Raw genomic sequence first — 57671 nt, forward strand, 5'->3', positions numbered from 1 at the left:
TTATCGCTTCTGTTGAAACCTACTTGAAATATGCTGAAGCAGTTGGTTTAACCCAATCCGCAGCAGTACCTGCTTAATTTTAATAACCAGATTTCCCAATTTGGAATAACTATCAAGGTGTAGTTTTAATAGTTATTCCCCTTACTCACAACAACAACAAGGACTTAAAACAATGGCAGTTGAAAAAACCAATTCTTCCTCCAGCTTGGCAGAAGTTATTGACAGAATTTTAGACAAAGGTATCGTCATTGATGCTTGGGTTCGTGTTTCCTTAGTTGGTATCGAATTACTAGCAATTGAAGCTCGTATCGTTATCGCTTCTGTTGAAACCTACTTGAAATATGCTGAAGCAGTTGGTTTAACCCAATCCGCAGCAGTACCTGCTTAATTTTAATAACCAGATTTCCCAATTTGGAATAACTATCAAGGTGTAGTTTTGATAGTTATTCATATTTCTAACAACAACAACAAGGACTTAAAAAAATGGCAGTTGAAAAAACCAATTCTTCCTCCAGCTTGGCAGAAGTTATTGACAGAATTTTAGACAAAGGTATCGTCATTGATGCTTGGGTTCGTGTTTCCTTAGTTGGTATCTAATTACTAGCAATTGAAGCTCGTATCGTTATCGCTTCTGTTGAAACCTACTTGAAATATGCTGAAGCAGTTGGTTTAACCCAATCCGCAGCAGTACCTGCTTAATTTTAATAACGAATATTCAGAATTAAACATCAATTTAATTCTGATATTGATTCTACTTTTTTTAATTATCTATAGATTTGGAAATCAAGATCTTTCAAAGGATATTACAAAAAAGTATGAATCCTTAAAACATATTCGCTGAAAAAATTGCCAGTGAATGTATTCGATGCCAGTTTACTATTTTATTTTCTGGAGAATTTCATGACTTCTTTAATGGCAAGAATCCAACAAGAGCATCAGTCAATAGCTAAGAAAGTGGCTCAACTAGCTCTAGAAACTAATGAGTTCTTGTCCGCTACCGCAGCGCAAAGACAAGCACAAGCTCAAAAACAAGCTCAAGAATTGCTAGACTTCCACAAAGAACTTCAAGCAACAACTGAGCAGTTCTTATCAGAAACAGCCCAAGCAAGACAAGCACAAGCTCAAAAACAAGCTCAAGAATTGCTAGACTTCCATAAAGACCTTCAGGCAACAACTGAGCAGTTCTTATCAGAAACAGCTAAAGCCAGACTTGCTCAAGCCGAAAAACAAGCTCAAGAACTGTTAGCATTCTATCAAGAACTTCAAGCAACAACTGAGCAGTTCTTATCAGAAACAGCTAAAGCCAGATTTGCTCAAGCTCAAAAACAAGCTCAAGAACTGTTAGCATTCTATCAAGAACTTCGAGCAACAACTGAGCAGTTCTTATCAGAAACAGCTAAAGCCAGATTTGCTCAAGCTCAAAAACAAGCTCAAGAACTGTTAGACTTCCACAAAGAACTTCAAGCAACAACTGAGCAGTTCTTATCAGAAACAGCTAAAGCCAGATTTGCTCAAGCTAAAGAACAGAAGGAATCTCTCGTTAAGTTCCGTCAGGATTTGTTTGTAAGTATCTTTGGTTAATCTATACTCTCAATAATTCAATTTATTGGAGAATAGGGTTACATAATAAAACCCCCAATCTTACAGTTAAAAAACTGGTAAGATGAGGGGGTGATTAATAAAATTCAACAACAACAAGTTTTGGTGTGAGAGTTAGGTAGCCTATATTTATACTGTTTTTCTGTCAGAGTAAACAATTAGTTAGCATTAATGCTCCTAATTTTATAAAAATAGGCATCCTACCTCATCAAACCAATGATATGATATTAGCGCATAAATTTTAAAAAAGCATTATATCATTCTTTTTTTCCCACCCATCTTAATTTTTTCTTAACTGTTTACCATATTCAACTTATGAGCATCACCAAAGTTAATCATAAAAGAGCCGTTCTTCGTCTTCGTCCAGGTCAGTTTGTAGTCACACCTGCTATTGAGCGAGTAGTAATTCGGGCGCTGCGTTATCTCAGATCAGGGTTTCCTATTCACCTACGGGGACCTGCAGGGACAGGAAAAACAACTTTGGGTATGCACTTGGCTAACTGTCTTGACAGACCAGTGATGTTACTGTTTGGAGATGACCAATTTAAAAGTTCCGACTTAATTGGTAGTGAATCCGGTTATACCCACAAAAAATTACTGGATAACTATATACACAGCGTTGTTAAAGTCGAAGATGAATTTAAGCAAAATTGGGTTGATTCCCGTTTAACTTTAGCTTGTCGTGAAGGCTTTACTTTAGTATATGACGAATTTAACCGTTCACGTCCTGAAGTTAATAACGTCCTGCTGTCAGCATTAGAAGAAAAAATTCTCAGTCTTCCTCCCAGCAGTAATCAGCCAGAATACCTGAGTGTTAATCCCCAGTTTCGGGTAATTTTTACATCAAATCCAGAAGAATATTGCGGAGTTCACTCCACGCAAGATGCTTTAATGGATAGATTGGTTACCATTAATATGCCAGAACCGGATGAGATCACTCAGACAGAGATATTAATTCAGAAAACAAACATAGGCCGAGAATCTGCTAACCTAATAGTTAGGTTGGTCAAATCATTTCGTCTGGCCACGGGGGCAGAAAAAACTTCCGGTTTACGGTCTTGTTTAATGATTGCTAAAGTCTGTGCGGATCATGATATTCCGGCTTCAATAGAAGATTTAGATTTTCGAGAAATCGCTATGGATATTCTGTTTAACCGCGCTCAGTTGTCTATTAGCGAGTCCACTGATATTTTTGTGGGGTTGCTTGAGCAATTCTCAGCAGAAGAAATTCAAGTATTAAATGATACTCTTCCTTCTACCGATGAACTTTTGATTAACAATTCCCAGTTTACATCTCAAGAATTAGTTATTCAACCAAATACAGAATTGGCAAATGATATTCCCCAGGAGTTACGCAAAACAGAACAAAATTAGGGTATTAACCTTAGGCAAGAATAGGGTTTTCACTCATATCTTGTTTAAGTCCTGTTCCTTGTAAAAATTAAGTTTGCAACTACCTGGTTAAGCAAAAAAGTGAAGGATGAACGGGAATTCAAAAAGCCTTAAACATAGAGCGCGACATGAGCATAAAAGCTCTATGTTCTTTGCATAAAAATTTTTAGCTTGCAAAGTCAATCGTGTTTATACCATTCAAGAGTTTAATCATTTGTGAATTCTAATCCAACACTGCCTACACGTCATCAAACAAACTCAAGTCGAACTATTAATACATCTACCCAAGGTTCGACTTTAGCGGACATTCTCGAAAGAGTTTTAGATAAAGGGATTGTGATTGCTGGGGATATTTCTATATCTATCGCGTCCACCGAACTGATAAATATTCGGATTCGCTTGTTGATTTCCTCCGTGGATAAAGCCAAGGAAATGGGTATTAATTGGTGGGAAAACGATCCTTATCTCAGCGCTAAGGCTCAAGGTTTGGTTGCAGAAAATGAACAACTTCGGCATCGTTTAGAAACTCTAGAATCCAAACTAAATTTGCTAACATCTTCTAGTAGTCTCAATGAGGAAATTCCCCTACCAACCGATACTAAAGATGATTTTTTCCAAGAGAAGGAAGATAATCTATCACCTTTAGATGCACCGATTGAAGTTCTAGATTTTCAAGCTCAAACCAGTCAAGAAGATTCATCACCTGTAGATACACAAGTGGAAATTATGGATATCCAAGTTGAAGGGAATCAAGAAACTCCATTATCTTTAAACCCAACAATAGAAATTACAGATTTCCAATCAGAAACTAGTGAAGAAACTTCACCGATAGATCTGCAAGTTGAAAGTAATCAAGAAACTCCATTATCTTTAAACCCAACCATAGAAATTACAGATTTTCAACCAGAAAATAGTGAAGAAACTTCACCGATAGAACCAACGATTGACCTTTAACCTCAACTGAAAATGTAGGAGTTATGAGTTATCCACATCTAATTAATCAAAGCTGAGACTTTTAAAACTTTAATAGTCAACTTGTATCAAAGACATTTAAAACTTTAGGTTGCATCATCAAAATGCTTTCCACTCCAGCTGATAACTTCGATGAGTCACTGACTACCGTTTCTAAATCTAAGAATGAAGCCGGTTTAGCCCCTTTGCTTTTGACTGTATTAGAATTGCTGCGTCAGTTGATGGAAGCTCAAGTAATTCGGCGTATGGAAGAGAATTTACTCAGTGAACCTGAATTAGAACGGGCAGCAGACAGTATTCAAAAGTTAGAAGCACAAATATTACATTTGTGTCAGACTTTTGAAGTTGACCCAGCAGAGTTGAATGTAAATTTGGGAGATTTTGGTACTCTTTTACCACAATCTGGCTCTTATTATCCAGGAGAAACTGGTAGTCGCCCTTCCGTACTGGAATTACTAGATAGGCTTTTAAATACCGGAGTTGTTCTAGACGGTGAGATAGATCTAGGTCTAGCTCAACTTGATCTTATTCACGCTAAATTACGATTAGTTCTGACATCAAAACCAATTTAATACTAGTTTATCAGTCCTAATTTTAGGTTTAATTTATTTAAAACTTATGAACACAGATTTGGCTCATAAAAATTTTGGTCTTTATTTGTATGGCATTTTCCCAGACATAATTCCTGAAACTCTTGAGATTAAAGGATTGGATGGAAAACCTGTTCATAGCCAAGTAGTTGATGGGTTTACTTTTTTATATTCACAGGCCTGTCAAGAAAAATATTTGGCTTCTCGCCGTAATTTGTTAGCTCATGAAAGAGTTTTAGAACAAACAATGCATGAAGGTTTTCATGTTCTTTTGCCTTTGCGGTTTGGATTAGTTGTTAAAGATTGGGAAACAATCATGAGCCAACTAATTAATCCTCATAAAGAACAATTACATAAATTGTTTGAAAAATTGGCAGGACAAAGAGAGGTAAGCATTAAAATTCTGTGGGATGCTAAGGCTGAATTGCAAGCCATGATGGAGTCTAATCATGAGTTGAGGCAGCAGCGCGACAACATGGAAGGTAAAAAGCTAAGTATGGAGGAAGTGATTCAAATAGGACAATCAATTGAAAGTAATTTGCAAGCCCGTAAACAAGCTGTAATTGAAGTTTTTACCAGAGAGCTAAATCCTTTGGCTCGAGAGATTGTAGTCAGTGACCCCATGACGGAAGAAATGATTTACAATGCAGCCTTTTTGATTCCCTGGGATAGTGAACCTCTCTTTAGCGAACGCGTTGAAGCAATTGACAAGAAATTTGGTACTCGCTTGCGTATTCGCTACAACAATTTTACTGCCCCCTATACATTTGCCCTGCTTGATTCATAGGAGTTATGACGATGCTGACGCAACTTTTGCTATTGCCAATCATGGGTCCACTTAATGGAGTTGTCTGGATTGCAGAGCAAATCCAAGAACGGACTAATACTGAATTTGATGCTCAAGAAAATTTGCATAAACAATTATTAAGTTTACAACTTTCTTTCGACATTGGCGAAATTTCTGAAGAGGATTTTGAGATTCAAGAAGAAGAGATTCTTTTGAAAATTCAAGCCTTGGAAGAGGAAGCACGCTTGGAACTAGAAGCTGAACAAGAGGAAGCACGCTTGGAACTAGAAGCTGAAATTTACACCAATAATTGACACATATAAGCATCTTGTTACACTATAGGTGACGGGACAGAAAATATATCTCCCCCTCTACCGGATTTAATCCCCTAAAGATACGGTAATTACGAATTGGGAATTATACTATAACTAGTACAATATTCAAGTAGAGTTTAAGGCGATCATAAAAAAACCCGCATTAGCGGGTAAATTGTTGAAGATGTATTCATATTTTGCCAAATTGATCAAGATGTCGGATTTTAATATTCAATCTCAAAGGTTTGGTAATTATTCGATTCAACAAAGGTGTTTGGACTCACTATGTTTTGAGTAGCACTAGGCTGAGGTTGACGCAATTTTTTAATCGTTTTCTCTGTATCCTCTATCTGGCCATTAAGGATGTCCAACCGCTGTTGCAATACATTAGTCCGTTCCTTGATATAACATAGTTCTCTCTGAATACGTTGCTTTTCCGTCACCATTTTATAAAGCTCTAATTGACTTGAAGCATCAGATTGATTTCTGGGCATGGTACTAACTTTAGCTCTGATAATACCGGGATTGCGAACATTTCTCATGAAAAATACCTGAATATTTCCTAGCATTATAACTAAGTTTTTGTTATTGTAAATCCCTAAATTATCGAGGTATAGATGAAAAAATTTATTCGGTATGGCAATGAATATGAATCTTAGGTAATTAATACCAGCAAATATTTTTATCTAGGTAAAATATATGGAATTAGAAAATTTCTACACTTATGCTTTTTTAGAAATACCCAGATTTCCCTTGGTTTTGCCACAAGGTGCTGCTAGTCAAGTAATACTGATTAATGGTTCGGGAATGTCGGCTATTGTTGAGCGAGGAATATCCTTAGAATCATTTCAAAATAATGATGAAAAAATTATCCAGATGGCTTTATCTCATGATCGAGTGATTTGTGAACTTTTTCAACAGGTTACGGTTTTACCTTTGCGTTTTGGAACTTGTTTTACTTCCACAAACAACTTACTAAATTATTTAGAATCCCATAGACAAGAATATCAAGACAAACTAGAAAAAATCAATGGTAAAATTGAATTTACTTTAAAATTAATCCCGCGGACGATGGAAGAACCGGCAGTATTGGAAAGAGGAGGTAGGGATTATTTTTTGGCTAAAAAACAACGCTATCAAGACAAAAATAACTTTAGCATTGCTCAAGCTACAGAAAAACAAAATCTGATTGATTCAATCACTAAAGTCAATCAATTACCACTTGTTATTCAGGAAAAAGAAGAAGAAGTAAATATTTACCTATTGGTTAATTCCCAAGATAAAACTTTGCTTTTAGAACAATTTTTAAATTGGCAAAAAGCCTGTCCACGTTGGGATTTACTTTTGGGAGACTCTCTTCCTCCGTACCACTTTATTTAATGATTATTTATTAGTCTTTTAGTGATTTATTAAGTTTATTATGAACCAGTACGACTCATTTCATTTAATCATGTTTAGTGGTAAGGGTGGAGTTGGCAAAACTACCACTTCTTGCACTTTTGCTCGTTATTGGGCAAAACAGTTCCCGGAAGAAACAATTTTGTTACTTTCTACAGATCCGGCACATTCTTTAGGAGATGTATTACTGACAGAAGTGAAAGATTATGCTTCACCATTAACAGATTTGCCTAATTTAAGTGTTCAGGCTTTAGATGCTGAAAAACTGCTATTAGAATTTAAGGCCAAATATAGCAAATTTTTAGAAATACTGGTTGAGCGAGGAAGTCTAGCTGACGGACAAGATTTAGCCCCAGTTTGGGATTTGGACTGGCCTGGTTTAAACGAATTAATGGGATTACTAGAAATCCAACGTCTACTATCTGAAAAAAAAGTAGACCGCATAGTAGTTGATATGGCTCCTTCTGGTCATACCTTAAACCTGTTGCGATTGGAAGATTTTTTAGATGTGATTTTAAACTCATTAGAGTTATTCCAAAAAAAGCATCAGGTGATCACAGAAACTTTAACCGGACGTTATACTCTTGATGAAGTTGATGACTTTTTAGCCGATCTAAAATTTCAATTAGCGGAAGGTAGACGACTACTACAAGATGATCAATTTACAGGTTGTATAGTTGTTGCGGTTTCTGAACCTATGTGTTTTGCGGAAACTGAGCGATTTATCGAAAGTTTAAAAACCTTAAATGTTCCCTATGGTGGCATAGTAATAAATCGAATTGTCAGTGATTCATCTATAGAGCCAGATCGCTATGCCGAACAGCAAAGCTTTATCAATAAATTCTTGAAAATTTCTCAAAATAAACCCGTTTTCATAGTACCACAACAGCAATTCGCACCATTAGGGGGGTTAGCATTAGATAATCTAGCAGCACAAATTCAATATATTGATCATGTGGAACTCGCTGCTCCACCACCAATTCAATGGCCGACTAAAATTCCACCTAGCTTTACTGACTTTGTAGCCGAAGGCTGTCAACTAATTGTTGTCGGTGGCAAAGGAGGAGTTGGTAAAACCACGGTGTCAGCAGCCATGGCCTGGGCTTTTGCTAATCGTTATCCTGATCAAAAAATTCGCGTAATTTCCATAGATCCTGCTCATTCCTTGGGAGATGCTTTTGGTGAAAAATTAGGACATGAACCAAAATTATTAGCTCCTAATTTAACTGGACAGGAAATTAATGCTGAGAAAATATTAGATCAATTTCGTGCCGATTACCTTTGGGAATTGGCGGATATGATTAGTGGTGAAGGAACAGAAGCAGACGCAACAATAAATATTGCCTATCTTCCAGAAGCTTGGCGGCAAATTATGTCTCAAGCTTTACCAGGTATTGATGAGATGCTATCCCTAATCACCATTATGGATTTATTAGACAGCAACCAGCAAGATTTGATTATTCTAGATACAGCACCCACAGGTCATCTTCTGCAATTTTTGTCAATGCCAACTGCATTAGGAGATTGGTTATCTTGGATATTTAAGCTGTGGATGAAATATCAGAATGTCCTGGGTCGAGTTGATTTCATTGGCCGGTTGCGAAGTCTGCGCCAACAAGTTGTTAAAGCTCAAAAGAAATTAAAAGACCCAAAGCACACCCAATTTGTGGGTGTAATTCAGGCAGAATCTGCAATTATAGCTGAACACATCCGCTTAACGGAATCTCTCAAAACTATAGGAATTCAACAGCGTTATGTGGTACAAAATCGCTACACTCAAGATGTAGAGATTGAGAGCAGTTTGTTTTCACAGCAAACAATTATTCGCTTACCTAACTTACCCAGATCCGTCGAACCCATTGCCAGAATTAAAGCTGCTGCCGATCTTTTATTTTAAGTGGATAATATAGTCAAGAAAAAATGGTTTTTTTAGAGTCAATTTTTGGAGGAATGTGATGAGTGATTTATTCAAGGGATTCGAGCAGTTATTAGAACTGGTAAAAACTCTCGAAGAAAAATCAGAAAACGGAGAAATCAAAACCAATGTCCAGTTTAACTCCCGCCCATTAAGCAGTATTCCCAGAACAGGAAATATCCCCCGTAGCAGTAATATGGGGGGTAATATGGGTAATATGGGGGGTAATATGGGTAATGACGTGGGTACAAGTCGGATGAACACTCAATCCCCCCCGGCTTCTGGTGCAGGTCCCTCAGATCCAGTTGTTCCTCCCGATCCTACTTCAGGTATTGCTCTTAAAGATATCGGTGGACTGAGCGAAATTCTTAAAGAACTCAAAGAACTGGTTGCTATTCCGTTAAAACGCCCTGACCTATTGGCTAAATTAGGACTAGAACCCACCCACGGCGTATTATTAGTTGGTCCTCCAGGCACCGGTAAAACTCTCACAGCCCGGGCTTTGGCTGAAGAACTGGGCGTTAACTACATTGCTATTGTTGGTCCTGAAGTCATCAGTAAATATTATGGTGAAGCGGAACAAAGATTGCGCGGTATTTTTGAAAAAGCCGCCAAAAATGCTCCCTGTATTATTTTTATTGATGAAATTGATAGCCTCGCTCCAGACCGCAGTGCAGTAGAAGGGGAAGTTGAAAAGCGCCTCGTTGCCCAATTATTAGGCTTAATGGATGGTTTTTCCCATAGCCCAGGGGTGATTGTTCTCGCAGCTACCAACCGCCCTGACCATCTTGATCCAGCCTTGCGAAGACCAGGACGATTTGACAGGGAAGTTCAGTTTCGCATTCCTGATATCAACGGACGTAAAGAAATTCTGCAAATTCTCACCCGTTCTATGCCTTTGGATAACACCGTTGACCTCGATTTTATCGCCGAGCGGGCGGTGGGATTTGTGGGGGCTGATTTGAAGGCTGTTTGTCAAAAGGCGGCTTATAGCGCCCTCCGTCGTCAAGTTCCTTCTATAGAGGTGCAAGCTCCTGAAAACATGACGGTTACTCAAACTGATTTTTTACAGGGACTAAAGGAAATCAAACCGGCTGTGCTTCGTAGTGTGGAAGTTGAAGTTCCCCAAGTTGCTTGGGATGATATTGGTGGTTTAGAGAATATTAAGCAAACCCTGCGAGAATCTGTAGAAGGGGCGCTACTTTATCCAGAACTTTACCTACAAACTAAGGCTATTGCTCCCAAGGGGATTTTGCTATGGGGTCCTCCGGGAACTGGTAAAACTTTATTAGCCAAAGCTGTGGCTTCCCAGGCCAGGGCTAATTTTATTGGTGTCAATGGACCGGAATTACTAACCCGTTGGGTGGGTGCGAGTGAACAAGCAGTGCGGGAATTATTTGCTAAGGCTCGACAAGCAGAACCCTGTGTTATATTCATTGATGAAATTGATACATTAGCTCCAGCAAGGGGAAGTTACAGCGGTGATTCAGGCGTGAGTAACCGGGTAGTAGGGCAATTATTAACTGAATTGGATGGTGTAGAGGCGGGTGCAAGTATTCTGGTCATTGGGGCTACAAACCGTCCTGATGCTCTGGACTCAGCGTTATTACGGGCAGGTAGGTTAGATTTACAACTTAAAGTAGATTTGCCTGATTTAGCTAGTCGTTTAGATATTTTGCAGGTCTATACTGAGGGACGACCATTGTTAGATGTGAATTTAACATATTGGTCTGAAGTCACAGAAGGTTGGAATGGCGCTGATTTAGTATTGCTGTGTAATCAAGCTGCTGTGGAAGCTATTCGCCGTTTCCGAGCGCAAGGACAGACAGATCCTGCTGATATCAGAATTACTAATGATGATTTTCAATATTCTCATCAGGTTTTAGTCAGTCAACGTCATGCTTAGTTAGATTCTCGCTGTTACCCCTGGCTGCAAGGAATTTGTCCGGGGGTCGGAAAGCATAGAAAAGTAAGTACAAGGGACATACTACTGGTAATTGTTTTCAGCGTCGCTACAACTGGATAGAATTGTTATGAGTTGATTTAGCGATCGCTTTACAGCAGTTTCGGATATTATAAGTTACAGATATTAATGATAAAAATCTTGTGGTGCGGGCATCTTGCCCGCCAAAGTGTACCTCACCCTTATGGTAATCCGCTTTATTGAATTTAGTTATTGATTGTGCTTTTGAGTAGCAACTAGCAACTAATTTGCAAAATCAGCATTAGACAACTCCAAAATAAGGTTTCTGAATAACGCATATTTAAATTTACCTGATGTCTAATGACCAAGTTGGGCTTTAGCCTGTTGCCACAGGGCATCTAATTCTTCTAAACTATAATCTGTCAACGGACGTTCAATCACATCCTCCATTTTTTGCAATCGTTGAATAAATCGCTGACTTGTCCCTTGTAAACCCGCACTAGGATCAAGTTTATGCCATCTGGCAATTTGAATAATGGCAAATAGTAAATCACCTAATTCGGATTCTTGTCTTTCTTTGGTTTCTTCAGCTAAAGCCTGTTGAAATTCCCCTAACTCTTCATGAAATTTGCCCCAAACTTCATCTACATTATTCCACTCAAAACCAACCTGAGCAGCTTTTTCAGATATCTTCATGGCCGCATTTAAGGGGGGAAGACTACGACGATAACGATTTAATTTATGACTGAGTTTTTGCTCTTCTACAGTTTCTCCTTTTTCTGCTGCTTTAATCGTTTCCCAATTTTTGTGTACCTCTTCCATACTTGCCACAGTCATATCAGCAAATACATGAGGATGACGACGTATTAACTTTTGAGCAATCCCCTTTGCAACTTCTTGCAGAGAAAAATCACCCGCTTCACTGGCAATTTGCGCCTGTAATACTACTTGTAATAATAAATCACCTAATTCTTCAGCAATAGCCTGTTTATCCCCAGTTTGAATCGCGTCTACTACCTCATAAGCCTCTTCAATTACATAGGGAGTTAGACTTGATGGGGTTTGTGCCAAGTCCCAAGGACAACCTTGGGGAGATCGCAATTTCGCTACTATATTTATTAACTCTTGTAATGCCTCTAAAGTCTGATTAACTGCCATATTTTTTACCGCTTTTTGACACTGCGACGACTGGGGCTAACTTTACGTTTCTTAATTTTGCCACGGGGGAGTAAACCTTGAATACCCTGTTTTTGAAATCGTTTATAACCGGAAACAGTCCAATCACTACAAGAATGGCTCATTGCACCGAGTTCACAGCCGACAAAGAGGGCAAAAAATTCTCCATAATACATATAGATGGTCTTCCCCACAGTTCCCCACACTTCGCCCCAGTTCCAAGCCACATTTCCCAACTTGGTGAAAATCATCACCAGCACAATGGCCACCAATGCTAAAAAAGTTGTCAGATACACCACTCTTAAGGTTGTACCAATAATCGGACCGTGAGATAAAAAAGACCGATGGCGCAGACTTTTTTGATAAGGTAGCCAAATCCACCGCAGAACACCCCAACGCTGAAATTGACGGGAGTAAATATCCAAATCGGGACCAAACATCAGCCCCCCAAACATAAACCCACCCGCCACTAACAAAGTCATATTACTGCTGTGAGTGGAAATCAACGTTATACCCGCCACAACAGGCATAGACCAGATAGTAATGCGATCGTGCGTTTGACCAGAGGGCATCTTGGCAAATTAAAAATATCAAATTAACAGTAAAACCCTCAATTAGTATAGCTCAATCCCGTTCACATCAGCCTTTCCCAATCCCCAAAAAAATTTTCTCAAAAGACTTGCAAAATTTTCAAAGGCTATGCTATATTAATTGAGTAAAGAAAACGGGCGGTTAGCTCAGTTGGTAGAGCGCCTGCCTTACAAGCAGGATGTCATCAGTTCGAGTCTGGTACTGCCCATTTAAAAAAACACAATCCCGTTTTCATAGCAGTTTACAACTTGTTTGTGAACTGCTAAAACATTTTGTAGCTAAATTTTCAATTTCATTGATTTTCACCCATCTTTGCTAACTTTCCACTGGAAACCCGCTCAAGTGGTTTTTTTTATGGCTGCTGTAGCCGAGATTTTTTCTGGTGCTGTTTCTTGTTTTTGCGCTTTTTTATATATCTTATTAAGCTTTTATGTAAGGGTTTTTACCCGTTTTAACTCTTTTTCTTGCACCTATTCATCTTCTATCCCCTCAAGTCATTGATTTGTCACGGTGTTTATTCAGCAAGCCCTAGTTAGGTAATGCTTTTATTATTCCCCATTCTCTGGTTCAAGATTTAAACCGCGATAGATTTGTTCAATGGGGAAGCTGAGATTGATGCTTTTTAGTTCAATGGTGTCACCTTCTCCATAGTTAATAATCATCCATTGTCCTGCATCATTTTTGTGATACAAATCTATTTCCATCGCAGTGGAACTAACCAACAGGTAATCTTTCAAGACCGGGTTATTTTGATACATTCTGAATTTGCCGCCTCTGTCGTAGGCTTCGGTAGTTTTTGAGAGAACTTCAATGATTAAGCAGGGGTAGGTAATATATTGGGTTGTGGTTTTATCGCGATCATCGCCGGTGACGCTAATATCGGGATAAGTGTAGTTATTTGTGCCAACAATATTAACTCTCAGGTCAGAGTTACCTGTTATGCAACTACTAGCGTCTAAATGGGTATCAACCATAGTCGCAAATCGAATTGCAATGCGGCTATGATTAACGCTACCGCCAGTCATGGCGTAAACTTGACCGTCGATCAGTTCGTGTTTTTCTAGTTGCTTTTCTTCCCAAGTGAAATATTCTTCTGGGGTGAGGTGAGGGGCGTTGTCTTTAGCTGCGATCATGGTTCGTTATCTCCTACGGTTTGCAGTTGCTTGGGGTCAGTTTGGCTCTGGGTTAGTTGATTTAATTTTAACAATGCTGTCAATTTCATCCAAAATTAGCTGACGCAAGAATGAGGGTTATAGTGTTGTTGACGGCAAAGTTATGGGTAAAGTCACAAGCAGTTCACAACTTGTTTGTAAACTGCTAAAACATTTTGTGGCTAAATTTTCAATTTCATTGATTTTCAACCACCTTTGCTAACTTTCCACTGGAAACCCGCGCAGGTGGGTTTTTTTATGGCTGCTGTCACCGAGATTTTTTCTGGCGCTTCCAGGTAAGCAGCACTTACTTCTAGCATCAATTATTTTTTTGTCAAGTTCTATTGACACTTTGTAAAGATATTGTTATATTAGTTTACATAAAGTAACAAACCCAAGAAAAAACATTATGTATACCACAAGTGATGAAAAAGGCATTCTTAACAACTATGCCAAAGAACCCAAACTTTACTACGCAGAATTTCCTACAAAAGCGCAACAAAGCACCTATGCCTTTCAAGGTGTAGTAGCAATATTATTTTTAACTTCTATAGTTCTAATTACCTTGGGGGTTAGCTAAAATTTCCCGCTTCGGTATTTGTATCTAATCGTCATTCAAATTTTCTCCTAATTAACCCTGGTCAGTTTCGCCAGGGTTTTTTATTGCCATTTCTTGCTTTACTGCTCACTTAAACGTCGAAGCTGATCTCGAAAATAACAAAAGCTTGGTGATTGATTATTATCAATATCCATTAGAGGAGATATCTTTTCAGCCCAAGTTGTTTTCTCTTTACCAATTACCTGATCAGGAAGTTGAGACAACTTTTGACAACCACCAGGATATACTGCGTCGGCTAACTTCTCCCATGTGCCACAAATATCATCATTAGCATAAGAATTTAGGGTTGCTAGTTTGGCATTTGGATAAGCCGTCTTTACTGCTGCTAAATCACCTAAATACCATGCTTCTCCTTCCTCAATAGCAATACAAAATTGCGTCTTTGGTTTAGGTTCACAAGAGTCTACAATATTCAGTAATTCTTTGCGAAAAACACTCAAACATCGGTAATCAAGATCGCAAATAATGATCAGAACAGCATGATAACTAGGGGGATAACTGGCAAATGTTTTACCATAGCCTTGAATAAGTCGCGGTAATTGGTCGAGCAAAATTCGTTTTTGGGGATCAGAATTAGATGTAAGATTTTTAGGAATATGCCCTATTCCTTTGTAAGCATGAATATTAAATGTGTGTTGTTCGGGGTTAATAATTTTTGGAACAAGAATATCAAGAGTAGTTTTGCCAGAAATATCCTCAACTAATATCTCAAAGTGCATATATTCACCTTGCGTCCAAGTAGTCACTGTACCAAAGTCCACCCAGGGGCAAACCCTCAGAAACAAGATTATTTATCAGAGGATCTTCACTAGCCCGCTTAATTTTAGCAAATCCATCCTCACCCTTTTCTAATACCCAAACTTCTTCAGGTTCAAGAGCATCTACAAAATATGGTTGATGTGTTGTCACAAATATTTGTGACCCACCTTTCTGACCTCTAGTGTGTTCTCGAAATTCTCTGGCTAGGGTTTCTAAAAGTTTATGATAAAGTCCATTTTCCGGTTCTTCGATACACAAAAATGGTGGTGGTGAAGGGTCTTCTAACATCAGAAGATAGGCAAATACTTTGAGTGTACCATCTGACATTTGTTGAGAGTAAAATGGGTCTTGAAATCCCTTGTCGTTGAAACACAAAAGCAGTCTTCCATCTGGACTTGGGTAAGTGCTAATCTTGTTGACACCAGGAATTTTATTCGCTATTTTTTCCAGTATGGATTGAAACTTTTTGGGATGTTCTCTTTCCATAAATTGAACTACATTACCTAAATTATCTCCATGAATATTCAAATGCTTTTGTGGTCCGGCTAGAGGTAAACTGCGGGCAGCATCAGGTGTAAAATAGCTTAAATACCACCCTTCAATAAATCTTCTAAACATAGAAATTCGGGGATGTTGTTTAAGTGAACCTAAAGTAGCAATTCCCAGTTTTCGGTGATCATCAAGTTCAACTACTTCGGTTTCTTTACTTTCTTCTTCTGCTTCACCTCTTTGGATTTTATCCATTAAATCTGACACATCAAAATCATCTTGCTTACCTTGTTGTTCACCTTTCCATGCGATTCCTCTGCCTTCATTGAGAATTAAAAAAGAAAAAGGTTGTCCCTTACCTTGTCCTATTCTGCGTTGTCTCAGTCTCTCTTTTTTTACATAAGGTCTTTGAAATGAGTCAATATCTATGGCTAATTCATAAGTAATTGGTCGGGCATTACCATCTTCTTTATAATAGATTTCAAACTCAATACTTCCCTGTTGTCCTTGAGAGAGAATTTTTTCAAACCCACCACGACCATGAGCATAACAAGCTTCTTCTACTCCATTTTTCAAGCAATCAGCAAGAAAGCCAAAAATGTCAAAAATCGTGCTTTTTCCCACGCCATTCTTACCAATAACCGCTGTCATTGGTGTTAATGGCTTGGCACTTTGTGTATTCCACAATTTCCCCAAGGTAATATCACGAATAACTCTGTAATTTCTAACTCTAAAGCCTTCTATTCTAGACATTTAATTTGCTCTACTTTGATTTTACTCACTAATTTTTTGAGGAATGAGATAAATTATTCCTGAAATAATCGTTAATATTACCGATATCCAAAAGGCAATTAAAATAGGAGTTTGCCAAATTGGAGATAAGGGAGCAATTAGGAGAGATATGGCAATAATTTGACTAACTGTTTTCAGTTTACCCCAAATATTTGCACCAGTGATAGTAGTTTGATTAACTCGCCAACCAGCGATCGCTAATTCCCGTGCTAAAATTATAAAAACTCCCCAAGCTGGAATTTTTCCTAATTCTACTAATACTAATAATGGTGCAAGTACCAATAATTTATCTACCAAAGGATCAAGAAATTTACCTAATTCACTAATTTGATTCAATTTTCTGGCCAAATATCCATCCAACCAATCAGTTAGAGCCGCAATTAAAAATATAGTTAAACATATCCATTTGGCTTGATTTGTAGGATTGTATAAACCGTAGAGTAGAAAAGGTATTCCCAGCAGTCGAGAAAAAGTAATCCAATTAGGTAAAGTCATTAGAAAAATGTAATAACTCAGGAGTAAGGAGGAAGAATTAAAGACAGAGAAAAATAGAGAATTAGGAAGGAAATACAGGTGATCAAAACTGTATTTCATAATACCAGGAATAGCTACAGCAAGTTTAGCTTGAGTAAAGTACATATTATGCGGGCAAGATGCCCGCACCACAAGAGTTTTATCATTAATATTTGTACTTCATAATAGCGGTAACTGCTGTATATATTCCTGATTCCTAACTTTTTTGTTAAAATCTTTCTACATCTGGGAATTTTTGAATAGATACTTTTGCCGCTTCTCCACAAGTGCGAGGAGTAGGAAAAATCTTACCAGGATTTGCTAAACCTTGGGGATTAAATACCTGTCTTACCCATTGCATTGTTTCTAAATCAGCTTGACTAAACATATCTGGCATATAGCATTTTTTATCAGCACCAATACCATGTTCACCAGAAATACTACCACCCACTCTTACACATAATCTGAGAATTTCTCCCCCCAATTCTTCGACTTTTTCCAATTCTCCATGTATGGAATTATCAAATAAAATTAATGGGTGTAAATTACCATCTCCAGCGTGAAAAACATTAGCAATGGGATAACCATATTGATGACTTAACCGCTCAATTTCTTGGAGAACATAAGGTAATTGAGTGCGAGGAATTACACCATCTTGTACATAATAATCTGGGCTAATATGTCCCGCAGCGGCAAAAGCTGCTTTTCTACCTTTCCATAATTTTAATCTGGTTTCTGGGTCACTGGCACTAGTCACATTTCGCGCTCCATTGTTTTGACAAATTTCTTTAACTCGCTGTTTATTAGCAGAAACTTCGACTTCTAAACCATCAATTTCTACTAATAGAATAGCCGCAGCATCACGAGGGTAACAATTAGTAGCCACCACATCTTCTACAGCATTAATACTAATATTATCCATCATTTCCATACCACCAGGAATAATGCCCGCGCTGATAATATCAGAAACCGTTGCAGCAGCCGCATCTACACTGGTAAAATCTGCTAATAAAACACAAATTGATTCGGCAGTTTTGAGAATTTTTAAAGTGATTTCTGTCGCAATTCCTAAAGTACCTTCTGAACCGACAAAGACACCTGTTAAATCATAACCTGGAGTTTCGGGAATTTGTCCACCAATATCAACAATTGCACCACTAGGAAGGACTATTTTTAAACCTAAAACATGATTTGTCGTTACACCATATTTTAAACAATGTACCCCTCCTGAATTTTCGGCGATATTACCACCAATAGAACAAATAATTTGACTAGAAGGGTCTGGTGCAAAATAAAAACCAGCGCCGCTAACTGCTTGAGTTACCCAACTATTAATTACTCCGGGTTGGACAACAGCCCGTTGATTTTCTAAGTCTATTTTTAAGATTTGTCGCATTAATGAAGTGACAATTAAAACAGAATTTTCTGCTGGTAAAGCACCACCGGATAAACCTGTTCCCGAACCTCTAGCAATAAAGGGAACGGAGAATTGATTGCAAATTTTGACGATTTCTGATACTTGTTCTGTGGTTCTTGGTAAGACTGCGACGGGGGGACATTGTTTATAGCTGGTTAAACCGTCACATTCATAGGTAAGGAGTTCTTCTTTGCGTTGTACTACACCTTTTTCTCCCAGGACTGCGACAAATTTTTTGATTATGGGTTTCCAGTTTATGGTTTGAGTTTTGGGTGATTCTTGGGTAAGCATAGAGTTTTTTATCTGTGGTAGATGTTGATGATAGCAAAATATTGATTTAACTGATTTAAATACTTATTATATCACGAAACCGATGTTACTTTAAAGTCTTCTATTTAAATATGAAGATTTATTAATAGATTTATTAATAGATTTATTAATAAATATTGTCAGTAAATATTGTTAGAATCAGGATGTCCAGGATTAAAGGATAAACAGGATAAAAATATAGATATTTTAATGATTTCGGAAAATTGTTTGATAGTATTGTGGTAACATTTTGTTGTTTTTGGGGCTTTCGCGCCCCTATTTTTTGTATTTTTTGCCTTCTTAATTTTCTCAAATTATTGCCACATACATTTTATCTTTAACCGCATTGTTACCCGTTAAGGGTTTTCTCAGACTCAGGCGCTGGATTGAAAAAACCTACAAAAATGGAAGGATTGATTTTAATATGTTTGACGACTAAGAAACTTAACCAAACATTAGAGATAATCATAGTCACGCTAGTGGCGATCGCAGATCCGATCATCCCTAAAGTAGGTATAGCGATTGTGTGTAAAACTAAATTAATGATTAAGCAATAACCAATCACAGGTAAGGATTTTTTGTGATGACCTGTCATGACCATTAAACAACCGACCGAACCACATAAAGCATCAAATAATCTACCTATAACCAATATCTTCAGCGATAAATTAGCATCAACAAAGTCTGGTCCAAAAATACTCAATATTGGTTGAGTAAAAAACATTAAACACAAAGAAATCAGTAAACTAGGCCAAAATATCCAGTAATTAGCGGTGGTAACGAGTTTTTGTAAACCGGGAATATCTCCTTCAACATACAAAGTTGCAAACCTGGGTGCAGATATCTTATTTAAGATCACCAACACGATAATTATCCAGTGAGCAGTTCTGACTGCGGCGCTATAAATACCTGCTTGTGCTGGACCGAGGAAAGAACCAACCATGAGAATATCAGACTGCTCTAAGATAGTAAAAAATGCTTGCTGTAGCAATAAAGTAATAGAGATTCCTAACCATTCTTGAGTAGAATAAATCGGGGTAGCTGGTTCAATATCATTATTTACTTTCTGATGCAGCAACCAAAATTGCACGATAACTACAATAAATAACGTAGTTATAGCGACACAAATCATTGGTAAGCTAGTGAGAAGATAGCCTTGTTTTGATAAGAAATATCCCCCACAAAATACTAAGATTGGCCAGATTATTTCTGATGGGATGAAAGCTAAGGTGATTGTTGCCATTGTTCTAGCTGTCTCCATCTGCAAATGCACTAGAGATTGCAATGGTAATAATACCATTCCCACTAACATGGGTATGCCATATACAAAGTTATAGTTAACACTCAAATACCAGACTATCGCTGCAATGATGAGAGCTAGAAATGTGCCTCCCAATAGGGATATAAACCAACTAAACCGCAGAATACCACGTAAACGTCCCCAGTCGTGTTTAACTCTATATTCTGAAATTAAACGCACAGATGTACGAGGTAAACCTAAACAAGCGGGGATTGCTAAAAGCAAAGCCCAAGAATTAACATATTCATAAATACCATATTCAGTTTGTCCCATCCATTGTGCTAGACAGATTTGCACTAAATAAGTTATCAATATATTACAAACTTGGATGCTTAGAGCTATGGTAGCATCTTTAGAAAATGCTTCTAAGAGAATATTCTTTTGGGGTTGATAAAGTGAAGATTCAGTCATATCAATTTTAGATTTTAGATTTTAGATTTTGGATTTTGGATTGACTCTACATCTAGGGCTTGCTGATAGCGTAGCGTGGCGTTAGCCATATAAACCTAAAACCATTTATTAAGAAAGGGTTTCGCGGATTTTTACCACAAAAAAGTGCCAGGTTTTGGCTAATTGTGTCTCAAAATGAATTGCATTTTTCTTTGTCGGATTTGGAAAATTGAGGATATCCAAACAGTTAAAACTGTTCCCTGTTAAGAGTTAAGAGTTCCCTGCCCTCACAGACAACTTATTCAGCAAGCCCTATCTATATGAAGTTGAACAACTAAAAATTAAAGTCGGTTTCAGATAGATATTTATACCAATCTTAAACCTATTATTAAGGTTTCCAAGAATTTAATAATTACCAATTAACTTTAGACATTAGTTAATTGAGCTTTGGGAATATCACATACTGGAATATATCCCATTTTTTCCAAGTAATGTATTACCTTAACAACACTTTCATCAATACTTTCCCGTTCTGTATTACAAATAATTTCTGGATTTATAGGTTCTTCATAGGGGTCATCAATGCCTGTAAATCCTTTAATTTTTCCAGATCTAGCTTTGGCATATAAACCTTTAACGTCCCTGTCTTCACAGGTTTCTAAAGATGCTTTAACATAAACTTCTACAAAATTTTCTGTCATCTGTCTTACTTTTTCTCTCGTTTCTCTATAGGGACTAATAGCAGAAACAATGACAATTACTTGATGACGACTCAACAGACTGGCCACAAATCCAATGCGATGAACATTAATATCCCGGTCTTCTTTGCTGAAACCTAAACCTTGGGAAAGATGAGTTCTCACCACATCCCCATCTAAAACTTCTACTGGACAACCTCGTTTTTTTAATTCCAATTCTACCCCCTGAGAAACGGTAGTTTTACCAGCACCACTTAACCCTGTAAACCATAAGGTTAATCCAGAATATTTCATGTTAATTTCCTATTTTTTATTTTTTGAATGAACCCGATATTTAAGAATCAAAACTTAGTACAAGACTGATATTTAAGTTTTATTAGCGTTGGTGCTTAAAAACTCCATATACTTCCGATACTCTCTACTCCCTATCTCCCTATCTCCTCCTTCGTTTTATATAATACCTGTGCCATGCCATTAATAGTGGGATGTTTAAACAACTCACCTACTGAAATTTGACTATGAGATTCACTACTTAGTTCCCGAACGCAGATTTGTTGTATTTGCTGACAAATCCGAATCATGGCTAAAGAGCGACCTCCTAAGTCAAAGAAATTGGTATGGATACCAATTTTTTCTACACCAAGCACCCCTTGCCAAATAGCCGCAATAGTTTCCTCGATTTGGTTAGTAGGAGCTATATAAGCTATTTCAGGTTGGTGAACAGGTATATTAGTTTTGACTGACCTTAATAAGGGTAAGTCTAATAATTTTCGTTCTGGATTGGTGATAATATCTGTCAGCAAAATTTGAAAATTCTGGAGTATTTCTAAGATTGTAGATTCTTGGAACAGATCTGTTTTGTAGCGGATTATTGCAATTAGCTGCTGCTGTTTCTCTTTCATAGAAAGGGATAAATCAAAATTAGAGATTCCTTCATTCATCTCTACTAAGCTTATGTTTGCTTCTCCTAGTTTTTGAGGCAAACTGAGAACATTTTGCAAGGTAAACATCACTCGACTGAATATCTTACTAGATATATTGACAGATGTTTCTAGCTGTTGAAAAGATAAATGTTGAAATTCTTGCGCTTCTAAAGTAACTCGACTGACTCGACTGAGTAATTCTAAAAAACTAGGATTTTGTCCAAGATTAGTACGCAGAAGCACTAGATTACTAAAGTAGCCTATTAGCTTTTTGGTTTCATTTTGCTGACGACCAGCAATCGGTGAAGAGAGGATAATATCTTCTTGTCCTGAATATTGATAAAGTAACATCTGAAATCCTGCTAATAAAGTTACAAATAGAGAAACTCCTGCTTGGTGACTTAAGGTTTTCAGATTTTCAGTTAATTCTTGTGGTAACGCTAGTGATTGAAACGCTCCTCGATAGCTAGGTATTTGAGAGGATGGAAAATCAGTAGGTAATTGCAGTGGAGAAATATCACCACTTAATTGTTGTTTCCAATAGTTAATTTGAGATTCGAGGACTTGACTTTGCAACCATTGTCGTTGTGATTGGGCAAAGTCTACATACTGAATAGGTAATTCCGAAAGAGGTGAGGGTTTTCCAGTACAAAAAGCTGTGTATAGAGTTGCTAATTCTCGCATCAATACGGTGCCAGACCAAATATCAGTCACAATATGATGAGTTATTCGCAAAAGTAAGTGTTCTTCTGCTGATAAACAGAGTAGTTTGACACGCAATAATGGACCCTCAATCAGGTTGAAAGGTTCTTGTGCTAATACAATTGCCAGTCGTCGAATTTCACTTTCTTGTTCTGAAGATGAAAGTTCTTGCAGGTCGATTGTTTGTAACTCAAAGGTGGGATCATTGGTAATGACCTGCACAGGTTGTCCATTCACCAAATTAAATGTAGTGCGGAGGATTTCATGTCGTCTAATTATTTCTATCCAACTTTGCTCTAAAGCAGTTATATTCAGTAAACCTTGGAGACGAAAAACTGCACGTAGATTATGAACAGGATTGCCAGGGTCTAATCTATCAATTAACCACAGTCGTTCTTGTGCAAAGGACAGAGGTAAATTTTGATTGCGAGGAACGGGTTGAATTGCAAAAGCTTGATTTTTTGACTTAATACTAGTTGTAATTGCTTTCCAGAAAGCGGGAGTTTTGGTACTGTTTACAGATTTTTCTGGCAAAGTGGGAAAATAACCACTGTGACGAAAATACTCCAGGTAAGTAGTAATTAATTTTTTGTCTACCAGAGGGCAAATAATTGATGTTCCTGCTAACCCTGCTAAAGCATAATGTGTATCAAACTCTGGTTTCTTTTTCGTGAGAAATGTGTCTGAAGAACTCAACAGCAATAGTAAAGAGGAATAAAGATTATCATGGGGATATTTAGTAGCGTAATCCCCAATTGTCACTAAAAAATCATCATAGCTAACTTTCTGTAAAGGATAGCCAAAAGAGTCAATAGCATCAAACCAATCATGCCAATTAATTTGCTGAGAATTTGTTAAATGAAATGTCTGATTTGAATATTTATCTAACAGGGACAAATGAACAACAGCTTGACTTACATAATCAACTGGAACCAAATTTAGATCTGTTTCAATTATGGGGAACTTCTTTAATTTAATACATCCTTTCAGCAAAATACATAAAGCATCTTGGAAGTTACTATTAATTCCAGTTTGGCTATGTCCCATGATTCTTGAAGGTCTATAAATACAAGCAGGTAATCCTCTTGATTGCGCTGTCATCACTAACTGTTCTGCTACCCATTTACTTTGTCTATAACCCCCTGTCAGAGTCAATAATTCAGGTATATCTGCTTCTTTTACTGGTTGCAGTGGATTAAACGCAGAATTGAAAAAAATGCCTACCGTGGAAATAAAATGGACTGGTTTAGTTTGTGAAAGACTAGCTAAGTAAAGTACTTCTTGAGTACCTAAAACATTAGTAGGTTTTAAAGTTGAGTAAGGACAAGCAGAATTAACCCAGGCTCCATTGTGATAAATAATATCAATTTGATTGGCTAATTCATGAAAATGTTCTTTTGTCAGACCAAATAGGGGTTGAGCTAAATCTCCAACTACAGGAATAATTCGGGAACTGAGCTTTTCTTGCCAAAGGGAATAAAGTTGTAAATGCTCTTTAATTCGTTTTTGTCCTGATGCAACATCACTGGTACGAATTAGACAATAAATATCTGCCGTTGTTTTCTGGAGAAGTTCCTCTAGTAAATAAGCGCCAAGAAAACCTGTTGCTCCTGTTAAAAAGATAGATTTGGGAGCTTTTAAATTTTTAGATAAGGGATTCTTAAATTGAATAGAGGGATTTAAAACAGCCTCTGCTTGTAAGTTAAAGCTTTGAATATCAGAATTTATCATATTTGCTTATATTTGTTTATAAATTGTACTTAAATGTCGTATCCAGCTTCTTGGCAAAGTGGTTTGCAGTATTCAACCAAGTATTCAATACTTTCGGCATCTAATGAATCCTTCCACTTATCAATTTTGCCAGTTCTAAAAGTTCTGGCCGCAGGACTATAAATTTCTGTTAATTGAGAATAAATATTCTCATCAAAAGGAATTTCCAAATAATTAGCAATCTTTTTGACAACATTAATTTGCTTTTCACCAGTTCCTCCACCTTGCTCACCAACTAAATCTTCAAAATTTGTAAATAAACAGTTTGGCTCATTTCTCCAAGCTAACATTGAACGATAAACTGCTGCAAAATTATTAATTTTTAGCCCAGCTTTTGGGGCATATCCTCCTTCTAAAAGAAATTTTAATCGCTCTATTGAAGACATGATTTGCAAATCATCCTCTAAAAAATGCGAGGATGGCATTTTTCCTGTATCCAAAATAAATGGAATTGAAGAAGCAACTACTGCACGAGGATCTCGAATGATAAATAAATGATGATATTTGATTTCGGACAAGACAGAACTTAAAACTGGGGTCCAAGGAATATGTCCCAAAATATACTTTTTTTCTGGTATGGTATCTAACCAATTCCGCAAGGTAGCTACATTGACATAACAAGGTGTTAATGCACCAATACTGATTTTTTCGTTACTGTATTCTGTGCTGGTTAGTTTTTCTTCATCGCTTAATTTTTTTCTCACCTCTCGATAATTTAAAAACCAAGGTATAGGGCTAGAATCATGATTTTCATGATCAAAATGCTCTTGATAACCCAAGATTTCTATAGCTTTAGCTAATAAATGAGTACCACTTTTAGGTAATGAGTTAATTAAGACTCGATAGGTAGGAAATGACATAGGGAGAAAAGAAGGAGTAGGGAATAGGGGAGAGGGAAGATTAGATAAACTTCCCCAGAAATTAACATTATTAACTAATACATACCCATCGGGGGTATTTTCTCAGAATCAATATGCACATCCAATACCGTTGGACCAGGGTAACTATAAATTGCCTCGAAATTCAACTTTTCTAAATCTTGAGCGTGACGGATAATATAACTATTTGCTCCCATAGCTTTAGCCATTAAACTAAAATCTACTGTTGGTAAAGTAAATTCTAGAGGTTCTTTTCCTGTCTGTCGATGGCGATGTTTCACCATTCCATAACATTTATCATTTAAAATCACAAATATTATTGGCAACTTTTCTACAACCGCAACAGCTAGTTCATTTCCATGCATTAAAAAGCAACCATCACCGGTAAGACAAACAACTGGTGTGTTTTTGACTCCTAAAGCTGTACCAACTGCACTACCAATTCCCCACCCCATAGCTGCCGTTTCGATAGCTAAACGATAATTTTCTGGACATGGTGGAAATAAATAATGAATACTCCAAGATAACCAGTTACCAATATCAACTTGAAACCGAGTTTCTGGAGGAAGATTTCTCAATAATGCACTAATTAACTGTTGTGGTTTAACACAGACCTTTGTATCTGTGTTTTGATAACTTTCTGGTTCTAAAACTTCAATTTGGCTAGGATAGTCTTGGAGTTTTTGATCATGATGGCGCGGCGGAAATAATAGTTTTAAATTCAAATCTAATTTCCCGTTACTTTGCATAGTTTCCAGTCGGGATATTAATTCCTTAAATATGGTCTTAATATCCCCTTGAATTTGCAATTGTGCCATAGAAGAACGGGCAAAATAAATATCTGAATTGTGAATATGTACCAATTTATTATTTAGTATTGCTTTATCCCAGGCTGATGTTTCCCATTGCCCCAAAGTAGCACCAACTGCTAATATTAAATCAACTGATTCATCAGTTAAAGCTTGACGTGCTGTTTTATGCCCAGCAAATCCAAATACCCCTCTAGCTAAGGGATGATAAGGATCTATACAAGATTTACCACTTTGAGTAGTCAGAATTAATGCATTAATTAATTCAGCAAATCTAATGATCTCCGTTACTCCTCCCCCACAGTCTTTACCAATTAATAAAACAACTTTACGTCCTTGAATTAATACCTTATATAGAGTTTGCCAAAGATTTTCTAATGCTGGTAAATTTAGAAATGATGTGGGTTGGGTAATTAGTTCAGATAAGTTGGGATAGGTAGTAGGTTCTGGAGCCGGAAGACGGGAAATATCTACAGGAATACTCAAATGAACAGGTCCTTTAGGTGAACCGAAAGCCGTTTTCAGTGCGGTAAATAATTTTCTCTCTAGTTGATTAGCATGAGTAACTAAACTATTGTAGCGGGTACAATGCTTTAGCATAGCTACAGTATCTATAGTATCAGGGGAAGATTCTTGAAACGCTCCCCAGCCAAAATGTGATAAAAACGTTTGTGCTGTAATCACTAATAAGGGAGTACATTCCGCATACGCAGACGCTATTCCTGTAATTAAATTTGTTGTCCCTGGTCCTGTTGTCGCACAGCACACGCCAATTTTACCAGTCTCACGAGCATAACCGTCAGCCATAAAAGCTGCTCCAGTTTCATGACTAGTCAAAATAGCTCGTGGACCTCCTCTTTTTTCCGAGCGTGCTAAGGCTTCATATAGAGAACTATTATGACCACCTGGTATACCAAACACATATTCTATGCCTAGCAATTCTAAGTAGTCTACAATTAAATCGCTCAGTGTTCTGTGTTCTTTTTGATTATTGATTATGGATTTGTTTTCCAACGGGATTATTGTTGTCATAATTTATTTCTATGATTTTTTGGGAACATATTTGTGTAGACACAAAGTAAGGAGTAGCAATGCTATACAGCTAAAGGTGTTTTGTGGTTAAACAAGTTTGGTTTGGAGTCGGAATCATATCCATCAAATGTATAACCAAATAACTTAATGTCCTCTTGAAAATATTCTTCAACTAATTTTTTAGTTGACTCGGTATAATATAATCTATAATCTCTATGTACCGAACCATTCAAATATGGTAAAGAGGCTTTGATATTGAGAGTCTGACAAATATGTTGGAAGTCCTGCTCTAAATTCTCATATCTACCAATAAAGTCAACAATTAATTTGCCATCGGCATCAGTGATAATCTCTTTTTGTAACTTAGTCGCTCCTTTAGGAAATGGATTTTTTGTCTTGATTACCCACTCTAGATATTCCTCAAACCCTTTCATTGATTTTACAAGTTGATGTCTAATATGGGTTTCTTCTTTGAGAATAAAATGATAATAGGATACTTGCCAATCCCAAGGATTTCTTACAAAAGCAAACTTATAGAAATTGTTATATATTTCCACAGGTAGTTCTTTTTTTGCATCTTTTGCTTTTGCGTGCCACAGAGAAGATTTCCACATTTCATATAGGGGGTTGATACTATCCCCTAATTTTTCTTGTGGTCGAGCGATCTTAAATTTTTCTGGTTCTTTTGCATAGTCTTTGAGGGCATCTCTAATACTTGTGCCAGCTGCTTTCGTAACATGAAAGAAAATGAATTGATGTTCGTAAGATATGAGCATAAAATTATGTTTTCAATTATGGAGGATTTTCCTATTCCTAATTTTTAGACAAAATAGCTTTCGGGAAATTTTTCTGTAATAATCATTATGGGCTGACGATTAGAAAATACTCGATAAGTCCGAGACAGGATTTTATCTTCTTTTTTAATCTTGAAGTAGTCTGATAAATCCCCTGCTCTTTCTCTAGCTGAATCAATGATTTCTTTAAATGTTTCTACTCGATGTTCTAACCAAAGTCTTCCAATTGATTCTTGAGATTTTAGTAATCTTTCTCTAAATATTTCATCTAATCTAGATGGAACAATCACAGACTCAGCATAAATCCAATTTCTTCTACTAATTTTACCCTGAAGTAAGATTTTTCTTTCAATTACGTCATCACCAGTTTTTAGGTCTAATGCGTGAATCGGTTGGGCAGTTAATACAGGTTTTTCAGATAATTTAATAATCTGAATTTTTTCCATTAAATAAGATTCTAATATCTCAGTTAACGTACCATCTGTTGTCAAAATAATTCTTTGGAATGTGCTGAGTCTTGATGGCTCTAAGTGATTGTTGGTCAATGATTCTTCTAAATCTACTTCTATTCCGTTCAATTCTTTAGTTTGCATCTGGTTTGATTTTCCTTGGTAATCAAAAAATTATACATTTATGAGATCTTGTTTTTTAATCGAATCAATAGGGGTTCTAAACCGGGCAATACTGCCTCAATTTCCTTTTCATTTTTGCGCCATTTATCCGATGATGGTTCCGACAAAGTTCTTCTAGCTACAGGCAGAGATTGAGATAAAATTTCTTCGATATGTTGATCCCCGCGCAATTGGGCAAATTCAGCGATTTGGCTGATGGTTTTTTTCGGATCTTGAATTAAGTCATAGTAGTTGACTAGATGCCAGGATTTTTGGGGCAGGGTTTCTAAATCATCTAAAATATAAGCATTAGCAGTATACCACTGATGGGCGGCAATTTCTACTATAGAAGCTTCCTGCAAAGATTCCCATCCAGGAGTGAGGAGAAAACACCATTGACGATAAGGCCAACCAGAAAGAAATTGATATGAGGGAAAACGTTGCGACCTCCATCCTTCCATCAAACTACTGATATTTCCTCGCGGTTCTCGATATAAGTAAATAAACAATGCTTCTGGAAATACAGTTTTCAAAAAAGGAATTCGCAGCGCATTTTTAGGGGTTTTTTCGAGAAATCGAATGATGGAAAGACGCTCGTTAATGGGAAAATTTAGGTATCCTCGTGCTTCTCTATCTTGTAGTTGTCTGGTGAATCGTTCTGTTAGAATTGTCGGTATATGAGGTAGCACATCATCTTGGGTCAAGCGGTTAGAACTAAAATTTTTTGCTGCTGGGTGTAGTTCGGGAATCCCTTCTATAATTTTATGACTTTCATCTCCAATTGTCCATAAGTCGGGAAACTGAGCTAAAGTTTCAAACAACAGGGTACTACCTGCTCTCGGTGCAGAGACAATAAAGATTGGTTTGGTAAATTTCGGGAGGGGAAAATTTTCTGTAAGTAATTCTAAATCAATTAATTTCTGTACTATATCGGCTATTTCAGTTGGTGGAATCTCCCATTCTGAAGGTAAACAATGTTCTATTTCTTCTAAAGTTGAGGGTGATTTAAATAATTGCAAAATCTGCAAATGTTTAGGTAATGTCAGCAGACGCTGATAACTTTTTTGCAGTTCTAAATTTTCTACAACTTGATAGCAAGCATTTCTATTGAGTTGTGGTTTAGCTTTGAGTTTATTTCTGGCTAATAACAATTGCTTACTAGATAATTGTCTACTAGAAGATTTAGATGTTGATAACATCGAAGTAATTGTACTAATGTCGTTCCTACTCTCCAATTGTGGTAGTCTTATTGTCTCCTCAAAGTTGAGAATGAGATTTCGGTAAGTCAATTCTCCAGAATATTGATTACCAAATCGGGAAAAAGCTTTTTCCCAATTGCGTCTAAATTCCTGAATACCTGTACTCAGTTTTTGTAACTCCTGAGGAGATATCTGGGAGTTTTCTAGTTCTGAAAGTATTTTGGTGGTTAGTTTGCCAATTTCTGTTGGGGTCAATATCTGTAAACCATCAGGTTTCCAGGTCGGTTGACTATCACGACTTGGCAAGTAGGGAACGTCATTAGATACAATCATGTTTAAAGAAACTCCCTAATTCATGTTCTTAATATAATCTGCCAAAGTTTGTCCCACATAATCTCCATAGAGAATACCTTTTGCAGTTAATTCTATATGTTGTTGAGATATGGTGATAAAATCTTCTCTTTGGAGTTTGGTCAATAAGTCAGAACATAGGGATTCTAGTCTGAAACCATGTCTTTTTTGAAACTTTTTCAAATCTAGACGCAGTAATTTCATACCTAGTAACACATCCCGCACCATCAGATCCAAACCAGTGAAGCGGTATCCACGGGCTAGAGGTAGTTCTCCAGCAGCAATCATTGCTGAGTACTTGTCTGTATCGCTACTGTTTTGGAGAATGGAATCTTCTAAACAACCAAAGGCCGAAACTCCTAAACCATAGAAATCCATTCCCTGCCAAATGTTAGCAATATATTCACTGCGATCGCTATTATTTTTGGTATAGGTAAAATAGCTCCAAGGTTGGTAATTAGCTTGTGCAAATCTGTCCATTGCATACTGCATAAATTGTATTTCTTGTTCATCTGATGGTAGATGAACAACTTCTTCTCGAACACCAAGTTTATAAACTTCAGTGTTCGCAAATGCTTCCATTTTATAAACAGTGATGCTTTCTACTCCTGTATTAATCGCACATTCTAGGCTATTGCGCCAAGTTTCATTAGTTTCTCCTGCTAATCCACTCAACAAATCAATATTAATTGCCCATTTACCTTGACCTGCTTTCTGGGCAATATCTATAGCTCTGTAAGCTTGTTTTTCGTCGTGTCCTCTACCGCTCAATTTAATTACTTTATCGTCAAAAGATTGTACACCCATGCTCAGACGATTTACTCCCAATTGAGCTAAGATTTCCATCTTAGATTTGGAAATTGTTAATGGTTCACCTTCAACAGAAAATTGTTTCTTTTCTCCAAAAAACTTGAAGTTTTCCTGTAAAGCTTCGACGATTTGGACAAATTGTGACTCTACTAATAAAGTAGGAGTTCCCCCACCGAAATAAACCGCGTGAATTGGTCTATTACTAAGTTGGAAACGTTCCGCAGCCATTTTAATTTCTTGGCAAAGATGATCAACATATCCTTGCACTTCTGGTCTTTCTTTTAAATCAATAGTTTTGTAGTAACAGAACGAGCATCTTTGAGTACAAAAAGGAATATGGACATAAAGGCAGATTGGCTGCGGTTTCAATCTTTCCTCTAAAGCTTCCTTCTTCCACTGCTTAAAGGGTGGATAGTTAGGAGTTAAAGTTAGACGCTGGGGATGAAGTTCTGTAGTGTTAAGTTCAGCAAGTAAAGTCATAACTTTTTTCTGCGATTTTTTTAAGCGATTGTATGTTATTAATTAAACTGGATCACAAAATATCTTCAACAAAGAATTATGTTGTTTACTAAATTTGTTGAATCTCTCAAGATTCCATTTTTTTAGCAATAAATTCAGCCAGTACTTGTAAATTACTAAATGAGGCCAGATTTAGCTCAGAATCAGAAAAATTAATAGAAAAATGATTTTCCATTAAAGAGATTAACTCAACAGTGGCAATAGAATCAAAGCCTAATCCATCCTCAAATAATGGTAAACTTTCATCAATTTCTTCAGCCTGGAGATTGACATCCAGTTCTTCAGCAATAATTTTTTTCAATTTATCTACTACAGTAGCAGACATAGTGATTATCTCCTAACTAAATTTGTGAAATCTGTTTTGTTGCCTATAGCAATAAGCGTTTGTCGATCTACTTTACCATTAGATAATAAAGGTAAAGACGGCAGAAGCAATATGTGTTCAGGAATTGCTCTTTTAGGTAACAGTTGAAAACAGGATGCCCGAATCTCTTTTTCTGACAACTGACTATTTTTGGTGAGAACACAGTATGCAATCAGTCCTTTCCCCCTTTGACTGTCTCCTTGTGCTTCAACTACCACCGCTTCTATACCCGGAATAGTCTGAATCGCCTTTTCTATATCTGAGAATATAACCAAAAGGCCATCTCGCTTCACACTGCGATCAGAGCGACCTAAAACTTCTAAATAACCATCTGAACTAATGCGACCCAAATCTTTGGTAGAAAACCAATTACAATCTACATTTTCATATATGGTTTGTCCATCTCGATCAATATAGGCCTCAAAGCCATATTCATGCTGACACCAAAGTTCACCCACATCATGATTATCATTGGTAAATTCTCCTTGACTTTGTTCCACCCGCATCTGCACACCTGACACAGGTAAACCTAACTTTTGCATACGAACTTCTAAGGGATCTTCTGGACTAGCTGCTGCCATTACTCCCATTTCTGTACTACCGTATAGTCTCACCAAGCAACCAAACTGAGATTCATATTTTATAAATGTATCTTCCTTGATAGCGTCACCGGCCGCTACTGTGAGGTTGTATGGTCGGGAAGATTTACGCCCTTTTAGCAAAGTTTCACAGAAAACTGGAGTCATAAAAGCTACATTGGGATTAAATTCTTGCTCTCTTTGGAGATAGCGTAACAAATTAGCTCCCTTTTGTAAATCAATACAAGCTCCTACGGACACACTGGGAAGAAAAGCTGCACCCAAACCATACATATGATAAAGGGGTACTGGTATTGCTACCCTAGCATCATTAGTCAGATTTAGTCTTTGTCCACAGTTCAAAGCATTTTGCCACACTTTAGCGTGGGAATGAACTACAAGCTTGGGAATTCCTGTACTTCCTGATGTGCGGAGATAAAGTTTTGCGGTACTATCATCTTCTTTTTGAGGGTGATTATTCCATTCTTGATTTTCATGAATGAATATAAAAGATTCTGGCTGCTCCCAATTAATTACTTCCCCTTGATGAGTCAGGCTTTCAGGGATGATCCGATAACGGCAAAATCGGGGAACAGATTGCTGTAAGTCTTGTGGTGAGGATGTTTTAACCTGCTTAGGAACTAATAAAAAACTATAACCAGCCTCTAATAAATACAACAATGTTAAGGCACTAGGTAAAGAATTTTCACACTCTAACACTAAACAATCTTTGGCACTAACATCTTGCTGGGCAAAGAAATTTTTTAGGTATACAAAAATATTTTTAATGTCTCTATACGAGCAGGATAGTAGCCCGTCCGTTATGATGTTTTCCGTTTTTGCACTTAAGGATTCCAGGTCTTGAATTAGCAACATTATCTATTTCCCAGCGAAGTTAACTGTCTCCTGTATTTTAGACATATTCAGTGTATTTATTCTGAATTGGTATGAGCAACTGTAGTTAATAATACTTAGTTTTTTTGAAACTAATGATTATTTACGGAATTTGCGATTAACCATAGATTACAGCGGCTCAACGGATTTAGAAAGTTAAATGTATCTTTTGGCTACCAAAAGTAGCACATTGCCAAAAACAGCGCTGTTTTTTTTGGCACTGAGAAACATAGTACAGACTATATCATTGTTTCTCAAATTTTGTCAAAAAAATTAACACATAAAAATTTTTCAAAAAAATTTTTCAAAATTCTCCAGAATTGGTATATTATACTCATCGGTAAGCAAAAACCAACAAATTAGGATTTATCTAAATATATTAGATGGACTGTGGAAGCAGCAATTTTGTTCAGGGAACTTTTTACGTACAAACAAGTCCTACTTATTACTGCATTGATCCATATAGTAGTTTGTTGATACTGGTTTACCATTGTTTGCTTTTGCACTTTTAAACCCGTCTATATTATCTAGAATTTTTTTCAAAATTTCAAAATTCTAGATGACTGCTATGTGTTACTTATCAGTAGCAGGTGATCAAAAACCAACAAATTAATTAGGAGTTATCCGAATATGACCTCTGGAATAGGTAGCTTACCGACAAAACCCAACATTCTAATTTTACTGAACGACCAAGATAGTGCTGCCGTAGCTTCAAGATGGCCACAAAGTTTTGAACAACAGCACTTACCAGCAATGCAGCGCTTAAAAAGAAATGGTATCAATTTTAAAATGGCGTTTACTGCTACTGCTGCTTGTTCACCAAGTCGAGGAGCGATGCTCACCAGTACTTATCCTCAAGAAAATGGGGTTTTACACACTATAGGAACACCACCATCAGTAAGCACCAAAACAGATGCTAGAAATGAAAGTGACCCTCCTATAGGCTTTACTCAGGATGCTCTACGTCCTAATATGTTGAATCTAGCTCACATGCTCAAGGCCGCTGGTTACCAAGTTTTTTGGAAAGGTAAATGGCACTTGAGTCATCCCACCAATGGTACTGATAATTGGAAAGATTCCGATATTGAATACATGAAAGTTGCCTATGGTTTTGATGGATGGATTCCTGGTGATGCGGGTACAGCTAGAGCTGATTTCACTAAGTTTGGGATGGGTACTTACAAGAATGACATCCGTTATATAGATGGTACTGACTATCCAGAGTTTGACAAACTTCCTCCAGATATACAAGCTGTCTTTCAAAGAGCTAGAAGTGCTCGTCAATTTATTAGGGATTATAAACCTGAAGACGGTCCATTTTGTTTGATTGTATCTATAGTCAATCCCCATGATATTCACGCTGCTCCACACTTTGAGCCAGAAGCAGGGTATTCTGAAGAAGAATTTGTGGGCTTTGATATGCCGATTCCAGAAAGCGTGAATGAAGACCTCTCGACCAAGCCAGAAATTCAAGAAATTTGGAAACAAGCCAGCACAGCAAAAGACAATCAAAGAGCAGCAAAGATGAGACAAAAGGCACAGAGTCTTAAAGCTGCGGGCAAATTAGAGGAAGCCCAGAAACTATTAGCAAAAGCTAGCTATAAACTTTCAGATCCTCAAGGTCAAAAACTGTTTGTTAATTTCTACGCTTACTTAAAGAAATTAGCAAATCAGCATATGAATAATATTCTTTAGGAATTGGATCAAAAAGGCTTGACTAATAGTACAGTGATCGTGCGTACTGCTGATCATGGTGAAATGTGTTTGAATCACGGACTCAGAGAGAAGCCTTACAATGCTTATGAGGAAACAATTAATATTCCTCTAATTATTTCTAACCCCATACTATTTCCCGAACCACAAGAGACAACTGTTTTAGCTAGTACACTTGATATCATGCCAACCATAGCCAAAATTGTGGGGGTTTATGATACCTTTAAGTATGCTTTTCAAGGTTGTGATCTTACTCCATTATTTACCAATCCTCAAGAAAAAGTACTGGATAGATACGGTATAGAAAGAGATTGTGTACACTTCACTTTTGATGATGGCTTCTTACCAGAGAGATTTAAACTTTGTCCATTGTATATCCGCAGTATTCGCACCACTGATTGGAAGTATTCAGTTTATTTCAATTACAATGGTAATAAATTTGAATATGAAATGTATGATCTGAAAAATGACCCTCGTGAAAACAATAATCTTGTTGGTGTGGCCAGGTACTGGGATCAGCAAAAATTACTGCATGAAAAATTACTAAAAGTCATGATTGATAAGGGTACAGTACCTAGTCCTTATTGGATATACACAGAAGAAATGCAAAAAACATCTTTCCTACCACCAATATATTGGCCTACAACTCCTGAAGCTGTACTGGGTGGTAGAATGCAGTACGAAGCTAATAAAGCTCAACAAAAATTCAGACGTTCAACCCTAATTCAATCCCAAGTGAACCAAGTACCTGCTGATTTGTGGTGGGTTGGATAAAACTGAGAAAACTGCCCATTGAGATAGTGAAGTCATTGTAGAAATTGCTGAGGGTAGAATGATTTCTGCATTTACTCTCAGATTTCTATAAAGTTTCTAAAATTACATCAACAATTAAATTTTGGTGAGAAAACATGAAAAGAATTGCGGGGATTTTGTCATTACTTCTGTGTTTAGCAACATTTTTTGTGTCTCCATCAGCTTTAGCTGACGTATCTCCATTTCCAGTAACAACCTCATCTCCAGTATCTGTAACAGTTCTAGATGAAAACGATCCTATCTGGAAACTAAGTTCACCGACTTTTACATCTCAGGGAGGTACTGTATATCACGGTTATGTTATTAATCCCAAACTTTGGAATCTTCAAACCGGAACGGGATTACGCCAATTTGTGACTCATATTTACTTTGAAGAACCCTATCAAAATATACCTACAGTCACTGTTTCTCTAACTGGATTAGATACAAATAATCTAGCCAACCAACGCATTGTGGTTAAACCTATTAATATCACACTAACTGGATTCGATTTAGAATTTAGCACTTGGGCTGATAGCGGAGTTTATTCAGTTTGGTCGAATTGGACTGCTTTTGGCAATAATGCTTGATAGAAAATTTAGCTAATCTGCTGAAGACAATAATTTTTGTTTGGAGAAAAGAATGAAGAAGATACTGTGCTTTTTGTCCCTAATTCTATGTTTGACAACATTTTTCATTTCACCATCAGCTCAAGCTCAAACTAGTGAACTCAACCTGCAAAATGTTAAAGAATTTAAAGTTCAGGGGGGAGCGTTAGTTAATGGTTATTCTACTAACTCTGAAAAATGGAATCTTTTGACTGGTACTGGAAAGCGTGAATTTACCCGTCACGTTGATTTTAAAGAAGCCTATGCTGAAAAACCAGTTGTTGTGTTGGCAATTTCTGGTTTAGATGTATTAAATGCCGCCAATAATCGAATTACAGCCACACCTACAAATGTCACTCCAACAGGATTTGACATCAATTACCAAACCTGGGCAGATAGCCAGATTTGGTCGGTATTTTTGAATTGGACTGCATTTGGTGGTAAATAGGAAAATTTACAACCTATCTAGTAAAACAATAGATATTGGGAAGAACAATGAAGAAAATTGCTTGGCTTTTGTCTTTAATTTTGTGTATTGCTACTCTGATGATTTGTCCTCCAGCACAAGCTGCCCAAGAGTGGGAAATGATTTCACCCTATTTGCGATTTCAAGGTGGTAATGTCTATGCCGGTGCTTCTGAAAATGGACAAGGATGGATTCTCAATCAAGGAACTGGAGAGCGCAAGTATACCAGCCATATTGATTTTAAAGATTCCTATGTTATTCCTCCCAATGTGATTGTTTCACTGACTGGCATAGATGGGGATAATACAGCTAATAGTCGCATTAATGTTGTGGGTACGAATGTAACAGAAACAGGATTTGATATAGAATACAAAACCTGGGCAGATACCAAAATTACTTCACTTTGGTCAAGTTGGACTGCATTAGGTGAGTAATATTGTTTCTTGACCGAAAAAAATCGGATACAAGCCCCGTCCTTTTAGGACGGGTTTATAGTAAACTAGGTATAGTCGCCACAGGGTATTGGGAGACTATAAACGGACACTCCAGACTGGATCAGACTACTTTTCGGTAACACTGGTCAGTAAAGTATCAAAAAATACTCGCTCATGAAAGGACTAGGAAGCATTGCAATAGTGTTATGATGTTTAACTTAGGCTGTTTATGGTTTTTGAGTTTTTGTTTTAGAAGACAATAACTCTACTATATCAGCCCTCTTTTCATCCTATTTTTTTAGCAAAGGTATTGACAAGGTTAGTAAAAATGGAACAAGCAGAATCACACGTTTTTTATGCAGCCGGTTGGCATAAATCTTATCCAGTAGCAGAATATGGTCAAGGTATATATTTATATGATTCAGATGGTAAACAGTATTTAGATGCCATTGGTGGTACTCATGTTATTTCCATAGGACATGGTGTAGCGGAAGTAGCTGATGCTATAGCCGAACAAGCTCGTAAACTCTGCTTTGTTCATAAAGCCCAATTTACCAGTGAAGCCCAGGAACGTTTGGCTGATGTGGTGGCAGCAATGGCACCAGAGGACATGGATCGTGTGGCTTTTGTAACTGGGGGTTCAACGGCTAATGAAATAGCTTTCCAAATTGCCCAACATTATCATCGAGAAAGAGGAAAACCTGGCAAGTATAAAATGATTGCGCGTTGGCATAGTTATCATGGGAGAACTATTGCTACCGTAGCTATGACTGGTAGTCTCTTTGTGCGACGTGATTTGCCTCCTTTCGACTTACTCAACTTTCCGCATATTCAAGCACCACACTGTTATCAATGTCCATATGGTTTGACTTATCCTAGTTGCCAACTAGCTTGTGCAAATGAATTAGCTAGAACTATTGAACAGGAAGGACCAGATACCATAGCTGCTTTCATAGCTGAACCTATTATTGGTGGGGCTGGAAGTGCTATTGTGCCACCACCGGGTTATTATGAAAAAATTCGGGAAATATGTGATTTTTATGACATCTTGTTTATCTCTGAGGAAGTGATCACGGGTTTTGGTCGAACAGGTAAAAATTTTGGGATTGAACACTGGAACGCTATACCAGACATTATTACTGCAACTAAAGGTTTAAGTAGTGGATATGCTCCTATAGGAGCGGTTATTCTGCACAAGCGTGTTTATGAGACTTTTACGAAGAGTAAGAGAAAGGGATTGCCTACATTTTTAACCTATTCTGGACATCCCATCAGTTGTGCTGCCGCTTTAGCTGTGCAAAAATACATTCTCAAGCATAATCTAATTGAGCAATGTGCAGCTATCGGTAAGTACTTAAAAAAAGAGTTGCAAAAACTGGCTGATAGAGAGCCTCTGATTGGGGATGTTCGTGGAGAAGGTTTATTGTTGGGACTGGAGTTTGTCAAGAATCGGGAAACTCATCAACCTTTTGAGCGATCGCTGCATATCTCGGAAACAGTTGTCCAACAAGGTTTTAAAAATGGGTTAATCCTCAGAGGTAGATTTGGTACTGGTATTAAAGTAGACGGGGATCACATTTTAATTTCGCCACCCTTTATCATTACAGAAAGTCAATGTGATGAAATTGTCACCCGTTTAGAATTAACTATTAAACAGGTGAGAGAGTCTTTAAGTCTAATTTGTGTCTAGTTTAATTTTGCGGAGCTTTAAATTTGTAGGGTTGGATGCAGTTCGGTAATTTATGCCCATAAATAGACAGCATTAGCGGAAAGTCTATATATTGAGAGTAGTTCTGATGATCACAAATCATGGAAAACTCTCATAAGACTATTTCTACATTACCAGCCTCAACTAGATGAATAACAACTTGAGTTATTATAAATTAGAGATTTTTTGAAAATCCTGAATTTCTACATTTAAGAACCATTACTTTTATGAATTTTCGTGATGAGTTTAAATTGTTACTTCGCGCTCGGTATCCATTGATTTATATTCCCACCTATGAAGAAGAACGGGTAGAAGCTACGATTCGAGAAGAAGCCATCAATCAAGGTAATCGTCCGGTGTATACTTGGGATTTTGTAGACGGTTATCAGGGAAGTCCTAATGATGTGGGATTTGGCAAACGTAACCCGTTACAGGCCTTAGAGTTTGTAGAAAAATTGACTCCTGCTGCCCCTGCGGTGTTGATTTTGCGAGATTATCATCGTTTTTTAGATGATGTGGCCATTTCTCGTAAACTCCGTAATTTAGCCCGACTATTGAAGTCGCAACCGAAAAATATTGTTTTATTATCCCCCCGCGTCGTTATTCCTGATGATTTAACAGAAGTGCTAACGGTGGTGGAATTTCCCCTACCTAACGCAGGGGAGATCAAAACAGAGGTAGAAAGGTTATTACAAACCACGGACAACCCTCCTGGTGGTAAGTTTTTGGATGATTTAGTGCGTTCTTGTCAAGGGTTGTCTATGGAAAGAATCCGTCGGGTGTTAGTACGGGCGATCGCATCCCATGGACAATTACAACCAGAAGATGTAGATTTAGTCTTAGCAGAAAAGCGCCAAACTATCCGCCAAACTCAAATTCTCGATTTTTATCCCGCAACTGAGGAAATTACTGATATTGGGGGACTAGATAATTTGAAAGATTGGTTAATTCGTCGCGGTGGTTCTTTTAGTGAAAAAGCTCGACAATATGGTTTACCCCACCCCCGTGGGTTAATGTTAGTAGGAATTCAGGGAACTGGTAAATCCTTGACCGCTAAAGCGATCGCCCACCATTGGCACTTACCACTGTTACGCTTAGATGTAGGGCGGTTATTTGGCGGTTTGGTGGGTGAGTCCGAATCTCGCACCCGGCAAATGATTCAAGTGGCAGAAGCGCTCGCCCCCTGTATACTATGGATTGATGAAGTTGATAAGGCTTTTTCTGGCTTGGGTAGCAAAGGTGATGCAGGTACTACTAGCCGGGTATTTGGGACTTTTATCAATTGGTTAGCCGAAAAAACCTCCCCTGTGTTTGTTGTGGCTACCGCTAACGATATTCAAGCCTTACCACCAGAAATGTTAAGAAAAGGGCGATTTGATGAAATTTTCTTTGTTGGTTTACCTAGTCAGGAGGAACGAAAAGCAATTTTTTATGTCCATTTATCCCGATTACGTCCCTATAATTTGAACAGCTATGAGATTGATAGGTTGGCCTACGAAACTCCCGATTTTTCCGGTGCAGAAATTGAGCAAACGCTAATCGAAGCCATGCACATTGGCTTTAGTCAAAACCGTGATTTCACAACTGATGATATTTTAGAAGCTGCTAGTCAAATTATCCCCTTAGCGCGAACCGCTGTCGAGCAAATTCAAAAACTCCAAGAATGGGCCGCAGCTGGTAGGGCCCGTCTAGCTTCAAAATATACCCCTTTAAATCAACGTATTCAACGTCAAGAAAAGAATTAAAAATTAAAAATCTTGTACCTATTGCCTATTCCCCACTATATGTTTAAAAACTTACTTAAATTTATACTCGGTCAACTTTTAGCGATCGCGGTTCTATTAGGTACTGGCTTGATAGTTGCCCTCTATTTTGTCAACCGTACTGCCGTAAATCCACCCAAGCCGATGTTTGCTAACGATAATCCTACAAACCAAATCACAAAGCCTAAAGCCATTGCCAAACCTAAACCTGAGAAAAAAGTTACTTCTAGCCCAGTACCTACACCTACTCCCACAAAGTCACCCAATTCATTACCACCAGGTGCTTATCCAGGAATTGTTACTTGGCCAGAAGGGTTAAGTATGAGAGCAGAACCAGATATAAATTCTCCCAGTACAGGAGGAGTTGGCGGTAATAAAAAAGTTATTATGTTAGAGGAAAGTACGGATAAAAAATGGCAAAAAATTCGCATTGCTGATACTAATCAAGAAGGTTGGGTAAAAGCAGGTAATATTCAACGTTCTCAGTAAATGAATTTTAGATTTTAGATTTTAGATTTTAGATTTTGAATACTCAATTAAAAATGTATTAATTGCTAACAAAACCGCGTTTAATTTGTTCGCGTTCAATGGCTTGAAATAAAGCCATAAAGTTACCTTCTCCAAAACCTTGGGCTAAAAGACGACGTTCAATAAATTCAAAGAAAAAAGTTGGTTGTGAGAAAATTGGTTGGCTGAAAATTTGCAATAATAGTTGCCCTTCCCTCGCATCTTCATGCCAGTCTACCAAAATTTCCTGCTGGGCGATCGCTTTTAATTCTTGAGGTGATAGGGAAAATTTATCTCGTTTTTGTAACTGGGAATAGTAATTTTGAGAAACGGAAAGAAAGGATAAACCAGCAGCGCGAAAACAAGCAATTGCATTAACAAGATTTGGTATCAGTAAAGCAATATGTTGAATACCTGCCCCTTTATTCACCTCTATAAATTCCTGAATTTGCGAACTAGGTGACGCTGGTTCATTAATTGGTAATTGGATATTTCCAAGGGGAGAAATCATGACCCGACTATGCAAACCAGAACGATCAGTTTTAATTTTAAAACTTTGTTGAGGGTGGAAATCAAAAATGTTTTGATACCAATTAACAGCGGTTTCTAACTCACCAACTCCCACATTCAAAACTAGATGATCAATTGCGGTAATAGCATCATGTACTTGCTTCCTCTTACCTGTTACCTCTTGCCTGATTTCGTCCTTATTTCTGGTAATTAATGTATGATTCAAACTACCCCACGCAGCAATTTTAGCATACTTACAAAATCCAGTATCAACAACCGGTTGGAGAACTTTTGCACCATTGCTGATGGCCTTTGCTGTCAATGCTTCCACATCATCAACAACAAAGGCTATATCAGCCACACCAGGAGGATGTTGACGCAAAAATTCAGCCACAGGGCTAGTAGGTAAAATCGGGGAAGAAAGTAAAAAGCATACAGAGCCACTTTTTACTACTTTTGTACAAGTATGCAAGGATTTTTGATGGTGAGAAAGACCTGGAAAAATGCCCTCATTTACTGCTTGAAAACCAAGACAATATACAAACCAATCTCTCCACCTTACTGCATCTTCAACATAGAAGTGAACATGATCAACCAGCATAACTTATTCAAAATCAAGTATTCAAAATCAAGTCTTCAAAATCAAGTATTTATGATCAGCTTTCATCTGTTAGATACTAGAAAAATAAATGGCTCTCAGGTTGAATATTAATTTCCATTGGTATAGCCTGGGGTTCAACCGATAAGGCATAGAAAATGGCATTGGCAGCAGTTTCACAACTGAGCATTTTATTCCGATCTACTTTTAAATTTACCTGATCCCAAAAAGGAGAATCTATTCCCCCAAAGTAAAACAGCGTTATCTTCACTCCAAAGCGTTTCAGTTCTTCTGCTATGGATTTACTAAAACCCACTACACCAAATTTAGAAGCAGAATAAGCCGCAGCCATGGGCATAGAATGTTTACCCAGAATACCGACAACGTTACAAATATGACCAGATTTACGTTTTTGCATCTCTTTCGCTGCCGCCTGAGTGGTGTAAAAACAGCCTTTTAAATTCAAATTTAGCATTTTCTCTAAATCTGCTGGTTCAATGGTGTTGTAGGCTTTAAGAATGCCCGCTCCGGCTGCATTTACTAAGACATCAATTTGTCCAAACTGGCTTATTGTCCTTTGGATTAATGTATCTACTTGTTGAGGTTGAGTAATATCAGTGGGAACTATAAGTACATTTCCAGGTGATCCCGGTAACTCAGTTGCTAATGTTGCTAAATTTTCCGCGTTTCTAGCTGCGAGTACCAACCTCACCCCTGTGGGTGCTAGTTGACGAGTCAGGGTTGCACCAATACCACCAGTAGCACCGACAATGACAATAACTTTATCTTGTAGCATCACACTATTTACATTTCTTTACAGACTATATTTATCATATACAGGACTTAGGCAAAATAGAACGAAAGTAGGGGTTTTCTTCAGAAAAAAAACGCCAAAACTAGTTAATGTCCGGTTTGTCCACATTTATCCGATTTGCGGATGATTTTGATAGTCCCTTACCTAAAGATATTTTCAATGAAAAAATTAGATGCTCCCCAATTAGTGCTGAAGGTTTTATCAACATGGACAGAAAATCATTTCCCAGTCGTGAAGAAAGTAGACATTAAAGATAGAAAAATTTTGATTCAGAGAGGTAAGTATTCAGCTATAGCAATTGTTCATGTCCAAATCCCCGACTTCAACAGACAAATTTATCATTTATGGATATAATAAATCAAATGAGTCGGGGATATTATCGCCTCACATGAATTATTATCCAGACAGATTTAATAGGAGCAATCATAGCTCATGAGTTAGTAGAATTGCAACTACAGAAAACCAATCTAGTTTTAAGTTATAGAGTATTTTATATCTGTTTAAATTTTCGGTTTGTTCCTTTACTTCTTTGCGTCTTTGCGGAATATAAAAATATTCATCTTAGACTGGTGATTTGTGTTTGTATTTTACAGCTAAAAGTGCTACAACCTAGTTAATCATCTGCTCATTTAAGATTCAAAAACCCTATGTTAGCAGGCACAATTTTACAGAATGGAAAATATACCATCCTCCAGGAAATAGGGCGGGGCGGATTTGGTGTTACCTTTAAAGCTATGCACCACTATTTAGGTCAAGAAGTGGTAATGAAGACTATCCATGAACACTTGCGACAACATCCCGATTTTCCCAAATTCCAGCGCCAATTTCAAGAGGAAGCCAAAAGATTAGCTACTTGTGTTCATCCTCACATTGTCCGGGTAAGTGACTTTTTTCAGGAAGACAGTCTACCTTATATGGTAATGGAATACATTCCCGGAGAGACTTTAGGTACAGCATTTGTATTACCAGGAATACCCCTACCAGAAGCCACAGCTATTCATTATATCCGCCAAATAGGCGCGGCTTTACAGGTAGTACATCATAACGGTTTATTACATAGAGATGTTAAACCAGATAATATTATTTTGCGTCAAGGAACTCAGGAAGTAGTATTAATTGATTTTGGTATTGCTAGAGAATTTAATGACGGGGCAAAACAGACACACACAAGTTTGGTCAGCGAGGGTTATGCACCTATTGAACAATATTTAACTCAAGCACCACGCACAGCGGCCACAGATGTTTATGGGTTAGCGGCGACCTTATATGCACTATTAACAGCACAAGTTCCCATACCTGCATTATTGCGCGATCGCCAGAAAATGCCATCTCCCAATGAGCTACAGCCCAATCTCAGCGCGGCTGTGAATGAAGCAGTGATGCGGGGAATGGCTATAGAACCCCAATTTCGGCCTACTACAGTCGCAGAATGGCTACAAATGCTGCCAGTAAATGGGTTAAATGTCATATCACCAATTTTACCTACTCAAGCAGTACCTACTATTAATTTATCGGGTTTAAAATCAAAAGATTTACATAAAAAAGTTACTCCTCTTCCCATTTCTACACCATCAATCATCAAGAAAGTCCCTGCTATTAAACAAAAAGCCAGTGTACCCAAGGGAGTTATTGGTATTAGTATCGCTTTACTTGCAGCTACAGCGGGATTTAGCATGATTCGGACATCATCAAAATCTGATTTAGAATCATCACCTAAACCGCTTGTTGAACAAACTACTTACGAATCTAACACACCCAAACCCCTTGTCGAAATATCACCATCACCTGAAAGTAAAAATGAAAGTCAAAATGACAGTCAAAATGAAAGTCAAAAGACTCAAACCTCATATTCTAGGGAATCTATACCAGTGCGTAGTTTGAGAAGAAGAAGGAAAAATGTGATTGTTTCTCCAGAACCAACTCCTACTAGTAATAGTAGTAATAGCAGTTATGAAGAAAAAGCACCTCAAGATAACTCTCAACCCACTCCAACTCCTGATACAACAATAGAGAAATCAACACCAGTTGTTACTTCTTCACCATCTTTAGTGGACACTTTGCGTGAGGCTAAAGAATCGCAGAAAACCCCTCCTCCAGTCCCAAAAAATACCGTACCAGAATCCAATCAAAATCAGGTATTACCCTCATCTTCACCAGAATCTCGTCCCGTAGTTATCCCCCAGAAGGAATCTCAACCAGCAAATTCTTCTTCTGTGGAAGTCCCAACCCAAGAAACAAACCAAAATCAAGCACCGGAAAATCAACCGCAAAAGGTAGAAAAATTGCCACAAAAGGTAGAAAATCAACCGCAAAAGGCAGAAAAACCACCACAAAAGGTAGAAAAACCACCACAAGATGCAGAAAAACCACCACAAGATGCAGAAAAACCGCCGCAATAAGCGGTAAATTCAACGGAGAGGGGGGGATTCGAACCCCCGTTGAGTTTCCCCAAAACGCATTTCGAGTGCGTCACCATCAACCACTCGGACACCTCTCCAAGAAATTATGATTAATTGCGATTATAGCACAACAAGAAAGAAAATTTCTGTGTGTGTTTTAGGTCAATCTGCCATAACGTGCTGTCATTACACTTTCAGGATGAGATTGATTATATAACCAAGCCCACATTTGATCACCAAAGGAAAAATGCCACCATTCTCTAGGATTACGTTGAAATCCAGCTTTTAACATGACATTATGTAATAATTGACGGCGAGTATGGTAGGTTTGATGACTATTAATATAATAATCGGGATGCGATCGCTCGGACATTTCATCAATGGGTGAACCCATATCCACAATTTCCCCGGTATCATTGACTAAGGTAATATCCACCGCAGCACCCGTACTATGGGGAGGAGGGGTATTCATATCCAAACTCGGTACAGCCCAAATTTCATAAACTGCTTCCCAGAGTTCTTCGAGTTGCTGGGGTGACAATTCTGCTGCTGTTAAACCCCGATTTCGCAACGCTTCCCTAAAACTATAATCTACCATAAATTGTTGGATAGCTACGGGACGATAAGCATCGAATATTTGAATGTACCAATGGGGATTTGTAAATTGTAAATAATTTTGCGCCTGAATCAAATTGGAAATTACACTTTCGCGTAAATAATAAGGTGAATGTTCCCCATAATTAGCACCTAACTTCTGATAAGGGTGAGGAGATTCTACCGCAAATAATTCTAGAGGAATTTTAACTAAAGGTTCACCACATTCAATAATGGGGATTTGGTGGTATGGTCGCATTTTAGTTGCTAATTTAATCTAAGATATCAGGTTTTGTATGATGTCAGTGTAAATTACAGCGCGTTAACACAAAAATAGGTACAATATTTGCGGGCAAGATGCCCGCACCACAAGAGTTTTATCATTAATATTAATAAATAATATTAAATATTAATAAATATTAATAAATATTAATAAATATTAATAAATATTAAATATAAGAAACTATCTCAGTGTTCATGTTCACAACAAGATTTTTCCTTCACATCTGGAACAGGATCATAACCTCCTGGATGAAAAGGATGACAGCGTAAAATCCGCATAATAGCCATCCAACTACCCCGAAACACCCCAAACCGTTCAATTGCTTGAATCGCATACATAGAACAAGTCGGTTGAAAGCGACAAGTGGGAGGAAACAGAGGAGAAATAAATAAACGATAACCCTGAATGAGCCAAATCAATAACATTTTCATACCCAAACCTTATAAAGTAGGATTAAAGTGAAAAATACCCCTATTTGACATTGTTTAACACATTTCTCGGCTTGGAAACCATTTCTCCATTATCGCTGCAAATTGCCCCCGCTGCGGTTTGGGTGGGATTAATTATCTGCATTGCTTGGGTAGTATATCGTTTTACTGATAGTGAAACGGAAATCATTCGTAAAATCGTGCATATTGGCATGGGTAACGTGATTTTAATTGCTTGGTGGTTAGATATTCCTGCTTATGTAGGAATTACAGCTTCAGTTTTGGCGAGTATTATCACCTTGCTATCCTATAAATTCCCCATTCTTCCTGGTATTAATAGCGTCGGTCGTCATAGTTTGGGAACATTTTTCTATGCTGTGAGTATTGGGGTTTTAGTGGGTATTTTTTGGCATTTACACCAACCTGAATACGCTGTTTTAGGGATTATGATTATGGCTTGGGGAGATGGATTAGCTGCTTTAATTGGTAAAGGTTTTGGTAAACATAAATACATATTTTTTGGTTCTCAAAAAAGCTGGGAAGGTTCTTTAACTGTGACTTTAATTAGTTATTTGATTTGTGTAACTATTTTACTTGTTACTCAAGGTAATATTTGGCAAACTTGGATAGTTTCTTTAATAGTTGCCTTAGTAGCCACGATTTTAGAAGCATTTTCTTTTTGGGGAATAGATAATTTAACCGTTCCTGTCGGTAGTGCTACTTGTGCTTATCTGTTATCTACAATACTCTTTAATTGTTGAATAATTGCTGGTATAGCCAAATTATGTTTCTGAAATTGGAGATATCTAAAAATATAGATATTAAATTTTGTGTTGAGTAAAAAAACTGAATAAATTCATATAATCATGATTCTCAGTAAAAATGAACAATAAACATTATCAACATTAAACATTATGGACTACAGAGATTTTATAAAATTAAGAATTATCTCTTATTTAAAACTATTTTAGTGACAAAAAACTATTTTGTCTCTACTTTTAGAAGTTATTTTGTCTCTACTTATAGAGGTAAATTTGCAAACATTACTTTCTACCCTTAGATTTATGAAATATTAGCCAACAATGCTTATAGTTGAGTTGTTAGGTAATGAAACACCTAATTACGCAAGTGAGGCTAATAATCGTGTCAAATCAAATGTTAACCGTCTTATCAGATCAAGAACAAGAGTTACTAACTGGTGGTGCTGACTTTGAACTAGCTGCTAGTAATTACGCTAACAAAGGATCACTGTTAATGGGAACCAGTGCCTCTGGTCCTCAAGGTAGCACTGCTACCTCGGCTGGTAAGGCTAATACTATACTGACTGCGGGACAAGATTTCTTAGGTTTAGGTACAGAACCTCCCGCTGGTGTCGGAGCTTTGGGTTCTGCGGTACTACCAACCGCAGGAAACGTACGTGCAATTACACCCCCAGTTGCAACACCTGGAACTCGGATCCAGCCCTAGCTAAAGCAGTCTTTTCGTAAATCTAGGCTACTAAGTCTATAAATTGCCTGCTGTCAAATTAAGCAGGACTTAGGAAAAAGAGAATGAAAATGGGGGTAATTCATAAATTACCCCTAGACAGGAATAATGTCAATACAAAAATCTACCTGTTTTTATTAAGGTGTAATCTGGTGAACTCTTTACAGCGTCAAGAGAACAATTCTTATAACTTCAATAACCCGACTACAGAAGATTTGCATATACTAGAAGCTAATGAGTTTCTTCCCCATATCGGTAAATGGATTCATATCGGTGGGGGAGTGATGATTACTATGTTTGTAGTTGCTGCAAGTCTTACCTCCATTCTTTATTATAACGTCACGGTTAAAGTTCCTGCAACTATCCGACCATTGGGAGAATTACGGTTAGTTGAATCGGCAATGACGGGAACTATTAAAAGAATTGCCGTCAAAGAAAATCAGGTAGTAAATAAAGGACAAATAATTGCTTATATTGATGACTCCCAACTGCAATCTCAAAAAAGACAACTGCAAAATACTTTTGAGAAAAGTCAATTACAACTTATTCAAGTTGATGCTCAAATTAATCAAATCAATACTCAAATAACTGCTCAAACTAACTTAAATAACCGGACTATTATAGCTACCCAAGCTGAATTAACTGGAACTCAACGTAACTATAAAGATCAACAAATTAAAGCCATTGCAGAAATGACACAAGCTAAAATAACTATAAATTTAGCAAAGGAACAATTAGAAAGATTAAAAAAAGAAAAGGTATTAATAGCCACGGTACAAGAAGCAGAAGCAGCATTAAAACTGGCTATCTTACAGAGAAATCGCTTGCAGAATATAGCTGAATCGGGAGCAATATCTCAGAATCTAGTCGAGGAAAAAGAACAAGCTGTTAAATCGGCTCAATCAAAATTAGAACAAGCTAAATTTAGTGCTAAAAATCTCCAAGAAGAAAAAGAACAAGCTGTTAAATTAGCACAAATAAACCTACAAAAAGCAAAAAGTGCCGTCAATCCCAGTAATGCAATAGTAACAGTAGCATCGGAAAGAATTAAACAAGAAAAGTCCAAAGGTGAAGCTAATTTAGCAGCTTTAAAAAAAGAAAGAGAAACATTACTTCAACAACGTTTAGAACTACAAAAACAACAAATCCGCACCAGTCAAGAACTACAACAATTAGACAATGAGTTGAATAAAAGTGTGATTCGCTCCCCAACTAATGGTACACTTATGCAACTTAAACTCCGCAACCCTGGACAGGTTGTACAACTCAGTGAAGCTATCGCTCAAATTTCTCCTGTAGATGCTCCTTTAATTATCAAAGCTCACGTTCCTGCTAAAGATATTGACAAAGTAAAAACCAGTCAAGCAGTGCAAATGCAGGTTTCCGCTTGTCCCTATCCTGACTATGGAACTCTCAAAGGAACTGTAAAAACTGTTGGTGCAGATGTTTTAGCAACCACACAAAATAATCCGAATAATTCAATTATTAGTACACCCCAATTAGCTACTTATGAAATTAATATTGAACCAGAAAGTCTATTTTTAGGAAAAGGAAATCATTTATGTTATCTCAAATCTGGCATGGAAGGACGCGCTGATATTATTTCTCGTCGGGAAACTGTACTCCAATTTATCCTGAGAAAAAGCAAGTTAATCACTAATTCATAGGTGAAAATATAGGTTGGGTTAAGGGATAGCGCAACCCAACATAAGCTTTTTTTAATTAGTTTCCTACGTCAACCCAAGGTACTAGAATACTCTTAATAATTATGTTCAATATGTTCAATATGCTCAATATTTTTAAAAATCATCAAAATTATCAGTGTACTTTACAGTTAAGTGAAGAAGACTGTGGAGCAGCTTGTTTAGTTTCTATTAGTAAGTATTATGGACATTTTTTAAGTATGATTAAAAGTCGGGAAGCTGTTGGTACTGGACAATTAGGAACAACATTATTAGGTTTAAAAAGAGGCTCAGAAAATCTCGGTTTTAATGCTAGAGCAGTTAAAGCTTCTCCAGAAATTATAGACAGAATTACAGAAATTACATTACCCGCAATTATCCATTGGCAAGGCTATCATTGGGTTGTTTTATATGGTAAAAAAGCAAAAAAATACGTTATTGCCGATCCTGCGGTGGGAATCCGTTATTTGAGCAAAGAAGAACTAACCGCTGCCTGGAATGGGGTAATGCTCTTATTAGAGCCAGATCCAGATCGTTTTTCTGACCAACCCCAAGAACAATCAAAAGGTGGAATAACGCGCTTTTTTCGCCGCATTTTACCCTATCGTGGGTTACTAACTCAGGTTTTAATGATTAATATTGTCCTGGGTTTACTAGCTTTAGGAACTCCGGTTTTGATTCAATTATTAACAGATGATGTTCTCGTTCGTGGAGATGTACAATTACTTACTGTTGTGGTTTCTGCTGTTGTCATTATGAGTTTATTTAGTGGAGGTTTACAAGTATTCCAAGCTTTAATGATTTCTCATTTTGGACAAAGATTACAATTAGGTTTAGTCTTAGAATTTGGCCGTAAACTTCTGCAATTGCCTTTAAATTATTATGAATCCCGTCGCAGTGGTGAAATTACTAGCAGACTCCGAGATATTGGCGAAATTAACCAATTAGTATCACAAATTGTGATTGTTTTACCTAGTCAATTTTTTATCGCTATAATTTCTCTTGGCTTAATGTTGTTTTATAGCTGGCAATTAACAATAGCAGCTTTATTAGTTGCTGGTTTAATGACTTTATCTACTTTACCTTTCTTGCCTATTTTGCAACAAAAAACCCGCAGTCTCTTAGTTTTAGGAGCAGAAAATCAAGGTGTTTTAGTAGAAACATTTAAAGGCGCACAAGTAATTAAAACTACCAATGCTGCTCCTCAATTTTGGGATGAATTTCAAAGTCGTTTTGGTCGTCTAGCTAATCTTGCTTTTAGTACAGTACAAATAGCAATTATCAATGGTACTCTTGCCAGAATTATATCTACAATTGGTGGCGTTCTCTTACTAGGATTTGGCAGTATTTTGGTGATTAGAGGCAATTTAAGCATCGGTCAAATGTTAGCTTTTAATGCTTTAGAAGTCAATGTTTTAGCTTTAATTAACTCATTAGTTGGCTTTGTGGATGAATATTTTCGCTCTCAAACGGCAGTTTCTAGATTATTAGAAGTTATTGATGCCACACCAGAAGTAGTAGGAGGAAGTCAAAAACCAATTGTACAAATTTCCAGCACTGCTGATATTAGTTGTGCAAATCTTAAATTTCATCACCCCGGAAGAGTTGATTTATTAGATGATTTTTCTATTCAGCTTCCGGGAGGAAAAACAATTGCTTTAATTGGTAAATCAGGTTGTGGTAAAAGCACTTTGGCTAAATTATTATCTGGTTTATATGTCCCAGATTCTGGTAATATTCGGATCGGATTTTTAAATATCCAAGATATTGCTTTAGATTGTTACCGACAACAAGTAGTTTATGTTCCCCAAGAGCCTCATTTTTGGAGTCGTTCCATTTTAGAAAACTTCCGTTTAGGCACACCTAATATTTCTTTTGAAGAGGTAGTTCAAGCTTGTGATATTGCTGATGCCGATGGTTTTATTAGTCAATTACCTAATAAATATCAAACCGTTTTAGGAGAATTTGGTGCAAATCTTTCTGGTGGACAAAGACAAAGATTAGCGATCGCTCGCGGCATTCTCACAAATCCACCTATACTAATTTTAGATGAAGCTACCGCTGGATTAGACCCTATGAGCGAAGCTAATGTTCTAGATCGTCTTTTGGGATATCGCGCAGGTAAAACCACAATTTTAATTACCCATCGTCCTAGTGTCATTCATCGCGCTCATTGGATTGTTCTCATCGAAAAAGGTCAATTACAAATTCAAGGAACTCCTGATACTTTCTTATCAAAACCTGGCGAACATTTGCAGTTTTTAACTGCATAAATTAAGGCGTAAATTAATATTTTTTAAATATTTTTTAAGCTTTTATCTTGCTACAAATTAACCAAAATTACTTACTTATGTAAGGACAAATAATATGTCTAAAAATACTCAATTTAGTCATCCTCAATTATTCAGATATCTTTCTAATGCAGAACAAGAATCTCTAATTGGTGGGCAAATATATCCCCAATTAGATGTATTAGTTGAAGGTAATTCATTCTTCCAAAAAACTGATATTGAAACTGAGGGTAAAAATGATTTAAAACTTGCTTCAGGTGATTCTAGTTCACAAACCACTAAATATAAATTATCCCAAGTCACTATGGCACTTTCATTAACATTTGGGTTACTAACAATTAGTTCTATTGGTGATAAATTGAGTAATTTATTACCCGGTTTTCTAAATAATTTGTTTTCCTAAAATAGCCAGATTTAATTAAATTAAAACATTTTCTTGTAGAGACAGCTTTATTTTATATTCTGCTCTACATTTTCTGCTGTTTGAGTTAATAAGTAACTTTTTTGAAAAAAATAGAGTAGATAATTATGTAGTTTTGATTAGATAAATAAAATAAACAAACATGAGTTAAAAGAGAGAGATTTATCTAAATAAATATATAACCTAAGAGTAATTTAAAATCTCAAAACTTTATAACTACAGGATAATTTATTTCCCATAATAAATAGTTATAAAAGAAGTATAGGTGAATAACACCTGTTCATAGATTGAGGCTAACAATCATGTCATATCAAAACATTAAATCTGATTTACTCGTGGAGTTATCCACAGAGGAACAACAACTTCTGTCTGGGGGAAAAGGCAGACGCAGAGCAATAATCTGCTATGAGTGGAAAAAATACCGTGATCATGATCAAGATATCAGAAAGCGTGATGATCGTGATGATGATGATGATGATTGATTTTCACAAATAGCAGAGATATTAAGTGGACAAAATCCATAAATTGGGTAACCACTTAATTTTACCCTGGCATTTGAGGAAAGAGAAAGCTGATATAACCAACTCAAAATAATTAATTTTTGGAAGGTTTTGGGTAGTCTTGGATGTTCTCTTTAACCTACTACTAATTAAACTCCTAGAGATAACCATTGTTTTTCTCTTTCCTCCCTCCTCCTTCCTCCTAATTCCTCCTAATTCAAAGTGAAACAATTCCACTAATTGAGGCACATAATTATGTCAAATCAAAACATCACAACTGATTTACTTGTAGAGTTATCCCCAGAAGAACAACAACTTTTATCGGGGGGATGTGATAATTACAGCCCACCACGTCGTCAACGCGTTGGAATAAAGCAGAAAGTAAAAAATAATCTAGTGTTCAATCCAGTAATCAATATATATCCTTCTGAAGCAAAAAGTACCGATGAGTCTGACAGTAGCCAAACTTCTTCAAACGGTGAAGATCAAAACTAATGTTACTAATAAGTTAGTCCCTTAGTTTAAACTCTGGAATTAGTAAAAACAGGAGAAAACTTAGGTAATTTATTCAAGATAAATCAAGTTTTGAGAATATTTAGGCATTCTCATTTGTTCTTTTCAGAGATTTAATTAAAAGTGCTGAAGATGGAAAAGTAACTGCTATTTATAGTAGTTACTTTTCTCTTTTCTTTATTCTTACTTTTTTTGGAGTAACTTATTCCCCAATATTTTCTTTTATTTTTAATCATTAAAAAAGTCTAACTCCCCAACGAGAATTAGACTTTAAATTGATTAACTAGGAAGTGATGGTTCTAATTTATATGAGATAATTACCATCAGAGACAATTGGTTTCAGTCTTGAAAAATCGGTATTTTAAGTAGGTTCGTCAGCAGGTAAATTCTGAGTTATTTCAGGTAGATTCTTAACTTTTACTGTAATAGTAGCTGGAAATTTTTGACGACCATAGACAAAATCACCTTTAGCCTCCAGAACTCCCTTCTCACTCGCACCTCCAGATAAAAGCTGTTGTTCCTGTTTAGATAACTCAACAATTAACTCAGATTCAATCTTATTAACTGACATGATTCTACCTCATCATTAACACTAATTTAATTGGCATTAGCTGGTTTACTAGCTAACAATTCAAATATAACTATCATTTATAAGAAAATCATAATTCTCAAGTTAGATCATATATCTATTTTTGCACTGTCATCAGAGATATTTTTTTCTGAGAATTTGGTTAAGACCTAAATACTTGATTATAGGAATAATATTCACAAAAACCGCATCTATTATTGAATTAACTACTGAATTAACTATAATCTATTTCACCATAAAGTATGAGATTATAATTCATACTTTTAGTTTTTTGATTTATAACTTCAGGAGAAGTGAATTTTCTCAAAATACATTTACAAATAGAAGATAGGATTACACACAGCTAATATTTTGTTTATTTAAGTGTGTAAACACTAACCTATTAATTGAGGTAAAAATCATGTTCAGTTCTAATTTACTTGTTGAATTATCCCCAGAAGAACAACAACTTTCATCTGGGGGATGTTACCACTTCCAGCCTTGTTGTAGACCTAAAAAACGTTGCTGTGACTACCAAAAAAATGATAGACATATACCCTCTGACATTTATGATATCTATCCTGATAGTGGCGATATGGAGAGGAATTAATACTCTTTTTTAGTAAGTAAACTCTATAGACTTGGCTATTCTTAATAGTCCTAGTTTTCCAGCTTTTTAGAGTTGTAAGGTGAGGAGAAATTTTTACATAAATTATCAGCACAATCTTAGTCCCTGCATCTGTAAATCTTTACATCTATTGTTGACAAATAAAACAGAAAAATACTAGATTTGTGCCTAACTTTATCCTCTCTAATTTTTTAATATAAAAAATATTAAATAAATATATAAGTCAAAAGATAGAAATTTTAATTATTAGTTTCTAACTATAGAATCATTAATTTGATCGAAAATACCTTTATAACCTAAGAATAGGTATATGATTCATAGCTTAATTGAGGTTAACAATTATCATGTCAAATCAAAATATCTCATCTGATTTAGTGGTAGATTTATCCGTAGAGGAACAGCAACTTCTATCTGGAGGATACTATAGAGGTGGACATCATGGTGGTGGACATCATAGACATGGACATCATAGACATGGACATCATAGACATGGACATCATAGATATGGACATCATGGTGGTGGATATGATGGGGATAGATACTATCGAGGTGGATATGATGGAGATGGATATTGATAACAATCAAAGATGAAATTTACACCAAAAAAACTCTTTGATGAAGTTCATCTTTTCTTCTATTTATTACCTACTACCTTTTGCTTAGTTCCTCACCAATCCAATGTTGTAGAATCGGATTTACTAACTCAGGAGATTCATCTTGAGGACAATGGCCTACACCTTCTAAAGGAATAAACTTTTGGACTTGGGGAAAATTGGCTAACTCTCTACCTAAATTAATAGGTTCCCAAGGGTCAGCCGTTCCCCATAAAATAATTACTGGACAAGATATTATAGCTAATAAATCCTCCGGTAAAGGACCACTGGAATAAGCAGTAAAAGCTAAAAATACAGCCGCAGCCCCAGGATCTTTTGCCGGTGTCATTAAAATATCTACTAACTCATCTGTTACTGTTTCCCTCTGAGCATAAGCTTGTAAAAGAATATTTTTAACTGTCCTTGGTTGAGCTAACTGACTAAAAAAGAAATTACCTACAGATTCAATCGCCAAAAAGTTTTGTAAAATTGGCGTACCAAAACGTTTTATCCAAGGTAAACTGAGACGTTTACGATCATGCAATAACCGCAAAGAACAGTTAAGCAAAGCAGTTCCCAAAGCCATATCTGGGTCAATTACCGCAGCTTGCATAGCGACAATACAACCGATAGAATTACCGATGAAAAAAGCTGGTTCACCAATGACCTCCCGGCAAAAATCAGCTACCTGTTGTCCCCAGGTTTCTAATGTGTAGGTAATTTTTTCCCCCGGTTTAGGTTTAGCTGAACCACCAAAGCCAATTAAATCAATGGCATAAACCCGACAAGTTACAGCTAAAGCGGGAATATTTTTGCGCCAATGTAACCAGGATGCGCCAAAACCATGAATCAGGATAATAGCAGGTCCGGTAGTTCCTTGGGTTTGGTAACAAATGGGGAAACCTTGCCAAAGCCAGGTTTTTGGGGAAGTAAGTCCGTTTGTAGAAATTGTCATAGAAAATGTAGATTTAAATAAGGGACAAGGTAACTAGACACAGATAGCCACTGTACTGCTATCTTAAATTGGAGGCAATTGCAACTTTTTTGATAAAGCGGAACTTCATGGGAACGAATTACCGACGGGTTTTACTTAAACTGAGCGGTGAAGCCTTAATGGGCAACCTGGGCTATGGCATTGACCCGGAAGTGGTCGAGGAAATAGCCAAGGAAATAGGAGAGGTGATAGCCACCGGTGTTCAGATCGCCATCGTTGTTGGTGGTGGTAATATTTTTAGAGGTGTTAAAGCTGCCTCAGCTGGTATGGATCGGGCTACTGCTGATTATATCGGCATGATTGCCACGGTCATGAACGCCATGACCCTGCAAGATTCCCTAGAACGAATGGGAATACAGACAAGGGTTCAAACCGCCATTGCTATGCAAGAACTAGCAGAACCATATATTCGACGACGTGCTATCCGTCATTTAGAAAAAGGTCGGGTGGTAATTTTTGGGGCTGGTTCAGGTAATCCCTTCTTTACTACAGATACCACTGCGGCCTTAAGAGCAGCAGAAATTGAAGCAGAAGTGATTTTCAAAGCCACCAAAGTGGACGGAATTTACGATGCTGACCCTAAATTGTATCCTGATGCCAAGCGTTTTACTACTCTTACCTACGCCCACGTTTTGGCTAAAGATTTGCGAGTCATGGATAGTACCGCAATTGCCCTATGTAAAGAAAATAATCTCCCCATTCTAGTATTTGACTTAACGGTGCGAGGTAATATCCACCGGGCAGTTATGGGAGAGTCTATTGGCACCCTTGTGGGAGGTTCTTGTGAAATTAGCTGAAGCTGAAAGTACAATGCAGAAAACCGTTGAATCTACTCAACGGGCTTTTAATACAATTCGCACTGGTCGCGCCAATGCGAGTTTGTTAGATAAAGTACAAGTCGAGTATTACGGTACACCAACATCCTTAAAATCACTGGCAAACATTAGCACACCAGATGCTTCAACTATCCTGATTCAGCCCTACGATAAGAGCAGCTTGAATATTGTTGAAAAAGCCATTTCTCTGTCAGATGTGGGCTTGACTCCCAGT

General features: G+C 37.1%; 58 protein-coding genes and 2 tRNA genes (1 of these 60 running past the window's edge). 34 read left to right on the forward strand and 26 right to left on the reverse strand.

Annotated features, from left to right (window positions below):
• Nucleotides 1–172: 172 nt before the first annotated feature.
• From gvpA to FFO06_RS07750, 8 genes are all read left to right on the forward strand, one after another.
• On the forward strand, nucleotides 173–388 hold the full coding sequence (gvpA, locus tag FFO06_RS07715) for a gas vesicle structural protein GvpA (protein WP_015080752.1): 216 nt from the start codon (nucleotides 173–175) through the stop codon (nucleotides 386–388).
• 95 nt (nucleotides 389–483) lie between these two features.
• The gene (gene gvpJ / locus FFO06_RS22670) at nucleotides 484–597 is read left to right on the forward strand and encodes a gas vesicle protein GvpJ (RefSeq protein ID WP_442341970.1); all 114 of its coding nucleotides are present in this window, start codon (nucleotides 484–486) and stop codon (nucleotides 595–597) included.
• Nucleotides 598–900: 303 nt separating this feature from the next.
• The gene (gvpC, locus tag FFO06_RS07725) at nucleotides 901–1581 is read left to right on the forward strand and encodes a gas vesicle protein GvpC (RefSeq protein WP_137907518.1); all 681 of its coding nucleotides are present in this window, start codon (nucleotides 901–903) and stop codon (nucleotides 1579–1581) included.
• 333 nt (nucleotides 1582–1914) lie between these two features.
• On the forward strand, nucleotides 1915–2973 hold the full coding sequence (gene gvpN / locus FFO06_RS07730; protein ID WP_137907519.1) for a gas vesicle protein GvpN: 1059 nt from the start codon (nucleotides 1915–1917) through the stop codon (nucleotides 2971–2973).
• 234 nt (nucleotides 2974–3207) lie between these two features.
• Complete coding sequence (locus FFO06_RS21910) at nucleotides 3208–3945, forward strand: gas vesicle protein (protein ID WP_236097093.1); 738 nt, start codon at nucleotides 3208–3210, stop codon at nucleotides 3943–3945.
• Nucleotides 3946–4067: 122 nt separating this feature from the next.
• A complete protein-coding gene (locus FFO06_RS07740; protein WP_137907520.1) occupies nucleotides 4068–4535 on the forward strand; it encodes a gas vesicle protein K in 468 nt (155 codons plus the stop codon).
• Between the two features lie 46 nt (nucleotides 4536–4581).
• A complete protein-coding gene (gene gvpF / locus FFO06_RS07745) occupies nucleotides 4582–5340 on the forward strand; it encodes a gas vesicle protein GvpF (RefSeq protein ID WP_137907521.1) in 759 nt (252 codons plus the stop codon).
• A gap of 11 nt (nucleotides 5341–5351) precedes the next feature.
• Entirely contained in the window at nucleotides 5352–5654 is a 303-nt protein-coding gene (locus FFO06_RS07750) for a gas vesicle protein GvpG (protein WP_137907522.1), read from the forward strand.
• Between the two features lie 224 nt (nucleotides 5655–5878).
• On the opposite strand, the gene FFO06_RS07755 is transcribed toward FFO06_RS07750, so the two are convergent.
• Nucleotides 5879–6196, reverse strand: coding sequence for a gas vesicle protein (locus FFO06_RS07755; RefSeq protein ID WP_137907523.1), 318 nt, complete (start codon nucleotides 6194–6196; stop codon nucleotides 5879–5881).
• A gap of 157 nt (nucleotides 6197–6353) precedes the next feature.
• Here FFO06_RS07755 and FFO06_RS07760 point away from each other — a divergent pair, with 157 nt between their 5' ends.
• From FFO06_RS07760 to FFO06_RS07770, 3 genes are read left to right on the forward strand one after another with little or no spacing between them, the layout of a single operon-like run.
• Nucleotides 6354–7034 carry a GvpL/GvpF family gas vesicle protein gene (locus FFO06_RS07760; protein ID WP_137907524.1) on the forward strand — a complete coding sequence of 227 codons (681 nt, stop codon included), beginning with the start codon at nucleotides 6354–6356 and terminating at the stop codon, nucleotides 7032–7034.
• A gap of 40 nt (nucleotides 7035–7074) precedes the next feature.
• Nucleotides 7075–8949, forward strand: coding sequence for an ArsA family ATPase (locus FFO06_RS07765; RefSeq protein ID WP_174782814.1), 1875 nt, complete (start codon nucleotides 7075–7077; stop codon nucleotides 8947–8949).
• 58 nt (nucleotides 8950–9007) lie between these two features.
• On the forward strand, nucleotides 9008–10873 hold the full coding sequence (locus tag FFO06_RS07770) for an AAA family ATPase (RefSeq protein ID WP_137907525.1): 1866 nt from the start codon (nucleotides 9008–9010) through the stop codon (nucleotides 10871–10873).
• Between the two features lie 375 nt (nucleotides 10874–11248).
• Here the strand turns inward: FFO06_RS07770 and mazG are convergent, their stop codons facing one another.
• On the reverse strand, nucleotides 11249–12049 hold the full coding sequence (mazG, locus tag FFO06_RS07775) for a nucleoside triphosphate pyrophosphohydrolase (RefSeq protein WP_137907526.1): 801 nt from the start codon (nucleotides 12047–12049) through the stop codon (nucleotides 11249–11251).
• Nucleotides 12050–12054: 5 nt separating this feature from the next.
• Complete coding sequence (locus FFO06_RS07780) at nucleotides 12055–12639, reverse strand: metal-binding protein (RefSeq protein WP_137907527.1); 585 nt, start codon at nucleotides 12637–12639, stop codon at nucleotides 12055–12057.
• A 154-nt stretch (nucleotides 12640–12793) separates the two neighbouring features.
• Here FFO06_RS07780 and FFO06_RS07785 point away from each other — a divergent pair.
• Nucleotides 12794–12866 (forward strand) — tRNA-Val (locus tag FFO06_RS07785).
• 340 nt (nucleotides 12867–13206) lie between these two features.
• Here FFO06_RS07785 and FFO06_RS07790 read toward each other — a convergent pair.
• A complete protein-coding gene (locus FFO06_RS07790; RefSeq protein ID WP_137907528.1) occupies nucleotides 13207–13791 on the reverse strand; it encodes a Uma2 family endonuclease in 585 nt (194 codons plus the stop codon).
• Nucleotides 13792–14218: 427 nt separating this feature from the next.
• Between FFO06_RS07790 and psb34 the strand changes: the two genes are divergently transcribed.
• The gene (psb34, locus tag FFO06_RS07795; RefSeq protein WP_137907529.1) at nucleotides 14219–14389 is read left to right on the forward strand and encodes a photosystem II assembly protein Psb34; all 171 of its coding nucleotides are present in this window, start codon (nucleotides 14219–14221) and stop codon (nucleotides 14387–14389) included.
• Nucleotides 14390–14487: 98 nt separating this feature from the next.
• Here the strand turns inward: psb34 and FFO06_RS07800 are convergent, their stop codons facing one another.
• The 15 genes from FFO06_RS07800 to FFO06_RS07870 all read right to left on the reverse strand — a co-directional run bounded on the left by FFO06_RS07800 (nucleotide 14488) and on the right by FFO06_RS07870 (nucleotide 33311).
• Nucleotides 14488–15174, reverse strand: a complete 687-nt coding sequence (locus tag FFO06_RS07800; protein WP_236097094.1) for a DUF4276 family protein — start codon at nucleotides 15172–15174, stop codon at nucleotides 14488–14490.
• Entirely contained in the window at nucleotides 15152–16429 is a 1278-nt protein-coding gene (locus tag FFO06_RS07805) for an AAA family ATPase (protein ID WP_236097095.1), read from the reverse strand. The genes FFO06_RS07800 and FFO06_RS07805 overlap by 23 nt, the downstream gene beginning before the upstream one ends.
• A 21-nt stretch (nucleotides 16430–16450) precedes the next feature.
• The gene (gene pgsA / locus FFO06_RS07810; protein WP_137907530.1) at nucleotides 16451–16963 is read right to left on the reverse strand and encodes a CDP-diacylglycerol--glycerol-3-phosphate 3-phosphatidyltransferase; all 513 of its coding nucleotides are present in this window, start codon (nucleotides 16961–16963) and stop codon (nucleotides 16451–16453) included.
• Nucleotides 16964–17210: 247 nt separating this feature from the next.
• Nucleotides 17211–18689, reverse strand: a complete 1479-nt coding sequence (glcD, locus tag FFO06_RS07815; protein ID WP_137907531.1) for a glycolate oxidase subunit GlcD — start codon at nucleotides 18687–18689, stop codon at nucleotides 17211–17213.
• 367 nt (nucleotides 18690–19056) lie between these two features.
• Entirely contained in the window at nucleotides 19057–20418 is a 1362-nt protein-coding gene (locus FFO06_RS07820; RefSeq protein ID WP_137907532.1) for a lipopolysaccharide biosynthesis protein, read from the reverse strand.
• Nucleotides 20419–20822: 404 nt separating this feature from the next.
• Nucleotides 20823–21389, reverse strand: a complete 567-nt coding sequence (cysC, locus tag FFO06_RS07825; protein WP_137907533.1) for an adenylyl-sulfate kinase — start codon at nucleotides 21387–21389, stop codon at nucleotides 20823–20825.
• A 131-nt stretch (nucleotides 21390–21520) separates the two neighbouring features.
• The gene (locus FFO06_RS07830; RefSeq protein WP_137907534.1) at nucleotides 21521–24451 is read right to left on the reverse strand and encodes a thioester reductase domain-containing protein; all 2931 of its coding nucleotides are present in this window, start codon (nucleotides 24449–24451) and stop codon (nucleotides 21521–21523) included.
• A 29-nt stretch (nucleotides 24452–24480) separates the two neighbouring features.
• Nucleotides 24481–25350 carry a sulfotransferase domain-containing protein gene (locus tag FFO06_RS07835; protein ID WP_137907535.1) on the reverse strand — a complete coding sequence of 290 codons (870 nt, stop codon included), beginning with the start codon at nucleotides 25348–25350 and terminating at the stop codon, nucleotides 24481–24483.
• Nucleotides 25351–25424: 74 nt separating this feature from the next.
• Nucleotides 25425–27209 carry a thiamine pyrophosphate-binding protein gene (locus tag FFO06_RS07840; protein WP_137907536.1) on the reverse strand — a complete coding sequence of 595 codons (1785 nt, stop codon included), beginning with the start codon at nucleotides 27207–27209 and terminating at the stop codon, nucleotides 25425–25427.
• A gap of 62 nt (nucleotides 27210–27271) precedes the next feature.
• Nucleotides 27272–27985, reverse strand: coding sequence for a sulfotransferase family 2 domain-containing protein (locus tag FFO06_RS07845; protein WP_137907537.1), 714 nt, complete (start codon nucleotides 27983–27985; stop codon nucleotides 27272–27274).
• Between the two features lie 44 nt (nucleotides 27986–28029).
• The gene (locus FFO06_RS07850) at nucleotides 28030–28596 is read right to left on the reverse strand and encodes a chorismate--pyruvate lyase family protein (protein WP_137907538.1); all 567 of its coding nucleotides are present in this window, start codon (nucleotides 28594–28596) and stop codon (nucleotides 28030–28032) included.
• A gap of 38 nt (nucleotides 28597–28634) precedes the next feature.
• On the reverse strand, nucleotides 28635–30146 hold the full coding sequence (locus FFO06_RS07855) for a sulfotransferase family protein (RefSeq protein ID WP_201275441.1): 1512 nt from the start codon (nucleotides 30144–30146) through the stop codon (nucleotides 28635–28637).
• 15 nt (nucleotides 30147–30161) lie between these two features.
• Nucleotides 30162–31454, reverse strand: a complete 1293-nt coding sequence (locus tag FFO06_RS07860) for a coproporphyrinogen-III oxidase family protein (protein ID WP_137907539.1) — start codon at nucleotides 31452–31454, stop codon at nucleotides 30162–30164.
• A 106-nt stretch (nucleotides 31455–31560) separates the two neighbouring features.
• Nucleotides 31561–31818, reverse strand: coding sequence for an acyl carrier protein (locus FFO06_RS07865; protein WP_137907540.1), 258 nt, complete (start codon nucleotides 31816–31818; stop codon nucleotides 31561–31563).
• Between the two features lie 5 nt (nucleotides 31819–31823).
• Nucleotides 31824–33311: a class I adenylate-forming enzyme family protein gene (locus FFO06_RS07870; RefSeq protein WP_137907541.1), complete on the reverse strand. Its 1488-nt coding sequence runs from the start codon at nucleotides 33309–33311 to the stop codon at nucleotides 31824–31826.
• A gap of 648 nt (nucleotides 33312–33959) precedes the next feature.
• Here FFO06_RS07870 and FFO06_RS07875 point away from each other — a divergent pair.
• The 8 genes from FFO06_RS07875 to FFO06_RS07910 all read left to right on the forward strand — a co-directional run bounded on the left by FFO06_RS07875 (nucleotide 33960) and on the right by FFO06_RS07910 (nucleotide 41302).
• Nucleotides 33960–35024, forward strand: coding sequence for a sulfatase-like hydrolase/transferase (locus tag FFO06_RS07875; RefSeq protein WP_137907542.1), 1065 nt, complete (start codon nucleotides 33960–33962; stop codon nucleotides 35022–35024).
• A gap of 3 nt (nucleotides 35025–35027) precedes the next feature.
• Nucleotides 35028–35816, forward strand: a complete 789-nt coding sequence (locus FFO06_RS07880; RefSeq protein ID WP_137907543.1) for a sulfatase/phosphatase domain-containing protein — start codon at nucleotides 35028–35030, stop codon at nucleotides 35814–35816.
• Between the two features lie 134 nt (nucleotides 35817–35950).
• A complete protein-coding gene (locus FFO06_RS07885; RefSeq protein ID WP_137907544.1) occupies nucleotides 35951–36424 on the forward strand; it encodes an H-type lectin domain-containing protein in 474 nt (157 codons plus the stop codon).
• A 52-nt stretch (nucleotides 36425–36476) separates the two neighbouring features.
• Nucleotides 36477–36890, forward strand: coding sequence for an H-type lectin domain-containing protein (locus tag FFO06_RS07890; protein ID WP_137907545.1), 414 nt, complete (start codon nucleotides 36477–36479; stop codon nucleotides 36888–36890).
• A gap of 47 nt (nucleotides 36891–36937) precedes the next feature.
• Nucleotides 36938–37342, forward strand: a complete 405-nt coding sequence (locus FFO06_RS07895; protein WP_137907546.1) for an H-type lectin domain-containing protein — start codon at nucleotides 36938–36940, stop codon at nucleotides 37340–37342.
• Nucleotides 37343–37670: 328 nt separating this feature from the next.
• Nucleotides 37671–39032 (forward strand): aminotransferase family protein, encoded by a 1362-nt coding sequence (locus FFO06_RS07900; RefSeq protein ID WP_137907547.1) that lies wholly within the window; start codon nucleotides 37671–37673, stop codon nucleotides 39030–39032.
• A 245-nt stretch (nucleotides 39033–39277) separates the two neighbouring features.
• A complete protein-coding gene (locus tag FFO06_RS07905; RefSeq protein WP_137907548.1) occupies nucleotides 39278–40795 on the forward strand; it encodes a Ycf46 family AAA ATPase in 1518 nt (505 codons plus the stop codon).
• A 39-nt stretch (nucleotides 40796–40834) separates the two neighbouring features.
• The gene (locus FFO06_RS07910; RefSeq protein WP_137907596.1) at nucleotides 40835–41302 is read left to right on the forward strand and encodes an SH3 domain-containing protein; all 468 of its coding nucleotides are present in this window, start codon (nucleotides 40835–40837) and stop codon (nucleotides 41300–41302) included.
• A gap of 58 nt (nucleotides 41303–41360) precedes the next feature.
• On the opposite strand, the gene hppD is transcribed toward FFO06_RS07910, so the two are convergent.
• Both hppD and FFO06_RS07920 read right to left on the reverse strand, forming a co-directional pair.
• Nucleotides 41361–42431 (reverse strand): 4-hydroxyphenylpyruvate dioxygenase, encoded by a 1071-nt coding sequence (hppD, locus tag FFO06_RS07915; protein WP_137907549.1) that lies wholly within the window; start codon nucleotides 42429–42431, stop codon nucleotides 41361–41363.
• 76 nt (nucleotides 42432–42507) lie between these two features.
• On the reverse strand, nucleotides 42508–43224 hold the full coding sequence (locus FFO06_RS07920; protein WP_137907597.1) for an SDR family oxidoreductase: 717 nt from the start codon (nucleotides 43222–43224) through the stop codon (nucleotides 42508–42510).
• A gap of 177 nt (nucleotides 43225–43401) precedes the next feature.
• Between FFO06_RS07920 and FFO06_RS07925 the strand changes: the two genes are divergently transcribed.
• Nucleotides 43402–43596 (forward strand): hypothetical protein, encoded by a 195-nt coding sequence (locus FFO06_RS07925; protein WP_137907550.1) that lies wholly within the window; start codon nucleotides 43402–43404, stop codon nucleotides 43594–43596.
• Between the two features lie 293 nt (nucleotides 43597–43889).
• Nucleotides 43890–45641 (forward strand): protein kinase domain-containing protein, encoded by a 1752-nt coding sequence (locus FFO06_RS07930; RefSeq protein ID WP_137907551.1) that lies wholly within the window; start codon nucleotides 43890–43892, stop codon nucleotides 45639–45641.
• A gap of 13 nt (nucleotides 45642–45654) precedes the next feature.
• Here the strand turns inward: FFO06_RS07930 and FFO06_RS07935 are convergent.
• The 3 genes from FFO06_RS07935 to yidD form a co-directional block, all read right to left on the reverse strand.
• A tRNA-Ser gene (locus tag FFO06_RS07935) sits at nucleotides 45655–45739 on the reverse strand.
• Nucleotides 45740–45798: 59 nt separating this feature from the next.
• A complete protein-coding gene (locus tag FFO06_RS07940; protein WP_137907552.1) occupies nucleotides 45799–46494 on the reverse strand; it encodes a M15 family metallopeptidase in 696 nt (231 codons plus the stop codon).
• A 209-nt stretch (nucleotides 46495–46703) separates the two neighbouring features.
• A complete protein-coding gene (gene yidD / locus FFO06_RS07945; RefSeq protein ID WP_137907553.1) occupies nucleotides 46704–46949 on the reverse strand; it encodes a membrane protein insertion efficiency factor YidD in 246 nt (81 codons plus the stop codon).
• Between the two features lie 50 nt (nucleotides 46950–46999).
• On the opposite strand from yidD, the gene FFO06_RS07950 reads away from it, so the two are divergent.
• From FFO06_RS07950 to FFO06_RS07980, 7 genes are all read left to right on the forward strand, one after another.
• Nucleotides 47000–47707: a diacylglycerol/polyprenol kinase family protein gene (locus FFO06_RS07950; protein ID WP_137907598.1), complete on the forward strand. Its 708-nt coding sequence runs from the start codon at nucleotides 47000–47002 to the stop codon at nucleotides 47705–47707.
• A 382-nt stretch (nucleotides 47708–48089) separates the two neighbouring features.
• Nucleotides 48090–48413, forward strand: a complete 324-nt coding sequence (locus FFO06_RS07955) for a CTB family bacteriocin (RefSeq protein ID WP_236097097.1) — start codon at nucleotides 48090–48092, stop codon at nucleotides 48411–48413.
• A 170-nt stretch (nucleotides 48414–48583) separates the two neighbouring features.
• Entirely contained in the window at nucleotides 48584–50098 is a 1515-nt protein-coding gene (locus FFO06_RS07960; RefSeq protein WP_137907554.1) for a beta-barrel domain-containing protein, read from the forward strand.
• 119 nt (nucleotides 50099–50217) lie between these two features.
• Nucleotides 50218–52386: a peptidase domain-containing ABC transporter gene (locus FFO06_RS07965; RefSeq protein WP_137907555.1), complete on the forward strand. Its 2169-nt coding sequence runs from the start codon at nucleotides 50218–50220 to the stop codon at nucleotides 52384–52386.
• Nucleotides 52387–52480: 94 nt separating this feature from the next.
• A complete protein-coding gene (locus FFO06_RS07970; RefSeq protein WP_137907556.1) occupies nucleotides 52481–52807 on the forward strand; it encodes a hypothetical protein in 327 nt (108 codons plus the stop codon).
• A 320-nt stretch (nucleotides 52808–53127) separates the two neighbouring features.
• The gene (locus tag FFO06_RS07975) at nucleotides 53128–53307 is read left to right on the forward strand and encodes a hypothetical protein (protein WP_137907557.1); all 180 of its coding nucleotides are present in this window, start codon (nucleotides 53128–53130) and stop codon (nucleotides 53305–53307) included.
• A gap of 273 nt (nucleotides 53308–53580) precedes the next feature.
• A complete protein-coding gene (locus FFO06_RS07980; RefSeq protein WP_137907558.1) occupies nucleotides 53581–53820 on the forward strand; it encodes a hypothetical protein in 240 nt (79 codons plus the stop codon).
• Between the two features lie 379 nt (nucleotides 53821–54199).
• On the opposite strand, the gene FFO06_RS07985 is transcribed toward FFO06_RS07980, so the two are convergent.
• On the reverse strand, nucleotides 54200–54409 hold the full coding sequence (locus FFO06_RS07985) for a hypothetical protein (RefSeq protein WP_137907559.1): 210 nt from the start codon (nucleotides 54407–54409) through the stop codon (nucleotides 54200–54202).
• Between the two features lie 418 nt (nucleotides 54410–54827).
• Between FFO06_RS07985 and FFO06_RS07990 the strand changes: the two genes are divergently transcribed.
• Both FFO06_RS07990 and FFO06_RS07995 read left to right on the forward strand, forming a co-directional pair.
• On the forward strand, nucleotides 54828–55016 hold the full coding sequence (locus FFO06_RS07990; protein WP_137907560.1) for a hypothetical protein: 189 nt from the start codon (nucleotides 54828–54830) through the stop codon (nucleotides 55014–55016).
• Nucleotides 55017–55378: 362 nt separating this feature from the next.
• Nucleotides 55379–55609: a hypothetical protein gene (locus FFO06_RS07995; protein WP_137907561.1), complete on the forward strand. Its 231-nt coding sequence runs from the start codon at nucleotides 55379–55381 to the stop codon at nucleotides 55607–55609.
• Nucleotides 55610–55682: 73 nt separating this feature from the next.
• Here the strand turns inward: FFO06_RS07995 and FFO06_RS08000 are convergent, their stop codons facing one another.
• On the reverse strand, nucleotides 55683–56582 hold the full coding sequence (locus FFO06_RS08000; protein WP_137907562.1) for an alpha/beta fold hydrolase: 900 nt from the start codon (nucleotides 56580–56582) through the stop codon (nucleotides 55683–55685).
• 107 nt (nucleotides 56583–56689) lie between these two features.
• Between FFO06_RS08000 and pyrH the strand changes: the two genes are divergently transcribed.
• Nucleotides 56690–57418 (forward strand): UMP kinase, encoded by a 729-nt coding sequence (gene pyrH / locus FFO06_RS08005; protein ID WP_028084177.1) that lies wholly within the window; start codon nucleotides 56690–56692, stop codon nucleotides 57416–57418.
• On the forward strand, nucleotides 57405–57671 hold the start of the coding sequence (gene frr, locus FFO06_RS08010) for a ribosome recycling factor (protein WP_028084178.1). It continues 282 nt past the right edge of the window; only the first 267 of its 549 coding nucleotides appear in the window; its start codon is at nucleotides 57405–57407; its stop codon lies beyond the right edge, outside the window. The genes pyrH and frr overlap by 14 nt, the downstream gene beginning before the upstream one ends.

Source organism: Dolichospermum planctonicum (assembly GCF_005402965.1).
In the GTDB taxonomy this organism is placed as follows: domain Bacteria; phylum Cyanobacteriota; class Cyanobacteriia; order Cyanobacteriales; family Nostocaceae; genus Dolichospermum; species Dolichospermum planctonicum.

Excerpts from the sequence above, each read along its gene's own strand:
- gvpA (WP_015080752.1), top strand. The coding sequence starts at position 173 with ATGGCAGTTGAAAAAACCAATTCTTCCTCCAGCTTGGCAGAAGTTATT.
- gvpJ (WP_442341970.1), top strand. The coding sequence starts at position 484 with ATGGCAGTTGAAAAAACCAATTCTTCCTCCAGCTTGGCAGAAGTTATT.
- gvpC (WP_137907518.1), top strand. The coding sequence starts at position 901 with ATGACTTCTTTAATGGCAAGAATCCAACAAGAGCATCAGTCAATAGCT.
- gvpN (WP_137907519.1), top strand. The coding sequence starts at position 1,915 with ATGAGCATCACCAAAGTTAATCATAAAAGAGCCGTTCTTCGTCTTCGT.
- FFO06_RS07740 (WP_137907520.1), top strand. The coding sequence starts at position 4,068 with ATGCTTTCCACTCCAGCTGATAACTTCGATGAGTCACTGACTACCGTT.
- gvpF (WP_137907521.1), top strand. The coding sequence starts at position 4,582 with ATGAACACAGATTTGGCTCATAAAAATTTTGGTCTTTATTTGTATGGC.
- FFO06_RS07750 (WP_137907522.1), top strand. The coding sequence starts at position 5,352 with ATGCTGACGCAACTTTTGCTATTGCCAATCATGGGTCCACTTAATGGA.
- FFO06_RS07755 (WP_137907523.1), bottom strand. The coding sequence starts at position 6,196 with ATGAGAAATGTTCGCAATCCCGGTATTATCAGAGCTAAAGTTAGTACC.
- FFO06_RS07760 (WP_137907524.1), top strand. The coding sequence starts at position 6,354 with ATGGAATTAGAAAATTTCTACACTTATGCTTTTTTAGAAATACCCAGA.
- FFO06_RS07765 (WP_174782814.1), top strand. The coding sequence starts at position 7,075 with ATGAACCAGTACGACTCATTTCATTTAATCATGTTTAGTGGTAAGGGT.
- FFO06_RS07770 (WP_137907525.1), top strand. The coding sequence starts at position 9,008 with ATGAGTGATTTATTCAAGGGATTCGAGCAGTTATTAGAACTGGTAAAA.
- mazG (WP_137907526.1), bottom strand. The coding sequence starts at position 12,049 with ATGGCAGTTAATCAGACTTTAGAGGCATTACAAGAGTTAATAAATATA.
- FFO06_RS07780 (WP_137907527.1), bottom strand. The coding sequence starts at position 12,639 with ATGCCCTCTGGTCAAACGCACGATCGCATTACTATCTGGTCTATGCCT.
- FFO06_RS07790 (WP_137907528.1), bottom strand. The coding sequence starts at position 13,791 with ATGATCGCAGCTAAAGACAACGCCCCTCACCTCACCCCAGAAGAATAT.
- psb34 (WP_137907529.1), top strand. The coding sequence starts at position 14,219 with ATGTATACCACAAGTGATGAAAAAGGCATTCTTAACAACTATGCCAAA.
- FFO06_RS07805 (WP_236097095.1), bottom strand. The coding sequence starts at position 16,429 with ATGTCTAGAATAGAAGGCTTTAGAGTTAGAAATTACAGAGTTATTCGT.
- pgsA (WP_137907530.1), bottom strand. The coding sequence starts at position 16,963 with ATGACTTTACCTAATTGGATTACTTTTTCTCGACTGCTGGGAATACCT.
- glcD (WP_137907531.1), bottom strand. The coding sequence starts at position 18,689 with ATGCTTACCCAAGAATCACCCAAAACTCAAACCATAAACTGGAAACCC.
- FFO06_RS07820 (WP_137907532.1), bottom strand. The coding sequence starts at position 20,418 with ATGACTGAATCTTCACTTTATCAACCCCAAAAGAATATTCTCTTAGAA.
- cysC (WP_137907533.1), bottom strand. The coding sequence starts at position 21,389 with ATGAAATATTCTGGATTAACCTTATGGTTTACAGGGTTAAGTGGTGCT.
- FFO06_RS07830 (WP_137907534.1), bottom strand. The coding sequence starts at position 24,451 with ATGATAAATTCTGATATTCAAAGCTTTAACTTACAAGCAGAGGCTGTT.
- FFO06_RS07835 (WP_137907535.1), bottom strand. The coding sequence starts at position 25,350 with ATGTCATTTCCTACCTATCGAGTCTTAATTAACTCATTACCTAAAAGT.
- FFO06_RS07840 (WP_137907536.1), bottom strand. The coding sequence starts at position 27,209 with ATGACAACAATAATCCCGTTGGAAAACAAATCCATAATCAATAATCAA.
- FFO06_RS07845 (WP_137907537.1), bottom strand. The coding sequence starts at position 27,985 with ATGCTCATATCTTACGAACATCAATTCATTTTCTTTCATGTTACGAAA.
- FFO06_RS07850 (WP_137907538.1), bottom strand. The coding sequence starts at position 28,596 with ATGCAAACTAAAGAATTGAACGGAATAGAAGTAGATTTAGAAGAATCA.
- FFO06_RS07855 (WP_201275441.1), bottom strand. The coding sequence starts at position 30,146 with ATGATTGTATCTAATGACGTTCCCTACTTGCCAAGTCGTGATAGTCAA.
- FFO06_RS07860 (WP_137907539.1), bottom strand. The coding sequence starts at position 31,454 with ATGACTTTACTTGCTGAACTTAACACTACAGAACTTCATCCCCAGCGT.
- FFO06_RS07865 (WP_137907540.1), bottom strand. The coding sequence starts at position 31,818 with ATGTCTGCTACTGTAGTAGATAAATTGAAAAAAATTATTGCTGAAGAA.
- FFO06_RS07870 (WP_137907541.1), bottom strand. The coding sequence starts at position 33,311 with ATGTTGCTAATTCAAGACCTGGAATCCTTAAGTGCAAAAACGGAAAAC.
- FFO06_RS07875 (WP_137907542.1), top strand. The coding sequence starts at position 33,960 with ATGACCTCTGGAATAGGTAGCTTACCGACAAAACCCAACATTCTAATT.
- FFO06_RS07885 (WP_137907544.1), top strand. The coding sequence starts at position 35,951 with ATGAAAAGAATTGCGGGGATTTTGTCATTACTTCTGTGTTTAGCAACA.
- FFO06_RS07890 (WP_137907545.1), top strand. The coding sequence starts at position 36,477 with ATGAAGAAGATACTGTGCTTTTTGTCCCTAATTCTATGTTTGACAACA.
- FFO06_RS07895 (WP_137907546.1), top strand. The coding sequence starts at position 36,938 with ATGAAGAAAATTGCTTGGCTTTTGTCTTTAATTTTGTGTATTGCTACT.
- FFO06_RS07900 (WP_137907547.1), top strand. The coding sequence starts at position 37,671 with ATGGAACAAGCAGAATCACACGTTTTTTATGCAGCCGGTTGGCATAAA.
- FFO06_RS07905 (WP_137907548.1), top strand. The coding sequence starts at position 39,278 with ATGAATTTTCGTGATGAGTTTAAATTGTTACTTCGCGCTCGGTATCCA.
- FFO06_RS07910 (WP_137907596.1), top strand. The coding sequence starts at position 40,835 with ATGTTTAAAAACTTACTTAAATTTATACTCGGTCAACTTTTAGCGATC.
- hppD (WP_137907549.1), bottom strand. The coding sequence starts at position 42,431 with ATGCTGGTTGATCATGTTCACTTCTATGTTGAAGATGCAGTAAGGTGG.
- FFO06_RS07920 (WP_137907597.1), bottom strand. The coding sequence starts at position 43,224 with ATGCTACAAGATAAAGTTATTGTCATTGTCGGTGCTACTGGTGGTATT.
- FFO06_RS07925 (WP_137907550.1), top strand. The coding sequence starts at position 43,402 with ATGAAAAAATTAGATGCTCCCCAATTAGTGCTGAAGGTTTTATCAACA.
- FFO06_RS07930 (WP_137907551.1), top strand. The coding sequence starts at position 43,890 with ATGTTAGCAGGCACAATTTTACAGAATGGAAAATATACCATCCTCCAG.
- FFO06_RS07940 (WP_137907552.1), bottom strand. The coding sequence starts at position 46,494 with ATGCGACCATACCACCAAATCCCCATTATTGAATGTGGTGAACCTTTA.
- yidD (WP_137907553.1), bottom strand. The coding sequence starts at position 46,949 with ATGAAAATGTTATTGATTTGGCTCATTCAGGGTTATCGTTTATTTATT.
- FFO06_RS07965 (WP_137907555.1), top strand. The coding sequence starts at position 50,218 with ATGCTCAATATTTTTAAAAATCATCAAAATTATCAGTGTACTTTACAG.
- FFO06_RS07970 (WP_137907556.1), top strand. The coding sequence starts at position 52,481 with ATGTCTAAAAATACTCAATTTAGTCATCCTCAATTATTCAGATATCTT.
- FFO06_RS07975 (WP_137907557.1), top strand. The coding sequence starts at position 53,128 with ATGTCATATCAAAACATTAAATCTGATTTACTCGTGGAGTTATCCACA.
- FFO06_RS07980 (WP_137907558.1), top strand. The coding sequence starts at position 53,581 with ATGTCAAATCAAAACATCACAACTGATTTACTTGTAGAGTTATCCCCA.
- FFO06_RS07985 (WP_137907559.1), bottom strand. The coding sequence starts at position 54,409 with ATGTCAGTTAATAAGATTGAATCTGAGTTAATTGTTGAGTTATCTAAA.
- FFO06_RS07990 (WP_137907560.1), top strand. The coding sequence starts at position 54,828 with ATGTTCAGTTCTAATTTACTTGTTGAATTATCCCCAGAAGAACAACAA.
- FFO06_RS07995 (WP_137907561.1), top strand. The coding sequence starts at position 55,379 with ATGTCAAATCAAAATATCTCATCTGATTTAGTGGTAGATTTATCCGTA.
- FFO06_RS08000 (WP_137907562.1), bottom strand. The coding sequence starts at position 56,582 with ATGACAATTTCTACAAACGGACTTACTTCCCCAAAAACCTGGCTTTGG.
- pyrH (WP_028084177.1), top strand. The coding sequence starts at position 56,690 with ATGGGAACGAATTACCGACGGGTTTTACTTAAACTGAGCGGTGAAGCC.